The sequence below is a fragment of the Neorhizobium galegae bv. orientalis str. HAMBI 540 genome, from assembly GCF_000731315.1.
GTDB classification, from domain to species: Bacteria; Pseudomonadota; Alphaproteobacteria; order Rhizobiales; family Rhizobiaceae; genus Neorhizobium; species Neorhizobium galegae.
Genome location: NZ_HG938353.1, coordinates 2,192,276 through 2,249,946, shown reverse-complemented (window position 1 = coordinate 2,249,946; position 57,671 = coordinate 2,192,276). Strand labels below are relative to the sequence as shown.

General features: G+C 62.2%; 47 protein-coding genes (2 of these 47 running past the window's edge). 20 read left to right on the top strand and 27 right to left on the bottom strand.

Annotation, left to right across the window (positions count from 1 at the left end; translation table 11 throughout):
- Positions 1–3,017 carry the 5' portion of a benzoylformate decarboxylase gene (gene mdlC, locus RG540_RS33470; protein WP_197560179.1) on the bottom strand. 67 nt of this gene lie to the left of the window's left edge, so the window shows 3,017 of its 3,084 coding nt (coding positions 1–3,017); it begins with the start codon at positions 3,015–3,017; its stop codon lies off the left edge, out of view.
- Between the two features lie 138 nt (positions 3,018–3,155).
- Here mdlC and RG540_RS11175 point away from each other — a divergent pair, with 138 nt between their 5' ends.
- The gene (locus RG540_RS11175) at positions 3,156–4,055 is read left to right on the top strand and encodes a LysR family transcriptional regulator (protein ID WP_162182801.1); all 900 of its coding nucleotides are present in this window, start codon (positions 3,156–3,158) and stop codon (positions 4,053–4,055) included.
- Between the two features lie 16 nt (positions 4,056–4,071).
- Here the strand turns inward: RG540_RS11175 and RG540_RS11170 are convergent, their stop codons facing one another.
- The 10 genes from RG540_RS11170 to RG540_RS11125 all read right to left on the bottom strand — a co-directional run bounded on the left by RG540_RS11170 (position 4,072) and on the right by RG540_RS11125 (position 13,795).
- A complete protein-coding gene (locus RG540_RS11170; RefSeq protein ID WP_038587770.1) occupies positions 4,072–4,257 on the bottom strand; it encodes a hypothetical protein in 186 nt (61 codons plus the stop codon).
- Between the two features lie 115 nt (positions 4,258–4,372).
- Positions 4,373–6,211, bottom strand: a complete 1,839-nt coding sequence (gene atzF / locus RG540_RS11165) for an allophanate hydrolase (protein ID WP_038587768.1) — start codon at positions 6,209–6,211, stop codon at positions 4,373–4,375.
- Positions 6,208–6,561 (bottom strand): cupin domain-containing protein, encoded by a 354-nt coding sequence (locus tag RG540_RS11160; protein ID WP_038587764.1) that lies wholly within the window; start codon positions 6,559–6,561, stop codon positions 6,208–6,210. Before RG540_RS11160 ends, atzF begins: the two co-directional genes overlap by 4 nt.
- On the bottom strand, positions 6,554–7,237 hold the full coding sequence (locus RG540_RS11155) for a cysteine hydrolase family protein (protein ID WP_038587761.1): 684 nt from the start codon (positions 7,235–7,237) through the stop codon (positions 6,554–6,556). The genes RG540_RS11160 and RG540_RS11155 overlap by 8 nt, the downstream gene beginning before the upstream one ends.
- Positions 7,237–8,787, bottom strand: a complete 1,551-nt coding sequence (locus RG540_RS11150; RefSeq protein WP_038587758.1) for an ABC transporter ATP-binding protein — start codon at positions 8,785–8,787, stop codon at positions 7,237–7,239. Before RG540_RS11150 ends, RG540_RS11155 begins: the two co-directional genes overlap by 1 nt.
- A gap of 1 nt (position 8,788) precedes the next feature.
- Entirely contained in the window at positions 8,789–9,844 is a 1,056-nt protein-coding gene (gene atzD / locus RG540_RS11145; RefSeq protein ID WP_038587755.1) for a cyanuric acid amidohydrolase, read from the bottom strand.
- Complete coding sequence (gene biuH / locus RG540_RS11140; RefSeq protein ID WP_038587753.1) at positions 9,844–10,560, bottom strand: biuret amidohydrolase; 717 nt, start codon at positions 10,558–10,560, stop codon at positions 9,844–9,846. Before biuH ends, atzD begins: the two co-directional genes overlap by 1 nt.
- Before the next feature lie 26 nt (positions 10,561–10,586).
- Positions 10,587–11,513: an ABC transporter permease gene (locus RG540_RS11135; protein ID WP_038587751.1), complete on the bottom strand. Its 927-nt coding sequence runs from the start codon at positions 11,511–11,513 to the stop codon at positions 10,587–10,589.
- A gap of 3 nt (positions 11,514–11,516) precedes the next feature.
- The gene (locus RG540_RS11130; RefSeq protein WP_038587749.1) at positions 11,517–12,644 is read right to left on the bottom strand and encodes an ABC transporter permease; all 1,128 of its coding nucleotides are present in this window, start codon (positions 12,642–12,644) and stop codon (positions 11,517–11,519) included.
- Between the two features lie 23 nt (positions 12,645–12,667).
- Positions 12,668–13,795: a BMP family ABC transporter substrate-binding protein gene (locus tag RG540_RS11125; protein ID WP_038587747.1), complete on the bottom strand. Its 1,128-nt coding sequence runs from the start codon at positions 13,793–13,795 to the stop codon at positions 12,668–12,670.
- Between the two features lie 339 nt (positions 13,796–14,134).
- Between RG540_RS11125 and RG540_RS11120 the strand changes: the two genes are divergently transcribed.
- Positions 14,135–14,809: a GntR family transcriptional regulator gene (locus RG540_RS11120; RefSeq protein WP_038587745.1), complete on the top strand. Its 675-nt coding sequence runs from the start codon at positions 14,135–14,137 to the stop codon at positions 14,807–14,809.
- A 611-nt stretch (positions 14,810–15,420) separates the two neighbouring features.
- Here RG540_RS11120 and RG540_RS11115 read toward each other — a convergent pair.
- Together RG540_RS11115 and RG540_RS11110 are read right to left on the bottom strand one after the other, a co-directional pair.
- Positions 15,421–16,857, bottom strand: a complete 1,437-nt coding sequence (locus tag RG540_RS11115) for a M81 family metallopeptidase (RefSeq protein WP_038587743.1) — start codon at positions 16,855–16,857, stop codon at positions 15,421–15,423.
- 8 nt (positions 16,858–16,865) lie between these two features.
- Positions 16,866–18,008: an ROK family transcriptional regulator gene (locus tag RG540_RS11110; RefSeq protein ID WP_244446650.1), complete on the bottom strand. Its 1,143-nt coding sequence runs from the start codon at positions 18,006–18,008 to the stop codon at positions 16,866–16,868.
- A gap of 135 nt (positions 18,009–18,143) precedes the next feature.
- Here RG540_RS11110 and RG540_RS11105 point away from each other — a divergent pair, with 135 nt between their 5' ends.
- The 5 genes from RG540_RS11105 (at position 18,144) to RG540_RS11085 (ending at position 23,328) form a co-directional block, all read left to right on the top strand.
- The gene (locus RG540_RS11105) at positions 18,144–19,679 is read left to right on the top strand and encodes an ABC transporter substrate-binding protein (RefSeq protein WP_155414632.1); all 1,536 of its coding nucleotides are present in this window, start codon (positions 18,144–18,146) and stop codon (positions 19,677–19,679) included.
- An 87-nt stretch (positions 19,680–19,766) separates the two neighbouring features.
- Complete coding sequence (locus tag RG540_RS11100; protein WP_038587740.1) at positions 19,767–20,687, top strand: ABC transporter permease; 921 nt, start codon at positions 19,767–19,769, stop codon at positions 20,685–20,687.
- Positions 20,687–21,553: an ABC transporter permease gene (locus RG540_RS11095; RefSeq protein WP_038587738.1), complete on the top strand. Its 867-nt coding sequence runs from the start codon at positions 20,687–20,689 to the stop codon at positions 21,551–21,553. The genes RG540_RS11100 and RG540_RS11095 overlap by 1 nt, the downstream gene beginning before the upstream one ends.
- Positions 21,550–22,533, top strand: a complete 984-nt coding sequence (locus RG540_RS11090) for an ROK family protein (protein ID WP_080724914.1) — start codon at positions 21,550–21,552, stop codon at positions 22,531–22,533. Before RG540_RS11095 ends, RG540_RS11090 begins: the two co-directional genes overlap by 4 nt.
- Before the next feature lie 57 nt (positions 22,534–22,590).
- A complete protein-coding gene (locus tag RG540_RS11085; RefSeq protein WP_038587736.1) occupies positions 22,591–23,328 on the top strand; it encodes a copper homeostasis protein CutC in 738 nt (245 codons plus the stop codon).
- Between the two features lie 174 nt (positions 23,329–23,502).
- Here the strand turns inward: RG540_RS11085 and RG540_RS11080 are convergent, their stop codons facing one another.
- The 5 genes from RG540_RS11080 to RG540_RS11060 all read right to left on the bottom strand — a co-directional run bounded on the left by RG540_RS11080 (position 23,503) and on the right by RG540_RS11060 (position 28,095).
- A complete protein-coding gene (locus tag RG540_RS11080) occupies positions 23,503–24,153 on the bottom strand; it encodes a helix-turn-helix domain-containing protein (protein WP_038587734.1) in 651 nt (216 codons plus the stop codon).
- 117 nt (positions 24,154–24,270) lie between these two features.
- Positions 24,271–24,621, bottom strand: a complete 351-nt coding sequence (locus RG540_RS11075; protein WP_038587730.1) for a response regulator — start codon at positions 24,619–24,621, stop codon at positions 24,271–24,273.
- Between the two features lie 116 nt (positions 24,622–24,737).
- Entirely contained in the window at positions 24,738–25,358 is a 621-nt protein-coding gene (fixJ, locus tag RG540_RS11070; protein WP_038543629.1) for a response regulator FixJ, read from the bottom strand.
- The gene (locus RG540_RS11065) at positions 25,345–26,862 is read right to left on the bottom strand and encodes a sensor histidine kinase (RefSeq protein ID WP_038587727.1); all 1,518 of its coding nucleotides are present in this window, start codon (positions 26,860–26,862) and stop codon (positions 25,345–25,347) included. The genes fixJ and RG540_RS11065 overlap by 14 nt, the downstream gene beginning before the upstream one ends.
- A 252-nt stretch (positions 26,863–27,114) precedes the next feature.
- On the bottom strand, positions 27,115–28,095 hold the full coding sequence (locus RG540_RS11060) for a Bug family tripartite tricarboxylate transporter substrate binding protein (protein ID WP_038587723.1): 981 nt from the start codon (positions 28,093–28,095) through the stop codon (positions 27,115–27,117).
- A 159-nt stretch (positions 28,096–28,254) separates the two neighbouring features.
- Between RG540_RS11060 and RG540_RS11055 the strand changes: the two genes are divergently transcribed.
- From RG540_RS11055 to RG540_RS11045, 3 genes are all read left to right on the top strand, one after another.
- Positions 28,255–29,796, top strand: a complete 1,542-nt coding sequence (locus RG540_RS11055; RefSeq protein ID WP_038587720.1) for a UbiD family decarboxylase — start codon at positions 28,255–28,257, stop codon at positions 29,794–29,796.
- A 215-nt stretch (positions 29,797–30,011) separates the two neighbouring features.
- Positions 30,012–32,195 (top strand): putative bifunctional diguanylate cyclase/phosphodiesterase, encoded by a 2,184-nt coding sequence (locus RG540_RS11050; protein WP_038587717.1) that lies wholly within the window; start codon positions 30,012–30,014, stop codon positions 32,193–32,195.
- Positions 32,196–32,370: 175 nt separating this feature from the next.
- Positions 32,371–35,298: a hybrid sensor histidine kinase/response regulator gene (locus RG540_RS11045; protein WP_038587714.1), complete on the top strand. Its 2,928-nt coding sequence runs from the start codon at positions 32,371–32,373 to the stop codon at positions 35,296–35,298.
- A 41-nt stretch (positions 35,299–35,339) separates the two neighbouring features.
- Here RG540_RS11045 and RG540_RS11040 read toward each other — a convergent pair whose 3' ends face one another.
- Both RG540_RS11040 and RG540_RS11035 read right to left on the bottom strand, forming a co-directional pair.
- Entirely contained in the window at positions 35,340–35,813 is a 474-nt protein-coding gene (locus tag RG540_RS11040; protein WP_322789620.1) for an MgtC/SapB family protein, read from the bottom strand.
- 94 nt (positions 35,814–35,907) lie between these two features.
- The gene (locus tag RG540_RS11035) at positions 35,908–37,164 is read right to left on the bottom strand and encodes an AGE family epimerase/isomerase (RefSeq protein ID WP_038587711.1); all 1,257 of its coding nucleotides are present in this window, start codon (positions 37,162–37,164) and stop codon (positions 35,908–35,910) included.
- Between the two features lie 170 nt (positions 37,165–37,334).
- Here RG540_RS11035 and metH point away from each other — a divergent pair, with 170 nt between their 5' ends.
- Positions 37,335–41,108, top strand: coding sequence for a methionine synthase (gene metH, locus RG540_RS11030; protein WP_038593541.1), 3,774 nt, complete (start codon positions 37,335–37,337; stop codon positions 41,106–41,108).
- A gap of 84 nt (positions 41,109–41,192) precedes the next feature.
- Here metH and RG540_RS11025 read toward each other — a convergent pair whose 3' ends face one another.
- The 5 genes from RG540_RS11025 to RG540_RS11005 all read right to left on the bottom strand — a co-directional run bounded on the left by RG540_RS11025 (position 41,193) and on the right by RG540_RS11005 (position 46,142).
- Positions 41,193–42,254: an ABC transporter ATP-binding protein gene (locus RG540_RS11025; protein WP_038587709.1), complete on the bottom strand. Its 1,062-nt coding sequence runs from the start codon at positions 42,252–42,254 to the stop codon at positions 41,193–41,195.
- Positions 42,255–42,263: 9 nt separating this feature from the next.
- Positions 42,264–43,052 (bottom strand): ABC transporter permease, encoded by a 789-nt coding sequence (locus RG540_RS11020; protein WP_038587705.1) that lies wholly within the window; start codon positions 43,050–43,052, stop codon positions 42,264–42,266.
- Complete coding sequence (locus RG540_RS11015; protein WP_038587702.1) at positions 43,049–43,924, bottom strand: ABC transporter permease; 876 nt, start codon at positions 43,922–43,924, stop codon at positions 43,049–43,051. Before RG540_RS11015 ends, RG540_RS11020 begins: the two co-directional genes overlap by 4 nt.
- Positions 43,925–43,995: 71 nt before the next feature.
- Complete coding sequence (locus tag RG540_RS11010) at positions 43,996–45,102, bottom strand: ABC transporter substrate-binding protein (protein ID WP_038587699.1); 1,107 nt, start codon at positions 45,100–45,102, stop codon at positions 43,996–43,998.
- A gap of 149 nt (positions 45,103–45,251) precedes the next feature.
- Positions 45,252–46,142, bottom strand: a complete 891-nt coding sequence (locus RG540_RS11005) for a MurR/RpiR family transcriptional regulator (RefSeq protein WP_038587696.1) — start codon at positions 46,140–46,142, stop codon at positions 45,252–45,254.
- 171 nt (positions 46,143–46,313) lie between these two features.
- On the opposite strand from RG540_RS11005, the gene RG540_RS11000 reads away from it, so the two are divergent.
- The 8 genes from RG540_RS11000 to RG540_RS10965 all read left to right on the top strand — a co-directional run bounded on the left by RG540_RS11000 (position 46,314) and on the right by RG540_RS10965 (position 54,685).
- Entirely contained in the window at positions 46,314–47,090 is a 777-nt protein-coding gene (locus RG540_RS11000) for an N-formylglutamate amidohydrolase (protein ID WP_038587693.1), read from the top strand.
- 102 nt (positions 47,091–47,192) lie between these two features.
- Complete coding sequence (locus tag RG540_RS10995) at positions 47,193–48,785, top strand: amino acid permease (RefSeq protein ID WP_038593539.1); 1,593 nt, start codon at positions 47,193–47,195, stop codon at positions 48,783–48,785.
- Positions 48,786–48,859: 74 nt separating this feature from the next.
- Positions 48,860–50,230 (top strand): glutamine synthetase family protein, encoded by a 1,371-nt coding sequence (locus RG540_RS10990; protein WP_038587690.1) that lies wholly within the window; start codon positions 48,860–48,862, stop codon positions 50,228–50,230.
- An 80-nt stretch (positions 50,231–50,310) separates the two neighbouring features.
- Positions 50,311–50,793: a helix-turn-helix domain-containing protein gene (locus RG540_RS10985; RefSeq protein ID WP_157884611.1), complete on the top strand. Its 483-nt coding sequence runs from the start codon at positions 50,311–50,313 to the stop codon at positions 50,791–50,793.
- On the top strand, positions 50,786–51,202 hold the full coding sequence (locus RG540_RS10980) for a type II toxin-antitoxin system VapC family toxin (RefSeq protein ID WP_038587688.1): 417 nt from the start codon (positions 50,786–50,788) through the stop codon (positions 51,200–51,202). Before RG540_RS10985 ends, RG540_RS10980 begins: the two co-directional genes overlap by 8 nt.
- A gap of 19 nt (positions 51,203–51,221) precedes the next feature.
- Complete coding sequence (locus RG540_RS10975) at positions 51,222–52,607, top strand: aldehyde dehydrogenase family protein (RefSeq protein WP_038587684.1); 1,386 nt, start codon at positions 51,222–51,224, stop codon at positions 52,605–52,607.
- On the top strand, positions 52,604–53,749 hold the full coding sequence (locus RG540_RS10970; RefSeq protein ID WP_038587679.1) for an iron-containing alcohol dehydrogenase: 1,146 nt from the start codon (positions 52,604–52,606) through the stop codon (positions 53,747–53,749). Before RG540_RS10975 ends, RG540_RS10970 begins: the two co-directional genes overlap by 4 nt.
- Before the next feature lie 219 nt (positions 53,750–53,968).
- Positions 53,969–54,685 carry a ParA family protein gene (locus RG540_RS10965; protein WP_038587676.1) on the top strand — a complete coding sequence of 239 codons (717 nt, stop codon included), beginning with the start codon at positions 53,969–53,971 and terminating at the stop codon, positions 54,683–54,685.
- 29 nt (positions 54,686–54,714) lie between these two features.
- On the opposite strand, the gene RG540_RS10960 is transcribed toward RG540_RS10965, so the two are convergent.
- Together RG540_RS10960 and RG540_RS10955 are read right to left on the bottom strand one after the other, a co-directional pair.
- Entirely contained in the window at positions 54,715–55,317 is a 603-nt protein-coding gene (locus RG540_RS10960; protein WP_157884610.1) for a ClpX C4-type zinc finger protein, read from the bottom strand.
- A gap of 142 nt (positions 55,318–55,459) precedes the next feature.
- A complete protein-coding gene (locus RG540_RS10955; RefSeq protein WP_407668889.1) occupies positions 55,460–56,848 on the bottom strand; it encodes a L,D-transpeptidase in 1,389 nt (462 codons plus the stop codon).
- A gap of 192 nt (positions 56,849–57,040) precedes the next feature.
- Here RG540_RS10955 and RG540_RS10950 point away from each other — a divergent pair, with 192 nt between their 5' ends.
- Positions 57,041–57,671, top strand: partial view of a DUF4432 family protein gene (locus RG540_RS10950; RefSeq protein WP_038587667.1) — the 5' portion only. Its footprint extends 209 nt past the window's final position; the window shows 631 of its 840 coding nt (coding positions 1–631); its start codon is at positions 57,041–57,043; the stop codon falls past the right edge of the window.

Here is a 57,671-nt window from a genome sequence, read left to right as displayed (position 1 = left end):
ATGCCTGACTGTTTGAAACCGCCGAACGGATGGTGGATGTCGACGATCATGCCGTTGACGGTAACGCTGCCGGTCCGCATGCGGCGGGCAAACGCATAACCGCGTTCCGGATCGGAGGTGAAGACCGCGCCGGAAAGACCGTATGTCGTGTCGTTGGCGATTTTAACCGCTTCCTCATCGTCCTTGTAGCTGATGATAGAGACGACCGGGCCGAAGATTTCCTCCTGGGCGATCTTCATGTCCATCGTCACGTCGGTGAAGACGGTCGGCTCGATGAAGTAGCCGCGGTCGAGACCGGCCGGGCGACCACCGCCGCAGGCAACCGTCGCACCGCCTGCACGGCCGGCGGCGATGTAACCTTCGACGCGGGTAAGCTGGCGGGCCATGGTGAGCGGGCCCATCTGGGTGGTCGGATCAGATGGATCACCGACCTTGATGTTCTTCACCGCGCCGACATAAAGGTCGATGAATTCCTGCTTGCGGGATTCCGGCACCAGGATGCGGGTCAGCGAGAAGCAGACCTGGCCGGTGATCGGCATGGAATAGACCATCAGCGCCGGCAGGGCCTTGGCGAAATCGGCGTCGTCGAGAAGCACGGCTGCCGATTTGCCGCCGAGTTCAAGGCTAACGCGGGTCAGGCGATCGGCGCAGGCGGCGGCGATGGTCTTGCCGGCAATCGTCGAACCGGTGAAGGAGACCTTGTCGATGCCTTTGTGGCGAACGAGGTAATCGCCGCCTTCGCGGCCGGCCGGCACCAGGTTGAAGACGCCCTTCGGAATGCCGGCCTGCTCGATGCATTCGGCGAGCAGATAGGCGTCGAGCGGGGTTTCCGGCGAGGGTTTTGCGACAATCGTGCAGCCGGCGGCAAGCGCTGCCGAGACCTTGTAGTTCAGCAGCACCATCGGCGCATTCCACGGGGTGATCGCGGCGCAGACGCCGACCGGCTCGCGCACGACCCGGACTTCGCCGCCATCGGCACGCTTGCGCTGATCGACAAAATCGTCGTTCTCGATCAGGCCGGCATAGTAGTTGTAGAGACCCGGGTTCTGGCCGACCAGCTTCTTGGTCAGGAAGATCGGCGCGCCGACCTGGGTCGTCCAGGCATTGGCGATCTCGTCGAGGCGGGCGGTCAGGAGGTCTGCGACCTTGCGCAGGTAACCGGCGCGTTCCTTGAAGGTCATGCGCGGCCATGGGCCGTTGTCGAAGGCGTCGCGGGCGGCGGCAACGGCTTTGTCGATATCGGCGTTGCTGGCTTCCGGATAGCTCATCAGCACTTCTTCGGTCACCGGCGAGATGACGTCGAGCTTGTTGGTGCCGAGTGGCGCGACCCATTCACCGCCGATGAAGAACTTTTCGGGGGTTTTCAGGACCTGTTCGTTTCTGACAGCGACATTCATTTCAGTCTCCTCCTCTGATAGAATGATTTCCAAAAGCCGCGGCCCCTTCATTTTCAGAAGGTCCCGCAGGCATGACGACAATTCCTCGCCCTTTTCGCAGCGAACGGCCTTGCAGCCCTGCGCTTCGGCGATCTTCACGAAATCCATGTGGCCGATATCGACGCCGTCGATGCGGCCGGAGCCGCTTCTTTCGGCAATCGCCTTCAGGACCTTGTAGCCGCCGTTGTTGAGGATGACGATCATGAGATCGGCATCGTATTCGACCGCGGACCAGATCGACTGGATGGCATAGAGGCTCGATCCGTCGCCGATGACGGCGATGACCGGCTGTTCCGGCTTGGTCAATGCGGCGCCGATAGAGCCAGGCAGGGCATAACCCAAGCCGCCGCTGGCGGTCGCGAAAAAGCCGCCGGGCCGTTCGATCGGGAAGAAGTCGTGCAGCGCGTCGCGGCCGCCCGGCGCTTCCTCGAAGACGATGCTATCAGGCGAACGGACGTCGGCCAGCGTCTGGTAGAAGAATTCCTGGGTGATGCCCTTCGGTGTTTTCAGGCGCGGAATGGTGCGGGCCGGGCCGTCGGTACGCGGCGCACGGCAGCGCAGGCGGTAGACGAGGCTTTCCGTGGCAGCGCGCAGGTTCGAGACCATGGCGTTGCCGACGACGGCGCTCGCCGCCTGGGCGGGGTCGTCGGTGATCAGCCAGAGTTCGGCACCTTGCGGGATGTCCGGGCCGGAGCCCGCGAAATGATAGGTGAAGGCCGGCGCGCCGAGCACCAGCACGAGGTCGGCGTCACCGAGGCAATTGGCGAGCTTCGGCTGGAAGGCCGGCAGGAAACCGGCAAACAGCGGATGGCGCTCCGGAAAGCTGCAGCGGGACGACAGCGGGCTCACCCAGACTTTCGCCTGCAGGATTTCCGCAAGCCGCACGGTGGCATCCCAGGCATTGTCGATATCGACGCCCGGTCCGACGACCAGCACCGGCTCGCGGGCATCGTTCAGCCGGCGGGCCAGATCGTCGATCGCTGAGGCCGGGGCGCTGATCACCGTTTCCACATCGCGGATCGCGATCGGGGCCGCCTGTGCCTGCCAGTCGCTCAACGGGACCGACACCATGACCGGGCCGCGCGGTGCCTGCATCGCCATGTAATAGGCGCGGGCGATGGCGGCCGGCACGTCTTCGGCGCGGGCCGGTTCGCAGGCCCATTTCACATAAGGCTTCGGAAACTCCGTCGGGCTTTCGGCAAACAGGAACGGATCGTGCGGCAGCAGCTCACGGCTCTGCTGGCCGGTGGTGATGATCAGAGGCGCGCGGTTGCGATAGGCGGTGTAGATATTGCCGAGCGCATGGCCGAGGCCGGCGGCCGAATGCAGGTTGACAAAGGCCGGCTTGCGGGTCGTCTGCGCATAGGCGTCGGCCATGGCGACGACGATCGATTCCTGCAGGCCGAGCACATAGGAGAAATCCTCCGGCACGTTGACGAACATCGGCAGTTCGGTCGAGCCCGGATTGCCAAAAATCCGATCGATACCCTTCTGTCTCAGAAAGTCGAAAACCGCCTCGCTTACCGTCCGTCCACGCAGCTTCGTGCTGCCGGATAGGAAATCCAGCGACATCTTGTTCATAGCTTCCAGGCCTCCTCCCGGCCTTTCAGGGCTCCCACCCTGAGCGCATGTCTTGTCGTGGGAAGTGTCGCAGATAGCGCCCTATCTTGGAATTGAAGAATTTCCAATAATCCATTACATCAAGGCATGACTTTGGATGTGCGATCGGCTCAAATCGTTCTGGAATGCGCGCGGCGCGGCAGCCTCGGCGCGGCCGCCACTGCCTTGAACATGACCCAGCCGGCGATCACACGCATGCTGAAGCGGCTGGAGGACAGCTATGGCGTTCCCCTCTTCGAGCGCACCACCCGCGGCGTGGTGCCGACCGTGTTCGGCGATGCGCTGCTGCCCTATGCCAAACTGGTCGTTTCCGAGATCGGCAATGCGACGGACGTCATCCAGCAGATGCGGGGCGCCAGCCGCGGCGTGGTACGGATCGGCGGGGTGGCGAGCGTCGTCAGCGGCTTCATCATCGCCGTCATCCGCGAGATGCGCAAACAGCATCCGGAAGTCCGGTATCAGGTCATCGAGGATCTCGAGGACCGGGTGCTGGAAGGGCTGAAGGGCGGCACGATCGATATCGCGATTTCGCCGGAGCCCTATCTCGACGACGATATCATCATCGCAACGCCTGATATCATGCACGATACGGTCTCGGTCTTTGCCAGCTCCGATCACCCTGTCATCCAGCGGGAGCATGTGACGCTTGCCGAAGCGGCAGGCTTCGACTGGGCCATGCCGCCGCCGGGAACACCGACCGTCCGGGAATGGCAGCGGCGTTTCCACGACAATGCGCTGGAGCCGAGCGCGCCCTCGATCATCTCCCGCTCGGTGCCGGTTCTGAAGGCCGCGGTGCTTTCGGAAGCGCTATGCTGCTGGATGCCGCTGCCTCTTGTCCGGGAAGAGGTGGAACGGGGCAATATGGCACGCGTCAACGTGCCCGAACTCGACTGGCAGCGGACGTTTCGCGTCTACCGCCGCAAGAAGGGCCTGATGACGCCGCCGACGGTCAATCTGCTGCAATGCATCCGCCGCATCAGCGAGACATGGACGATGTAGCGCAGAACGGCTGGGGCTATTTCTGCTTGGTGCCCGCGCTCTTGCCGTCCGAGCTCTTCGACCTTTCCTCGAACCGGTCGGCGCCCTTGGCAAGATCCGAACCCTTTTGGGCTTCGACCTTCTTTTCTTCCTTGCGGGTGCTCTGCTTCAAACCGCGCGCCGCTTCACGTCCCTTTTCGGTTGGTGCCTGTTCGATACCCATGATTTCTCCTCCAGCGCCTGATTGGCGCAGCAGTCGAACGGACGGCACGTGAAGGCGTTCCCACACACCCGCATCTTTTCCGGATCTGTGTGCCCTCGCGGTCATCTGCCGCAGATCAAGCTGTCTTGCCGACCCGCGGCAGCGATGCGAACTCCTTGAGATAGGCCCGCCAGCCGCCGAAGGCGGTGATGTCGAGCGCGCCCTGAAGCGCGAACGGTTCGGCGAGAAATCCCTTGGCCGAGGTGCCGTCCGAGAGCGTGATGGTGCCGATGCCGAGCGGCGACGGGATCGCTGCGACAAACAGGCCGAAGGCTGCCGGGGTCAGTTTCCAAACCTCGACCTCGATTTCTCCACCTTCGCCTTCGGCGACGCGGACCATACCGGGTTTCGGCGGCACGGTGCCGGCAAGCGCGTAAAGCTTATAGGCGGCGGAGGTGTGCGCGACGCGGGAGAAGGTGCCGGCGAGATCGGTAAGCTGATGGTTGAGCGGCATGCCGGAAAGGTGAGCACCGACCACGATGACGTCGATCAGGTCATCGCTGGCGACGATTGCGGGCATTTCCGATGGCGCGGGAAGCAGCCAGCCAGTGGCGCCGAGGGTGAGCCCGCTCGCCTGGTGAAGGTCACGGGCCAGTGACGCGGTGAGTCCGTCGTGGCCGAAGGGAGCGAGCAGCGTGACGCTTGCCGGCAGGCCGTCGGCCCGGGTGCCGGTCGGCACGGCGATGCCGCACATGTCGAGCAGATTGACGAAGTTGGTATAGGTGCCGAGCCGCGAGTTTTCCCGGATCGGCTCCGCCTCCAGATCGGCAACCGTGTAGTGGGTCGGCGCCGTCGGCACGCAGAAGAGATCGACGGAGGCGATCACCGGCGCCAGTGTCTTCTTCAGGGGCTGCAGTGCATAAAAGCCCTTGAAGGCGTCGGCTGCGGAGAGCGATTTGGCGCCGCCATAGATTTTTCGCGTTACCGGGTGGAAGCTTTCTTCCCTGGTGTCGAAGAACGGCTTTACCGCCGCATAACGCTCGGCCACCCAAGCGCCTTCATAGAGAAGATTGGCGACCTTGTAGAATTCGCCGAAGGGCACTTCGACGATGCGGTGTCCGAGCCTTGTCAGCATCACCACGGCGTCGCCATACGCGGCCTCCATCACGGTATCGCCGAAGAACTGCAGGTCTGCCTTGGCAGGCACGCCGACCGTCAGTACCGGTGGCGCGGAGCCGAATCCGGTCGCCGGAACCGCCTTCGAATAGGCGTCCGTCTCGTCGTATTTCGCGGCGACGGAGAAGACCGTCCAGGCGTCGTCTGCGGTCAGTGCGAAGATCGAGACGCAGTCGAGCGTGCGGCAGGCGGGAATGACGCCTGTGGTCGATAGCGCGCCAACGCTCGGCTTCAGCCCGACGATATTGTTGAGGCCGGCCGGGATGCGCCCCGAACCGGCGGTATCGGTGCCAAGCGCGAAGCTGACGATGCCCTGCGCCGTCGCCACCGCTGAGCCGGAAGAGGAGCCGCCCGGCACGAGTTTCGCATCGACGGCATTTCTCGGGATCGGATAGGGCGAGCGTACCCCGGCAAGACCGGTCGCGAACTGGTCGAGATTGGTCTTGCCGATGACGATCGCACCGGCTGCCTTGAGCAGGCCGACCACGGTCGCGTCTCTTTCGGGCATGTAGGCATAGTCCGGGCAGGCGGCGGTGGTCGGCATGCCGGCGACGTCGATATTGTCCTTCACCGCGAAGGGAATGCCGAACAGCGGTTTTTCGGGATCGAAGGCGCCGAGTTTGTCGGCTTCCGCAAGGACGGCGTTTTTGTCGGCCAGATGGATGAAGATGCCCGGATCGTCGACCTCGGCGATCCGTGCGAAAACCGCTTCGACGACTTCCGCGACGCTGCCGCCATCCTGGTAGAATGCGTGAAGCGAGGCGATATCGAAGGCTTGTGTCTTTTCCGGCAGGCTCATGCCATTTCCTCTTCCAGTATTGTCACCGGCCGGTCCCACTGGATCAGCACGACGCAGCCGGTATCGCTCCAGACGGAGTGTTCGGTGCCGGGCGCATTGACGATATAGCTGCCGCGGCCGTAGTCGCCAGCCTCGTCGGATTGCACGCCTTCGAGCACCAAGATGGTTTCGAGGCCCTCATGGCGATGGCGGGGAACGCCGGCGCCGGCCTCGTATTTCAGCAGCGCCACGCCCGGCTGGTCGCCCTCGAAGGGGCGGATCCAGTGGATGGTGACCTCGTCGCGGAAGGGCTCGAATTCCAAGTCTTTCCAGCCGCCTAACGTCAAGAGTTCGCGGGTTGATTCAGGCATTGGTCGTCCCCTTTGGCGCGATCCCTTCCAGAATGTCGTCCACATGGGCGGTCCAGCCGACGATCGCGCCCTGGGCGCGGATCATCGCGATGGCCGCCGCCTTGAACTCAGGAAAATAGCTCTCGGTCGCCTCTTCGGCGAGCAGGCATTCGTAACCGCGATCGTTCGCCTCGCGCATCGTCGTCTGGACGCAGACTTCCGTTGTCACGCCGGCGAAGACGAGCTGATTTATGCCCTTCGCCTTCAGAACCTCGCCGAGTTCGGTGGCGTAGAAGGCGCCCTTGCCGGGCTTTTCGATCACCACTTCGCCGTCGATCGGCGCGAGTTCAGAAATGATTGCCGTACCGGGCTCGCCGGAAATCAGCACGCGGCCCATGGGGCCGACATCGCCGATCCTGAGCGTCGGATTGCCCCGATCACGCTTGGCGGGCGGCAGGTCGGATAGATCAGGCTTGTGGCATTCCATCGTGTGAATGACCGGCAGGCCGGCATCGCGAAAACCCTGGATGAGGCGTTTGACGTCCGGCACGATTTTGGTGATGCGCCCGACATCGTTGCCGAGGCTGGCGCCGAAACCGCCGGGCTCGGCAAAATCGCGCTGCATGTCGATGACGATGAGTGCCAGTGCCTCGGGTTTCGCAGGAAAGGCGAAGGGTTCTGCCTTGATCTGACCCATCAGTGATGCCCCGCCATATGGGCGCCGATGACGCCGATATCGGCAGCGCGGATCGGAGTTTCGTAGACCAGCTTGCCCTCCGAGATCACCATGATGCGGTCCGACATTTCCAGCAGCTCGTCGAGGTCTTCGGAGAGCAGCAGCACGGCGGTGCCCGAGTTGCGGGCTCTCATGATGCGGGCGCGGATTTCCGCCACGGCGGAGAAATCGAGGCCGAAACAGGGGTTGGAGACGATCAGCAGATCGACATCGCCGGTCAGTTCGCGGGCGAGCACGGCGCGCTGCACGTTGCCGCCGGAGAGGGCGGCAATCGGCGAGGAGGACGAGGCGGTCTTTACCTTGAAATCCGAGATCAGCGACGAGGCGCGCTTCTTCATCTCGCCCTTGTTCAGCCAGATGGCATCCTTGCCGTCACCCTTCAGGTCGAAGGTGCGGAAGGCGAGATTTTCGCTGACCGTCATTTTTGGCGCACAGGCGTTCTGCAGCGGCTCTTCGGGAATGAAGCGGACATTGTTCTTGCGGGTCTCGGGCCGGGTGGCGCCATAGGTTTCGCCGTTGACAGTCACGGTGCCCCTGTCGGTCGGGCGCTGGCCGGCGAGGATTTCGGTCAACTCCTTCTGGCCATTGCCGGAAATGCCGGCAATGCCGACGATCTCGCCGGAGCGGACCGTCAGGTTGTCGATCTCGATCGTCTTCAGGCCGGAGCGGTCCGGCGCCTTGACCTGTTCGACCTTCAGCACCGATTTCGCCGCCTCCGGCACGGGCAGGCGGCTGTCGAGTTCGGCGAGCTTGACGTCGCCGATCATCATTGCCGCCATGTCGGAGGTCGAGAGTTCGCTGACCTTGCCGGTGCCGACCAGCTTGCCACGGCGCAGGATCGATACGGCGTCGGCAAACTTGGTCACCTCGTGGAACTTGTGGCTGATCATCAGCACGGTCAGTTCGCCGCGTTCGGTCATGCCGCGCACGATGCCGAGCATCTCGTCAGCTTCGGCCGGGGTCAGCACCGAGGTCGGTTCGTCGAGGACCAGGAAGGAGCGGCCGAGATAGAGTTGCTTGACGATCTCCAGCTTCTGCTTTTCGCCGGCCGCGAGCTCACTTACCGGCCGTTCGAGCGGGATCTGGAACGGCATCCGCTCCATGAACGCGGCAAGATCCTTGCGCTCCTTCGCCCAATTGATCACCGAGGGCACGGACGTGCGGCTGATCACCAGGTTCTCCGCACCCGTCAACGAGGGAACCAGCGTGAATTGCTGGTAGACCATGCCAAGCCCGTAGGTCGCGGCATCCTTCGGCGAGGCGACCGAGACCTCGCGGCCGTCGACCGAAAGGGAGCCGGATGTCGCGTGGTAGAAGCCCATGATGCATTTGACGAGCGTCGACTTGCCGGCGCCGTTTTCGCCGAGCAGCGCGTGGAACGAGCCGGCGGGCACGCTGATCGAGACGTTGTCGAGCGCGGTGAACGAGCCGAAGCGCATGGTCATGCCGAGCGTCTCGATGCCGACGGCCTTGCCTGTCTGCGGGAGTGGGGTATCGCGAACGATGCTCACTTCAAGTCTCCTTTTCGACGATAATAGCGACGGGGCCGCCGCCGGGTGGTCCCTGGTGCTCGGCGCCGCCCGAGACGTAGAGGTCGGTGATGCCGAAAACGCCAGCGAGAACGCCGCCGACGAAAGCGCGGGCGTGGCGCGTGCCGGAAATGTCGGAATCGTCCAGCATTGTATGGCGTTTGCCGCCGATCTTGCCGGAAGGGTCCGGCTCGGCCTTGGCGAGAACCGCTGCAAGGCGGCTGTTTTCCGGCAGGCGTTCACGCGCCCGGCGGACTGAATGTGCGTCGATCGCGTTTTCCATGACCGCATGATCGATCGCGAACGGGCCGGACCATTGGGAGCTCATGCCAAGCACGATGATCTCGTGGTCGATCAGTTCGACGCCGGCCGATGTCGAGGCGCAATTCGAGAAGAGGTCAAAACGGATACCGATATCGGCATCGGCGATTTCCGCTTCGTCGACCTCGCCGAGCGCCACCGCGACGCCGAGCGCGGAGGCGCCGCGCGACAGGCCCATCGACTTCAGCGTGTCGCGGGTCGCGACGGTGGCGCCCGCGGCCTCCGCCTCGGAGATCCGGCGCGACGTCAGCAGCGGGCATTTGATCTGGACGAAATGCACATCCGCCGGGTCGTCGATACCGGCATCCCGCATCGCCATCCTGACCCCATCGGCGACGAGCAGAACCTGTTGCCGGCGTCCGAGATGATGGGTGGGCAGAACGGGTGTGCGGGAGGCACCGATTGCGAGCGCTCGTTCGCCGGGCGCTTCCACAGTTTCGCGGGTGAAGATCGTCCAGTGCGGCGAAAGCGCGCCTTCGGTTCCACCCGACATGACGGTTGAAACCCCATCGACACCATGCCTGTGGAACAGGTCCTCGAAGCTGCGGGTCGCGTATCCACGGCTGAAATCGTTGACGCAGCCGTTGCCTTCGGTCTTGCCGAGCACCGCCACGACATTCTTGACCGCAAGGCCGCCCGCAAACAGCGCCTCGACGCCGGCGACATCGTCCGGGCCGTCGGCGGGTATGCGATAAACGTGGGCACGCAGGGAGGACATCAGGGCAGGGCCTTCACGAGCGCATCGGAGTTGGAGACGGCACCGAAGACGCCGCCCTGCATCTTGACCATCTTGATGGCGGCGAGGTGGTTGCCGTAGTCGGTGGCGCCGCAGCAGTCTTCCAGCATCAGGCATTCGAAGCCGCGGTCGTTCGCCTCGCGCATCGTGGTCGAGACGCAGACATCGGTGGTGATGCCGGTCAGCACGATGTTTTCGATGCGCTTCTGGTTGAGGATAAGTTCCAGGTCGGTGGCGCAGAAGGAACCCTTGCCCGGCTTGTCGATGATGACTTCGCCTTCGATCGGATAGAGTTCCTCGATGATGTCCCAGCCGGGTTCGCCGCGGGTGAGGATGCGGCCGCAAGGGCCAGGATCGCCGATTCCCGCGCCGATACGCTGCGAACGCCAGCGCTTGTTGGCCGGCAGGTCGGCAAGGTCCGGACGGTGGCCTTCGCGGGTATGGATGATGTGGTAGCCTTTTGCGCGCATGGCGGCGAGGACGCGTTTGATCGGCTCGATCGGCGCCTGCACCAGCGACAGGTCGTAGCCCATGTGGTCGACATAACCGCCCTTGCCGCAGAAGTCGGTCTGCATGTCGATGATGATCAGCGCGGTGTTGTCGGGCCGGAGTGCGCCGTTATAGGGCCAGGCATAGGGATCGGCGTCGATATAGCTGAGTGTCTGGCCAGCCACCACGGCGGGGGAAAGGCTGTTCATCGGGTCTCTCCAATTCGGTTTGCGGCCTATTTCGTCAGCGACAACGCGCCCGGCGCACCGGCAAGCGAGCGGGTGGGCGACGAGGTCGCGATCAGGATGATGAGGGTGAGCACGTAAGGCGCCGCGTAGAACAGGTAATAACCCTGCGTCACGCCGACGGATTGCAGGGCAGGGCCGAGTGCGCCGGCACCGCCGAACAGCAGCGCGGCGAGGAAGCAGCCGATCGGGTTCCAGCGGGCGAAGATCACCAGCGCCACCGCCATCAGGCCTTGTCCGGAGGAAATGCCCTCGTTCCAGGAGCCGGGGTAGAAGAGCGACAGGTAGGCGCCGCCGATCGCCGCGAGCGATCCGCCGGCGGCGGTCGCCAGGAGCCGGACGCGGTCGGGGTTGATGCCCATGGCGCGGGCGGCATCGGTGCTGTCGCCGACGACACGCAGGATGAGCCCGATACGGGTGTTCTTGAAGGCCCAGAACAGGAAAAGGGCCAGCGCCGCCCCGATGAAGAACAGCACGTTGATGTTGAGCGCCGCCTGAACCTGCGGCACGGCCGACCAGGTTCCGAGCGGGATGGAGGGCAGTTTCGGCGCCACCGGCTGGATGAAGGATTTTCCGAGGAAAAAGGCGAGGCCCAGGCCGAACTGCATCATGGCGATCCCGATGGCGATGTCGTTGACCTTGGGCCATTTGCAGATCCAGCCGTGGATCGTGCCGAACAGGGCACCGGTCGCCATCGCGGCCAGCACGCCCAAGGTTGGCGAACCGGTCATCACAGCCACGGCATAGGCGGTCATGGCGCCGAAAACGAGCGTGCCTTCAAGCCCGAGATTGATCCGGCCGGAGCGCTCGGTGATCGTCTCGCCGAGCGAGACGAAGATGAATGGGGTGGAAACGCGGATTGCGCCTGCGAAGATCGCCAGTGGCACGCCCCAGAGGCCGATACCTGTGTCTTCCATCGGTCAGCTCCTTTTCCAGAGGTCAGGATTGAAGATCTTGAAGCGGCCGTAAAAGGTCTCGCAGAAGAGGATGACGATGAAGAGCGTGCCCTGCAGCACCAGGACCGTCGCATCGGGCAGGCCCATGCGCCGCTGGATCAGGCCGCCCGAGGCGGAGATGCCGCCGAGCAGGATGGCGACCGGAATGATCGCCAGCGGATTGTGGCGAGCCAGGAAGGCAACGAGGATGCCGGTGTAACCGTAACCGGCGGCAAGCGAGGCATTGGCGCTGCCCTGCACCGCTGCGACCTCGATCATGCCGGCGAGGCCGGCGAAACCGCCGGCAATGGCGGTGAAACCGACGATCAGCTTGCCGACCGGAAGGCCCTGGATCTGCGCGGCGCGGACATTGCCGCCGGCGATGCGGGCCGCGAAACCGTAGCTGGTGATCTCGATCAGCACCCAGGAGAGGATGCAGGCGACGACGCCGATGACGAGGCCCCAGTGGACGTCCATGCCGGGGATCTGGCCGAGCATGTATTCCTTCGGCAGGGGTTTGGTGGATGGCTTGTTGAGGCTCGCCGGATCGCGCAGCAGCCCTTCGACGAACTGGTTCATCAGGGCAATCGCGATATAGGCCAGAAGCAGCGATGAGATCGTCTCGTTGACGCCGCGATAGTGGCGCAGGAAACCGGCAAAGCCGATCCATATGCCACCGACGACCATGGCGGCGAAACCCATGAAGATGAAGAGCACGATCGGCGGCACCACGCCGACGAAGGGAATGGCGCTGGCCGCCGCCGCGACGCCGCCGAGCACGACCGCGCCCTCCGCGCCGATGATGACGAGGCCAAGCCTTGCCGGCAGCGCGACGCAGAGTGCGGTCAGCAGCAGCGGTGCGGCGCGGGACAGGCTGTTCTGGATCGAGAACCAGCTTCCGAAACCGCCCGTATACATGAGCTGGAAAAGGGTGAGCGGCGATTTGCCGACCGCCAGGATGAAGAGGGAGAAAAGCGCCAGGCCGATCAGGATCGCCACCAGCCCGATCGCCACGGGCTCAGCCCGTCGCGCCAGCCATTCGAGGAGGGGGCGCAGCGAAGCTCCGCTCCCCGTTGCTATCGATAGTCCCGGATCGTTCGCTTCGACCGTCATGGCGCTTCTCCTTCACCTCGAGATCAGGACGTGGACCCGACGACGCCCTCGACCAGGTAACCCATGCTTTCGAGTTCGATCGCATCCTCGGCGAAGGCGGTGCCGGCGGTGACGACGACATTGCCCTTGTTGTCCTTGATCGGGCCCTTGAAGACCGAGAACTTGCCAGCCATGATCTCGGCAAGCGTCGCCTCGAACTTCTTGCGGCCTTCCGCGGAAACGGCCGGTCCGAGCGGGCTCATCTTGACGAAGCCGTCCTTCAGGCCGCCGCGGACGAAATTGCCGAGCTTGCCGCCGCTCTGGGCTGCCTTGATGAAGTTCGTGTAGACATTGCCCCAGGCCCATTCGGCGCCGGTCAGGTATTTATCCTTGGCAAGCGCGCTCTGGTCGGCATGGTAGCCGCAGACGAAGGCGCCGCGGCGGGCAGCCGTCTCGACGACGACTTTCGGGCTGTCCACGTGGCAGGTGATGACGTCGGCGCCCTGGTCGACCAGCGCGTTGGTGGCTTCGGCTTCCTTGACGGCGAGCGACCATTCCCCGGTGAAGATCACCTGGCAGGTGATGGTCGGATCGACCGAACGGGCGCCGAGCAGGAAGGAATTGATGTTCTGGACCACCTGCGGGATGGGCTTGGCCGCAACAAAGCCGATCTTTTTGCTCTTGGTCGCGTAACCGGCGGCGATGCCGTTCAGATACTGGCCCTGGCCGATATAGCCGAAATAGGAGCCGGTATTCATCGGGTTCTTGCCCTCCTGCCAGAGGCCGCCGCAATGGCGGAACTGCATCTTCGGATATTTCGCAGCCATGGCCAGCATGTGGGGGTCGAAATAACCGAAGGAGGTCGGGAAGAGCAGGGTGGCGCCGTCGAGGTTGATCATCGACTCCATGGTCTTCTGGACGTCGACGGTTTCCGGAACGTTTTCCTCTTCGACCAGCGTGATGCCCGGCATCTTCTTGATGACGGCCGCACCCTCGGCATGCGCCTGGTTGTAGCCATAGTCGTCCTTCGGGCCGACATAGATGAAGCCGACGGTGAGCGCGGTCTGCGCCATGGCCTGCGAACCGAGCAGGCCGGGCACGGTGCCGGCAGCCAGGCCGGCAGCGGAAGCCTGGAGAAAATTGCGGCGGTTCATGGGAAGGAGTTTGGTCATCGGCATGCTCCTTGCGGCTCTGGGCCGGTTTCGAACGGGTACAGTAAAGTGCATGCAATGTGCGTGCCAGAATTCAAGCCACTGTTATTGAACAGAAATTCTACAACCCAGAAACTTTGAAAAGAAAAGTGCATACAGATTCATCGCGTTTCCGCTTAAGAAATAATCAATAGTTATTATTTGTTCAGCAATCCGCCGGAGGGGCAATACGGCAATCGCCGGTGGTGCCTTTCCGACATTGGAAAGCTGAAAATTAACGTGATGTTGGCGGCGTTATTTGACTTATCGAGTCCGGAACGGCATCTGTATGCAAATTGTAAGGTCAAGTAGAATCGTCCCGTGAAGCAGGTCAGGCGCAGAGAAGTCATCCGTACCGGAACCACCGTCGAGCAGATGGTGCGGGCGATTGCCGACATGATCGTCACCGGCGCCCTCCTGCCGGGCGAGAAGCTCGACGAGATCTCGCTCGCCTCCCGTTTCGAGGTTTCTCGCACGCCGGTGCGCGAGGCCCTGCGCGAACTCGGCGCCATGGGGCTTGTCGGCCGCGAGCCGAACCGCAGCGCCGTCGTCACCAATGTCACCGGGACCTATCTGCACTCGATGTTCGAGGCGATGGCCGAGCTCGAAGGTATTTGCGCCCGGTTATCGGCGGAGCGGATGACGGTCGACGAGCGGCGGGCGCTGGAACTCGAACATCGCGGTTCGATGCGGCTCGTGCATGCCGGTGCCGAAGAAGAGTATGCTGCGCACAATACCGAATTCCACACAAGGCTTTATCGCGGCGCCCATAACGACCACGTCTTCGAGATGGTGACGCAGACGCGGGCGCGGCTGGCACCTTTCCGCCGCGCGCAGTTCCGCCTGCCGGGGCGCCTTGCGAAATCCTATGAGGAACACGACCAGATCGTCACCGCCATCATCCGCGCCGATACGGTCGCGGCAGGGCAGGCGGCCTATTCGCATGTGGCGATCGTCAGCGACGCCAGCTCGGTGTTTGCGGCTGCCGGGGAATAGTCGGCCGGTCAACGTCACGACCTCTTTTCCAGACAGCACTTTTGGCCGCACGGATGAAAATCCGGCGGTTCCGTTTTGCGGGAATGGGGCAGGCGGGGTATTTCGGGGTATTGGGTATTCAGGCTTTCCGCCTGCCCCGGTCGCTTCTGCGTTTGCGGGGATTGTCAGGCCCCTTGAACCGCCTCCTCGACCATCACCGGAAACCGGACCTTGCGAGCCGGATGATGCGGCCGGTTCGCGAACCCGGTTTCCCATCCGATGACGGGGGGATTATGCGAGCGATTGCGGGATGCGGGGACGCGCGGGGAAAAGGATAGCGGCTAAGTGTTTGAAAGCCGCCGGAAGAGTTTTTCAGGAGCGCTGAAAGCGTCCCCGTTTTGGGTGGGATGCTCATCGGAGCAATTAGCGAGGTGGTGCGCTTTCTGTGTCACCTTGGCGCCAGCCTCTCATTCCCTCATTCCTGTGCTTGTCACAGGAATCCAGTGCGCCCAAGTCCTTGGGCGCGGAAGACTCCTTTCACCGCGCAGACGCGCCGTGGCTGGATTCCTGTGACAAGCACAGGAATGAGGGAGGGTGGGAAACCCTCGTCTTCAAAGCCGCTTCGTGCATCGTCACTTCGACCTTGCCGAGACAAACACCTGCGGCTCGTAGGCGAAATCCTTGTCGAAGGGATAGGTCGGCTTCAGCTTGCGGTGGCGTTCCAGGCGCTCGACGAACTGGTCGACGACGCCCGGCGACAGGGCCATCAGGTTCGGGTTGGCGATCGGCGCCAGCTCGGGCGAGAGGTAACCCGACTTGACGACGATGATCTTGGCGCCGTTCGGGTCGAGGCCGAGGCGGGTGAAATCGGCGATGTAGTGGTAGGGGCGGCGCTTGGCGGAGAGGACGAGTTCGATGCCGTCGATGGCGACGACGGTCTGCCGATCGGCAAGGTCGGGCGTCTCGTGGAGGAACTGGACCTTGACCTTCGCCTTGACCGGCTGACTGCCAATCGTATCGAGCGTTGCGCCGATCGTGAGGTCGAGTTCGGCGCCGACGCCGGCCGCGTAGCAGGCCTCGGTTGCTGCCTTGTCGGCGATGCCGGCGAAAACGACGCCGGTTGCCTTTTTCGCGATCAGGTCGGCCAGCACCTCGGCGCGGTCGCCGACACCGCCGCCGGTCGGATTGTCGCCGGATTCGGCGAGCACGACCGGCGCGGTTTTCGAGGCGATCGCCTTGTCGACGCATTCCTCAATCGAACCGGTCTCGCAGCCGAACACGAATTTTTCACGCGCATCCCAATAGGCCCGGGCGACGCGCCTGGCTTCCCGTTCGAGCACAGCGCGGTCGGTGCCGGTCATGATCGCGGCGGCGGTGCCGCGCGGTTCGTCGGCCCAGACGTAACCGACCATCAGCGAGGCATCCCAGACGCCGTCGATCGCATCGATTTCCGGCATCATTTCGTAAAGGCTCTTGGCCGGCTCATCGACGGTCGAGGTGCGTTCGCCGGGCAATACGACCGGGATCGGCGCCCAGAGTAGCACCGGCTTGACGCCGGTCTTCAGGCTCTCGACCAGCATCTTCACCGAGCGGCGCATGGTCTCTTCCACGTCGATATGCGGCGCGGTGCGGTAGGTGGAATACATGTCGAGCGCATCGATAATCCGGTGGCTGACATTGCCGTGCAGGTCGTAGCTGGCCGAGACCGTGCAGTCCGGTCCGACCAGGTCGCGGGCGGCGGTGATCCAGTCGCCCTCGGCATCTTCCATGCCCTGCACATACATGGCGCCGTGCATGGCGAGGTAGAGGCCGTCGAGCGGCAGCAGGGGCTTCAGCCGGTCGAGGAATTCGGCCTTGAAGCGCTCGTAGGTCGAGCGGGAGACCGGGCCGCCGGCAATGGCGCGGCAATGGATGGTGGGCAGGAACTCGGCGTCGTAATCCTTGAGGAAGGCGAAATAGGGCGCTGCCGTCAGGTCGTCGCCGCGCACGACGCGAAAATCCTTTTCCTCGTTGAGAACCGGATTATAGGTGCTGCATTCGATATGGATGCCGCCGACAGCGATACGCATGGGAAACCTCAGTTGGAGTTTGGGCCGATCAGGAAATTATGGGCTGCGATGCTGGCCGCACCCCGCGCCCAGACATCGCCATCGACGCGCTTGATGCGGATCGGCGTCTGGCCGGCGTAACGCGGCAGCACGTTGGTTTCGATCGCCTGGTTGACCACCGTGCCGAACAGGCCGTCGAACGAGCCTTCGACATGGGTGATCAGGATCAGGCCAGGGTCGTTGATCTGGATGAGGTTGGCGATCGAAAGCCCGAGCGCCGAGCCGGCGCGGTGCAGGATGCGGATCGCGGCGGCGTTGCCTGTCGATGCCTCGTATTCGATATCCGACAGCGAGGTGCATTCGAGCCCTTCGGCGCGCGACATTTCCTTGATCGCCTTCATCGAGGAGACCGTGTCGAGGCAGCCGCGCTTGCCGCAGCGGCAGGGGGAGCCGCCGGGCTCGATGGTGCAATGGGCAATTTCGCCGGCGCCGCCGTGATTGCCGCGATAGAGCTTGCCGTCGATGAAATGGGCGCAGCCTATGCCGTCGCCGAGCGAGACGACGCTGAAACTCTGGATTTCGCGGGCGCTGCCGAACAGTTTTTCGCTGACGGCGACCGCCTTCGCGTCGTTCTCGATGAAGGTCTCGATGCCGCAACGCTCGCGGATGATCTTTGCCAGCGGCACGTCCTGCCAGCCGAGCAGGGTGGATTGCACGCAATTGGCCTGGGATTCGTCGACGAAGCCTGAGAGCGCCACGCCGATGCCCGAGAGCTTTTCCTTTGCGTCCGGGTGCGCTTCGAGCAGGCTCGGCAGGCCCTCGGTGATCGCCTGCGCAATCACATGCGGATCGCGTGACAGCGGTATCGACTGGCGGGCGATGATCTTGCCGTTCAGGTCGCTGAGGATCATCGGCGCCGGATCTTCGAGCAGCGAGATGCCGACGAAGAAGGCGCATTCCGGATGCAGGTCGAGCCGAACCGAAGGTCGGCCCTGGCCGTAGACCGTCTCGGTCTCGTGCAGCACGCCGAGGTCGATCAGGTCGCGGGCAATGCCGCTCATCGCCGCTTTGCTCAGGCCCAGCAGGTTCGCCATCTCGGTGCGGCTGAGCGGGCCGGACTCGCTGATGACGCGCACGAGCTGGCGCTGGGAGGAGGTGAGCAGAGCGTTCAAGGCAGTTGTTTTCTGTTTGTGAAGGTGGGTTGACACTAAGTTCAGAAAATGAACAAATCAACGCCAATAAATTATAAAAATGATCTAAGGCGGCAACGACCGCCCTCGTGTCAACAAAACCAAGGGTGAACGACCATGACCATGTTCCTGAAAAGTCGCCATTTCGCGCTCGCCTGCGCGGTTGCTGGTAGCCTCGTGTTTCCGGTTGCGGCAAGCGCCGCGACGCTCAACGTGATGCAGACCGAAGCCCCGCGCTCCATGGATCCGGGCGACCAGACCGCCACCTATACCGCCGCTCTCCTCGACCCGATGTACGAAGGCCTCGTCAAGCGCGATCCCGATCTGTCGCTGAAGCCCGCGCTCGCCACCGAATGGTCGGCAGATGCTTCCGGTCTCGTCTGGACCTTCAAGCTGCGTCCGGGCGTTAAGTTCCATGACGGCACGGCCTTCGATGCCGATGCCGTGGTCAAGAATTTCACCCGTCACCTCGACACCAAGCGCGGCCTTGCCGCCAGCGGCCGGTTGCGGACCTTCCTCGAAGGTGTCACCGCCGTCGATCCGATGACCGTGCAGTTCAAGCTGAAGACGCAGTATCCGGCTTTCCTCGCGCTACTCTCGACCGGGCCCTGCCTGATGGTCAGCCCGACCGCCGATGCGGCCGGCACGGTCGGCTCCAAGGCCGTCGGCACCGGTCCCTACAAGCTGCAGGAATACAAGTCCGGCGAATACGTGCTGCAGGCCAAGAATTCCGATTGGTGGGGCGGCGCGCCGAAGGGCGAGGATCAGATCAAGTGGACCTGGACGGCCGAGCCTTCGGTCATGAACATGGCGCTGCAGACGGGTGATGCCGACGTGATCAATCCGTTCCCGGCCGCGTTTGCCGCGCAGGTCAAGGCAAACCCTGAGATGAAGCTATCGACGACCGACGGTTCGGCCGTGTTCTGGGTCTCGCTCAATACCAAGCTGAAGCCGCTCGACGACGTGCGCGTCCGCCAGGCGCTGAATTATGCGACCGACCGCGAAGGCCTCGTCAAGGCGTTCATGAACGGTTATGCGACACCGGCCAACTCGCCGCTCGCGCCGGTCACCCCCGGCTATGACAAGACGCTCAATCCCTATCCGTACAATATCGAGAAGGCCAAGCAGCTCCTGAAGGAGGCCGGTTATCCGGACGGTTTCGCGATGTCGACCATCGTGCAGGAGCAGGAAGCCCGTATCGGCGAACTGCTGCAGGCGATGTGGGCCAAGGCCGGCGTCAAGCTGGACGTGCGCAAGATGGAAGGCGGCGTCTGGTCGAAGGCGGCCTTCCAGGATCCGGCCGGCAAGGAGAAGGACAATATCGGCTCCTCGATCGCCTCCTGGTCGTCGGGCGTCAACGGCGCCGACCTGCAGTTCCGCCCGCTCTACTACACGAAGAGCGCGTCGCCGGCCGGTGCCAACCTCGGCTTCTTCTCCGATACCAAGCTCGATGAATTGATCGACAAGGCGGCTTCGACGCTCGACGAGAAGGCGCGCAACGCGATCTATGTCGACGCCCAGAAGCAGGTGAACGATCAGGCCCCGCATGTTCTGCTCTACACGAAGCAGGACCTGTTTGCGACGCGCGCCGGCGTCAAGGGTGCCTGGGTGATCCCCGGCGGCCTGATCGTCGTCAAGGACGCCAAGAAGTAATATCAACAGTACGGCGGCCGGAGAAATCCGTCCGCCGTTTTCTTTTATGAAACAAGGGGCCGGGAAAACGGGCTCCAGGACAGGCGCATGAAAGCCTATATCCTCAAGAAATTGCTGGCTCTGCCGTTGATCTTGGTCGGCGTTTCGCTGCTGGTCTTCGTGGCCATCCGCGCGCTGCCGGGCGATCCGGCGCGGCTGATGGCCGGACCGGAAGCCACGCAGGAGGCGGTCGACAACATGACCGTCCGGCTCGGCCTCGACCGCAGCCTGCCGGCGCAATATGCCTCGTTTGCCTATGGGGCGGTGAGGGGCGATCTCGGCACCTCGATCAAGTCCAAACTGCCGGTCGTCGCCGAAATCGGCGAGCGCCTGCCGTTTACGATCGGGCTGGCGATCACCGCCTATCTGATCGGCATCGGCATCGGCGTGCCGGCCGGGATGATCGCGGCGATCTACCGGCACGGCTGGCCCGACCAGTTCGTGATGATTCTCGCGATCGCCGGGGCCTCGATCGCAAATTTCTGGCTGGCCTTGATGGCGATGAATACGTTTTCCGTCCATCTCGGCTGGTTGCCGCTGCTCGGCGCCAGTTCGTGGAAAAGCTTCATCCTGCCGTCGATCACGCTTGCGGTGCTGCCGACTGCGGTGATTGCCCGCATGACCCGGTCCAGCATGATCGAGGTGATGAGCCAGGATTATATCCGCACCGCCTATGCCAAGGGCGTCGCGCCCTCGACCATCTACTGGAGCCATGCGCTGCGCAATGCGCTGCTGCCGATCATCACCATTGTCGGCTTGAATTTCGGCAGCCTGATGGGCGGCGCAGTCGTGACCGAATCCGTCTTCAACTGGCCGGGGATCGGGCGTTTTCTCGTAGATGCGGTGCGCTACCGCGATTACCCGGTCATCCAGGGCGTCACGCTCGTCGCCGTCACCGGCGTGGTGATGATGAACTTCTTCGCCGAACTGCTGATCGCCTTCCTCAACCCGAAGATAAGGTTCGACTGATGGCGTCCATTGACTCCGATATCGTGCCGCGCCGGCCGGCTTTTCTGCGGGGACTTCGCTGGATGGCGACGCATCGCAGCATCACGCTCGGCGGTCTGCTGATCGGCATCATCGTGGCTGCGGCGATCTTCGCGCCGCTGATCGCACCCGCCGATCCTTATGTGCAGGACCTGCTGGCAACCATGGAACCGCCGTCCTGGCAGCATCCGTTCGGTACCGACGACAACGGCCGCGATATTTTTGCCCGCGTCATTTTCGGGGCACGCATTTCGCTTGCCGAAGTGGTTCTGGCCGTTGGCCTTGCCGTGCTGGTCGGCGTGCCGCTCGGCATTCTGTCCGGCATGAGCGGTCGCTATGTCGACCAGGCGATCATGTGGACGATGGACATCCTGTTTGCCTTTCCGGGCATCGTGCTCGCCATCCTGATCGTCAGCGTGCTCGGCTCCAGCCTGATCAACCTTTTGATCGCCATTGCCATTTTCTCCGTGCCGGTCTACGCCCGGCTCAGCCGAAACCTGACGCTCGGCCTGAAGGGCATGGATTATGTCGAAGCCGCCATCTCGCTCGGCATCTCGCGCCGCCGGATCATGAGCCATTACATCCTGCGCAACGCGATCGGGCCGATCATCGTGCAGTCGACGCTGACCGCCGGCACCGTCATCCTGTCCGCTGCGAGCCTGTCGTTCCTAGGCCTCGGCGCCCAGCCGCCGCTTCCCGAGTGGGGCGCGATGATGAGCGACGGCCGCAACTATCTCGGCCTCAACATCTGGATGTCGCTGTTTCCGGGGCTGGCGATCATGATCACCGTGCTTGGCTTCAACATCCTCGGCGACGGCCTTCGCGACCTTCTGGATCCGCGCAAATGAGCATCGCCGCAACACCCCGCACGACAGGCCGGATCGGGCCGGCAAAGCCGGTCTTCTGCGTCGATATCGGCGGGTCGTTCATGAAATTCGCGGTCTCGCCGGCGCCGGGTGCGCTGGTGCCGCTCGAAAAGGTGGCGACGCCGGCCGCGGACTGGCACGAGCTTGGCGCCTCGCTTTCAGCGCTGATCCAGCGCAATGCGCAATCGGGCGATCCCGGTTCGCCGCTGGCGCTGTCGATTGCCGGTCTCATCGATCCGCGTAGCGGCATCGCGACCTCGGCCAACATTCCCTGCATCACCGGACGGCGGATCGGCGACGAACTCTCGGCGATCCTCGGACGACCGGTGCTGGCCGCCAATGACGCCGACTGCCTGACGCTTGCCGAAGCCAACGAGGGCGTTGGCCGCGGTCATTCTGTGGTCTTCTGCGCCATCATGGGCACCGGCATCGGCGGAGGCCTGGCGATTGACGGTCGGCTGGTGCGAGGGGCGGGAGGCGTCACCGGCGAATGGGGTCATGGCCCGATCCTCAACACGAGCGTCGAGCTTGACGGCGAGACGCTGCATATCCCGCGCTTTTCCTGCGGCTGCGGCCAGTCCGGCTGCGTCGATACGATCGGCGGGGCGCGCGGCATCGAGCGGCTGCATCATTTCCTGCATGGCTGCGAGGAGACCAGCTACCGAATTCTCGAGGACTGGCAGGCGGACGAGGCGAGGGCGGCAAGGACCGTCGCAGTCTACCTTGAACTGATCGCCGATCCGCTGGCGCTATCGGTCAATGTCACCGGCGCGTCGATCGTGCCGGTCGGCGGCGGCCTTGCCTCGGTCACGCCGCTCATCGATGCGCTGGACAGGGCGGTGCGCAGGCGTATCCTCAACCGCTTCGATCACCCGCTGGTGACACCGGCGCTCCGTCAGGAGGATGGTGGGTTGGTCGGCGCGGCCGTGCTTGGCCATCAGAGTGCCGTTCAAGGTCACTAGAGTACCTTTCAGGGGCGCCTGCTGTTACGAGAGTGCCGGTCATCAAGGAGACTGATCCTGTCCATCCTGCTCGAAGTCTGCGTCGATAGTCCCGAAGGTCTGGCGGCTGCCATCGCCGGCGGCGCCGACCGCATCGAACTCTGCGCCGCGCTCGATGTCGGCGGGCTGACGCCGCCGCCCGGCATGATCGCGCTTGCCGCCAAGGCGCCGATCCCGGTCTATGCGATCATCCGGCCCCGCGCCGGCAGCTTCGTCTACGACGCCGACAACGAGGCAGCGATGATGGCCGATATCGATGCGGTGCGGGCGGCGGGCCTTGCGGGTGTGGTGATCGGCGCGAGCCGCCCGGACATGACGCTCGACATGGCCTTGCTCAAGCGGCTGATGACGCATGCGCAAGGGTTGGGCGTAACGCTTCACCGCGCCTTCGATCTGGTGCCGGATCCGTTCGAAGCACTGGAGCAGGCGATCGCTCTCGGCGCCGAGCGCGTCCTGACCTCCGGCCTCAAAGTCAGCGGACCCGATGGGATCGAGATGTTGAAGGTGCTTGTCGAGCGGGCGGGAGACAGGGTGTCGATCATGCCCGGCGGCGGCATCAATCTGTCGACCGTCGAACGGGTGGTTCGCGAAACCGGCGTGCACGAGGTCCACAGCTCCTGCCGCCGGCAAGTCGGAAGCAAGGACGAACGTGCGATTGCCTTCGGTTTCCAGGCGCCTGTTTCCCATGAGACGAGCAGCGAGATCGTCCGGCAGATGCGCGGTTTGCTCGATGAATTGGAAGTGGCGCGGGACTGATGCTGAGGTGTCTGCCGGTCGGCAGGCACGACTTTGCGGCAGGTCGCCGGGGGACGACGACCTGCCGCTTAGCAGTGAGGGAGGATGTTACGAAATTGAGGAGATATGCACTTCCATGGTCAGCGGACGGCCGCCACCGTCCGCTCATGCACTGCTATGCACTTTCATTCACTGTCATGCGCAGAGGCTGCGGAGTGCTTCGTGCTTCTTGATTTCGATGCAACGAATGCTCCGCAGTTTGATAAGGCCGGCCGCACGGAGTTTTGCGAAAACGCGCGACACCGTTTCGATCGTCAGGCCTAAATAGTCGGCTATATCCAGCCGGGTCATGGGTATGTCGAAATGTTCGAGCCCGCCCTGGCGTTCCGCCATGTCGACGAGGAAGCCGGCAATCCGTTCCACCGCCGTCTGGCGGCCGATCATCATGATATGTTCCTGGGCGCGCAGCATGCCGCGCAGCGCCAGCGAGAGCAGTTCCGGCAAGGCCTGGTCATTGGCTGCGCGGTTGATGGCGCGCAAACCTGTCGGAGCGATGGCTTCGGCGAAGAAACTATGGGTCCGGTCAGCCTCGAACCCGAAAGTTTCTCCGGCCAGATGGAAGGCAATGACCTGCCTCCTTCCGTCCGACAACAGGCGGTGGATCCGCACGGCACCGAATTCGACGTGATAGAATGTTCCTGCCTTGTCGCCGGGAGCGTAGATTTCAGCGCCGGCATTGAAGGTCGTCACAGAATTGGCCCGGAAGAGACCCGCGGTCTGGGGTGCGATCACGATCTGGCTCTTGGTGAGCTCCAATTTCGTGGCATGAGCGGCTGCGGTGTGCATCTTCACGTCTCCCCTTGCTGTAGTCTCAAGATGCCAGAAGACGTGCAGGGGGAAAATTGGGTTGTATCACTAGGGGGATTTACGTAGGGCAGGCGGGACGACGGCAGCCGACGCGGCTCAGGCTGTCAGCGCAAGGTCCTTGACGAGACCCAGGAGATCGGCCCCGTTGAACGGTTTGGTGAGGCTCTGGATCGGGCCGAGCTCGCCTTCGACGGACGGAGACATGCCGTCGGTAAGCAGGATCACGGCCTGGCCCGACTGCAGCAGACGCTGCAGGGCGTCGCTCGAAGCACGCAGTACCTGATCGTCGATGATCATGCAAAGCGTCTGGCCGGCGGTGATGGTGCCCTTGCGCCAGGATTCGTGAGCCTCGACGTGATAGCCCTCCACCTCCAGTGCGAATGTCAACGACTGCCTGAGACCGAGATCGGGCGCGATGACAATTATGGTTCTCGCTTGTGATAACACCGAATTTCCCGCGCGGGTGGGGCAGCCGGAGAGCTGCTGAAGGGAGACATCTAGTGCCTGCGGGGGGACTTGCGCTTTGCGATAGATCAAGAAAGTTTCAATAAATTTGGGGGCCCTCAATTGGGACCGAAACCGGCAGCCATTGCCATGCGAACGAGCTGTGGCAAGCTTTTCGCCTTCATCTTGCTCATGACGTTGGCGCGATGCACCTCGACGGTGCGAGGGCTTATGTCGAGATCGTAGGCAATCGACTTGTTCGGCAGACCGGCAACCACGGCGGCCAACACCTGCCTCTCCCGATCGCTCAGGCTTTCAAGCCGTGTCTGAACCTCGGCTAGGTCGTCGGTATCGAGCGTTTTGTCCGACAGCAGCTCGGCAGCCCGCTGGATCGCTTCGATGATGACCGTGTCCCCGAAAGGTTTTTCGATGAAGTCGATGGCGCCTGCCTTCATCGCCTCCACTGCCATCGGCACGTCGCCATGGCCGGTGATGACGATCGACGGAATGCCGGCGCGGCTGGAGGTCAGCTTGCGAATCAGCTCGACGCCGGTCATGTCCGGCATCCTGAGGTCGGTAACCAAAACACCGTTCCTGACGCTCGGCGCGAACTGCAGGAAGGACGAGGCGGTTTCATGCATGCGTACGGCAAAGCCATTCATGGTCAGCATGAAGGCGAGGGACTTCCTGACCGGCTCCTCGTCGTCGACGATATGGATCGTGTAGTCACCCGTCTGCATTCTCGCGTTCCTCCTTGTCGATCGGGAGTGTGAAACGGAACGTCGCGCCTCCGGCCGCGTTGCGCGTCACCGTCATCTCGCCGCCATGCGCTTCGACGATGCGCTTGGAAATCGAAAGCCCTATCCCCATACCGCCCGCCTTGGTGGTGATGAAGGGCTTGAAAAGCTGCCCGGCGATCTCTTCGGGAATGCCGGGGCCGGTATCCTGGACGATCACCTGGATCATGTCCTCGTTTTCCTGGAGGGTGCGGATGACCAGTTCCCGCCGCTGGCTGTCGCGCATCGCCTCGATGGCGTTGCGCATCAGGTTGGTGAGCACCTGCTGAACCTGAATGCGGTCGACGGTGACCATTTCCGGCCCTTGCGCGAATTCGAAGATCGCACGGACGCCTTTTTCGCGCGAGCCGACCAACGCCAGAGCGCCGGCTTCCTCGACCAGGCGGCGGATGTTCTCCGGCGCCTTTTCCGTTTCGCCCTTGGTCACGAATTCCCTGAGATGCTTGATGATCTGGCCCGCCCGGAGCGACTGGTTCGCCGTCTCTTCCAACGCTTCGCGCATGCGCACTGCGACGGCTTCGTCCATGTCGCGCAGAAGGCGCGCGCAGCCGTGCACATAATTGGCAATCGCCGAGAGCGGCTGGTTCAGTTCGTGGGCAAGGGTGGATGCCATTTCGCCCATTTCATTGAGGCGGGCGAGGCGGGCGAGCTCTCCCTGGATCTCCTGCAGGCGTGCAGCCGACTCCTCGCGTTCGGTCAGGTCCCGCACGAAGCCGGTGAAGAAGGTTTCCCCGCCGGTATGGGTCTCTCCGACTGCAAGCTTCATCGGGAAGGTCGAGCCGTCCTTGCGTCGTCCGACGACCACGCGGTCCATGCCGATGATCCGCTTTTCACCGGTCCTCAGATACCTTTCCATGTAGCCGTCATGTTCGCGGTGGTAGGGTTCCGGCATCAGCATGCGCAGGTTCTGGCCGACCACCTCGTCTTCGCCATAACCGAACTGGCGGATTGCTGCGGCATTGAAGGAGACGATCGTGCCGTCCCTTGTGCTGACGATGCTGGCATCGAGAACAGTGTCGAGGACGGAGCGAAGATGCGCTTCGCGGGAGTCGGCTTTTGCCTGGGCTTTTCCGATCGCCTTGCGGGCAGAGTGAAGTATTTCGCCGAGCAGCGCGATCACCACGCCGACGATGCCGATCATCGCCATTTCCGTGAAATTGGCCCCCCGCGGCGTCAGTTCCTTGATCACGTAGGCTGCCAGAACCGAAAGCACCACGGCGAAAAGCGAGGCCCGCATGCCGCCGATAAGGGCGGCAACGAGGATCGGCGGAATGAAGAATGTGAAGGGCGCCTTATCGTCGAGAACGCCGTGCAGCGAGAAGCGCAGCGCAAACGCAACCAGCACGCAGATGGTCGCAATAAAATAGACTTCCGCGGCTGAAAACCGACGGCTCAAGAAAGACTGAATATAGTCATCCTTCTTTTCGGCGAACGTCCTGGAAGCCATGATGCTTATCCGAAGCCGATCGTCTGCAGGAGGAACCCCATTCCCTTGTGCATATGAAACCTGACAGCCTGTCCTTAAACTGGTTCTAGCATGAGCGCGGATGCGGCGTCCAACGGCGGAAACCGTCGTGATCTAAAAAACATATAGTTTTGCGTGGTTTCTTATGTCCGGTGTGAAAACGCGGGCAGGTGCCCGCGCAGGTCGGAAGCGGTGCCGTGGGGGCCGACAGAGTGGAGCCGGAGGTCCGATTCCTCACTGTTGCGGGATATTGGCGATTTTGACGTAGCCTGCCCAGGCCGCGACTTCCTTCTTCAGATATTCCTGGCCTTCTTTCGGCGTCGAGACGAACACGTCGCCGCCCTGGTCGGTCACGAATTTCTTGACGTCTTCCTGGGCGAGAACCTGCCTGGTCCAGCCATTGATCTTGTCGACGATATCTTTCGGCGTCGCCGAGGGGACCATCATCGCGAACCAGCCGACCTGGTCCATCGGGTAGCCGGATTCCGTCATCGTCGGAACGTCGGGAGCGCCCGGAATGCGCTTGGCGGAGCTGACCGCCAGCAGGCGGTAGCGGCCTTCGCGAAGCTGCGACAGGGAGAAGACCGGATCCTGGGCCGCAAAGGCCATCGCACCGCTCAAAATGTCGTTCATCGAATCGGCGCTGCTCTTGTAGGCGACTTCAACCGTGTCGAGGCCGGCTTCCTGCTTGTAGATGGCGGCGAGAACCTTGCCCGACGTGTTGTTGATGGCGTAGCTCGCGTTGGAGCCTTCCTTCTTCAGGTATTCGGTCAGTTCCTTCATGGTCTTGATCGGGCTCGATATCGGAACGGCGATCATGTGTGGCTGCTTGTTGACGGTGGCTGCGACCTGCAGGTCCTTCACCACGTCGAAGGGCGGCGTCTTGAACATGTGCATGTTGCCGGCGACGGCGCTGCCGGTATGGAAGAAGATCGTATAACCGTCCGGCTTGGAGCGCGTGACGTATTGGCCGGCAATATTGCCGCCGGCGCCCGGCTTGTTTTCGACGATGATGGTGGCGCCCGAAACCTTGGCGATCTTTTCGGCGAAAAAGCGGACGATGACATCGGCGCCGCTGCCCGCCGGGAACGCACAGATCATGCTGATGGTCTGATTTGGGTAATTCGTCTGTGCCGTGGCCGGCGAAAGCCCGAAGGCGCTGCCCGCGACGGCGACCGATGCGGCAAGCACGAAACGACGCGTGATAGTCTGCATAAATTCCCTCCCATGGATGGCCCGGTCTTGCAGTCGACACTGGCCGATCGCACCTCCCCGATGCGACCTGATACAACATTGTATAATTATATTTGATTTAATCAACTGTTCTGACTAGAAAACATCCCACGCAGAAACGCGTTTTCGGGAGAGGACAAAATGACCGCCAATACGACAACTCAATCCGCCGCCGCACTTGATCTCGACCGTTTCCGGTTGAAGAATTTCGTCGAGAGCCTGAGCGCGGACGAGCTCGATATCCGTGAGAAGAAGGTCGATCTGGCCGATGTCGCGGCGATCCTGCAGAACAACCCGAAGGCCGTCTGGTTCAAAAATGCCGGTCCGGAAGGCCAGCAATTGGTCGGCAACGTGGTCGGAAGCCGTTCCCGTCTCGCCAAGGCTTTCGGCGTGCCGGCCGGCGAGGTGGCGCTCGAGATGCGCCGCCGCCTGTCGCTGAAGCCGGAACTGGTGAAGCTTTCCGGGGGCGAAGCGCCCGTGCAGCAGGTCGTGTTGACAGGCGCTGACGCCGATCTCCTCAAGCTGCCGGTCCACGTGCAGCACGCGCTTGACGGCGCGCCCTACATTTCCGCGACGATCGACTACACGATCGACCCGAAGGACGGCCGTTACAATTGCGGCATGCGCCGGCTGATGCTGCGCGGCCCGCAGGAAGCGGGCGTCGACCTGATCGCGCCGAGCGACCTGCGTGTCATGTACATGGCCGCGTCCGCGCGCGGCGAGCGGCTGAATGTCGCTTACGTGGTCGGCTGCCACCCGATCGACATGGTGTCCGCCACCATGAAGGAACCGGTCGACGAGCTGGAGCTGATCTCGTCGCTCCGCGGCGCGCCGCTGCCGATCGTCAAATGCGTGACCAGCGACATCATGGTCCCGGCCGACGCGGAAATGGTCATCGAAGGTTATTTCGACGAGCGCGGTTACGTGGAGAAGGAGGGCCCTTACGGCGAATATCTCGGCTACTACGGCGTCGTGAAGACCAACCCGGTCTTCCATGTGACCGCGATCACCCATCGCAAGGATGCGCTGTTCCAGACGGCGACCATCTCCGGCAATCGCATGGACTTCACCGATACGTCCAACCTCGAGGCGCTGCGCATGGAGATGAACGTCTGGAAGACGCTCGGCGATGTGGTGCGCCAGCCGGTTGCCGTCTACGCGCCGGTCGCCGCCGGTGGATCGATGAGCATGCGCTTCTCGATCCGCCAGACCTATCCGGGCGAGGCCCGTTCGGCACTCTACGCGGTTCTCGGTGCCGTCGGCGTCAAGAACGTCTTCGTCGTCGATCCGGACATCGATATTTTCGACGACAGCCAGATGGAATGGGCGTTCGGCACCCGTTTCCAGGCCGACCGCGATCTGGTGATCGCAACTGGTGTTCGGCTGTCGCCGCTCGATCCGTCGCTTCACGGCTCCCGTTCCGGTGCCAAGGCCGGCTACGATCTCACTTGGCCGATGCAGCATGCCCAGAACTGGGAACTCGTCACGCCGCAGGCTCCGTCCTATCCCGGCAAGCGTTTCCCCTCGCTCGAAGCGGCTCTGAAGGACGGCGCAAAGCATTTCGAGGAGCTGATGGCGGCAGTCGGCAGTCGCGACGGTCGCGAAGTTGTCCGCGAACTCGACACTTTCCGCTCCAGGGGACTGGAGCGCGACGAGCGGGGCCGTTACTACCTTCCCCTATAAGTTGATCCATTTCCGGGCAGTGTGCCTAATCGAAACGACCTTCCGGGTGCAAATCCGGAAGGTTTTTCATTTTAAGTCGAAAAAGCTTTCTTCCATCCCGCTAAACGGGTGAGGCCTCGGCCAAACACCATTCATTTCTTGGGGGCGCCTCGTTATGCTTTCTCTAATGGATGGATTTCTATGGTGTGGTACTACCGCCCGCCTCCGGAGCAGAGATGTCCCACGTCGACAGCATCGATATTGCAGAGCGCAGACGGCTCGACGCTCTGGCAAATTACCGTATTGCGGGTTCCGGGCCTGAAAACCGTTTTGATCGCATCTGCCGTTTTGCCTCGGAGCTTTTTTCCACGCGCATGGCTTTCGTGACGCTGATCGAGGAGGATCGGCAATGGTTCAAGGCCTGTTCCGGTCTCGATATCGAGGAGACCCACCGATCCGAATCCTTTTGCGATCACACGATCCGCACGGATGATGTTCTCGTGGTGTCCGACGCCCGGTTCGACGCCCGGTTCTCCAGCCTGCCGATCGTCACCGGCGAACCATTCATCCGGTTTTACGCCGGAGCGCCGCTGGTCTCGCCGGACGGTTTTCGGATCGGAGCGCTGTGCATCGCCGACACGCAGGTGCGCGAAAGCTTTTCCGAGCGGGAAAGGCGGACGCTCGCGGGCCTTGCAGCCATGGTCATGGAGCACATGGAATTGCGTCGCGAGGGCATACCGCAGGCGACGGCTGCCAACTTTGCGAATGCTACCGATCTTTCGCTGATTACCGTCGATCCCACCGGCCGGATCGAATTCGTCAACCAGGCGGCGCTCGACATGTTCGGTTTCGGACGGGAGGAGATGATCGGCAGCTCGCTCGACATGATCGTGCCGGAGCGATTCCGCGCGGCCCACAATGCCGGTCTCGCGCGCGTGGCCGCGGGCGGCAATTCCAAGCTCAAGGGCAAGACCGTCGAGGTTTCGGCTCGCCGCAAGGATGGTACGGAGTTTCCGATCGAGATGGCCCTTTCGATCTGGCACGATCAGCGCGGCGTCGGCGTGGGCGCCATCATCAAGGACATATCCGAACGCCGTGACCGCGACGTCCGGCTCCTGAGGCTGGCAAGCCAGGATACGCTCACCGGCCTATGCAACCGGCCTCGTTTCGAGGACCTTCTGCGCGAGGAACTGGCGAGCAAGCGGCCGCTTGCCGTGCTGCTCTTCGATCTCGACGGCTTCAAGGACGTCAACGATCGGCTGGGGCACGGCGTCGGCGACTCCCTGCTGCAGGCGATCGGTGTCAGATTGCCGGCGGTTCTCGATCGTAACGTCACGGTCTCCCGGTTCGGCGGCGACGAGTTTGCCATTCTCATTCCCGGAACTGGCGATCCCCTTATCGCCCAGAAGACCGCAAATGTGGTCATCGAGGCTTTCAAGATACCGTTCGAGGTTGCCGGGCACACGTTCCGTGTCGGGGCGAGCGTCGGCTTTTCGCTCGCTCCCAATCATGGTTCGGATGCGGAGGAACTGATCGCCAGCGCCGATTTCGCGCTCTATCGGGCCAAACAGGCCGGCGGTCGCGTCGTGCGCATGTTCGAACAGTCGATGCGCAACGAGACCCTGGCAAGGCGAACGCTCCGGGACGAATTGCTGCGGGCTTTGAACAGGCACGAGCTCGTGCTGCACTATCAACCGCAGGTGACCATCGAGACCGGCGAGGTGTTCGGCGTCGAAGCATTGATACGCTGGCAGCATCCCGAACGCGGTCTCCTGTCGCCCGCCGCTTTCCTTCCGGCTCTGGAGCAGAGTTCTATCGCGCTCGACGTCGGCCTGTGGGTGCTGGACGAGGCGGGTCGCCAGATGGCCGCCTGGAATGCAGCCGGTTATCCGCCGATCAAGATGGGCGTCAATCTGTTTCCCGCGCAGGTTCGGGCCGGCGATCTGGCGCGCAGCGTCGTCGACCTGATCGCGCGCTACGCTCTCGATCCGCGGCTCCTGGAGATCGAGATCACCGAGACGGTCACGCTCAACGACGACGATCAGTCACTCGAGTCGATTCAGGCGCTGAGCGAACTCGGCGTCGGCATTGCTTTCGACGATTTCGGCACCGGCTATGCTTCGCTCGGCTCGCTGCAGCGCTATCCGCTGACGACGCTCAAGATCGACATGGGCTTCGTTCGGGACCTCCTGACCAAACCGCGCGACGCGGCCATCACCCGGGCGTTGATCATGCTCAGCAAGGAACTGGGGCTGAAGACGATCGCCGAGGGTATCGAGACCGAGGAGCAGGAGGCGGCGCTTCGCCTGATGGGCTGCGAGGCGGGGCAGGGCTATCGTTACGGCAAGCCGATGCCGGCCGACGAGGTTGCCCGGCTCTTCGTCCAACCGATCGAAAAGCAGCGTATCCGGATCAAGTAATCCGGATGATCTGCGCACGAGTCGGTGCCAGAACCCGGACCTCAAACCGGGACATGAGTATTCTTTGGCGATCGCGACAATCCCGTGGGAGATTTCCGGGACGCGCTTGATTTCAATTGTCAATAATCGCGGAAACTCTATAACCTGACGACACATTTGGCATCAGGGACGGCCCATGTTCAGACTGACGGAGCTTTCCGAAATCGATCTGAATCAGTTGTTCAATCTCTCACCCAATCCCTATGTCATCCTCGACCGGGAGTTGCGGCTTGTCGGGATGAATGACGCTTATCTGGCGGTGACGGGGCGTAGCCGTCAAGAGCTTCTCGGCCGCAACATGTTCGATGTGTTTCCGAGCGAGCCGGCGTCAGTCCCGGGCCGGCTGCTGCGCCAATCCTTCGCCAAGGTCCTTTCCACCGGTGGGGTGGATCACCTGCCGCTCCTCCCATATCCGATCCAAGGTCCCGATGGAGAGCTTGAGGATCGTTATTGGAGTGCCACCCATACGCCGATCAAGGACGAGGCCGGCAAGCTGGTCTTCATCCTGCAGCACACCGTGGATGTGACCGAACTTCACCTGCTGCGCAGCCGGTCTGCGGGCGACGCCGGCCTGCAGTTTCATACGGATCTGATGCGCCGGGCCGATGCCGTCCAGGGGCAGAATGTCGCGCTTGGCGAGGAGCGGGAATATCTGCGCATGCTGTTCGAGCAGGCGCCCGGCTTCATGGCCGTGCTGCGCGGCCCAGAGCATGTTTTCTCGATTGTCAACAGATCCTACCGGACGATCGTCGGCCGCGAGGACCTGATCGGCAAGACGGTGCGCGAGGCTCTGCCGGATATCGCCGGCCAGGGCTTTTACGAACTGCTCGACGAGGTTTACCGGACGGGTACGCCCTATAGCGCCGTTGGCGCGCGCGTCGTTCTGCAGCCCTCCGAAAGCGTTCCGCCGGAAGAGCGTTTTCTGGATTTCGTCTATCAGCCGATCCGCGATCGCGACGGTCTGGTCAGCGGCATTTTCGTGCAGGGTCAGGACGTCACGGAGCTTCGCCGTGCGCAGGAGGCGGCCCGCGAGAACGAGGACCGTTTCCGCACGCTTGCCCAGTCGTTGCCGACGCATGTGTGGACGGCGACACCGGATGGCCGGATGCAGTGGTGCAACGACCAGATCTTTACCTATAGCGGCCTGGAATCCTTCTATTTCGACAGGGAGCGCCGCTCCGAGATGCTGCATCCGGACGATTCTCCCCGGATCGCCGCGGCCTGGGGAGAAGCGATCCGCGTCGGGGGCCGTCTTGAGACGGAGATCCGCCTGCGCCGCCACGACGGCGTCTATCGCTGGTTCATCAGTCGCGCGGTACCGATCAAGAATGCCGAAGGCGAGATCACCCTCTGGGTCGCTACCAATACCGATATCGATGAACAGAAACAGACCGAATCGGAGCTTTCCAGCCTCGCCGAAACCCTCGGCCATCGCGTCGAGGAAAGAACGATCGAGCTCGAGCGGACGCAGGAAGTGCTTCGCCAAAGCCAGAAGATGGAGGCGATCGGCAACCTCGCCGGTGGCATCGCCCACGATTTCAACAATCTCCTGCAGGTGATCACCGGCAATCTCCAGCTTCTCGGGCGGGAGTTCGCGGGCAATGAAGTTGCCGAAAGACGGTTGAACAGCGCGCTTGCAGGGGCGTCGCGCGGCGCCCGGCTTGCCTCGCAGCTTCTCGCCTTCGGCCGCCGCCAGCCGCTTTCGCCGAAGGTGATCAATCTGAGCCGCCTGATCCGCGAGATGGATCATCTCTTGAGGCGCAGTCTCGGCGAAGCGATCGAGATCGACACGATCGTCGGCGGCGGGTTGTGGAACACGCTGGTCGATCCGAGCAATGTCGAGAACGCGCTCCTCAATCTCGCCATCAATGCACGCGATGCGATGAATGGGCAGGGCAAGCTGACGATCGAGCTCGGCAATGTCTTCCTCGACGACGAATATGCGCGGCACGCGTTCGACATTGACGTCGGGAAATATGTGATGCTGGCGGTCACCGATACCGGTACGGGCATGACGGCCGACATTCTGGACAAGGTCTTCGATCCCTTCTTCACCACCAAGCCGGAAGGCAAGGGGACAGGGCTCGGCCTTTCCATGGTCTATGGCTTCGTCAAACAGTCGGGCGGCCATATCAGGATCTACAGCGAGCCGGGCAACGGCACCACCGTGCGGATATATCTTCCGCGATCGATGGAGGACGAGGATTTGGTTGGCGAAAATGCCAGTGGTGCTGCCTTGGGCGGCGACGAGACAATACTGGTCGTCGAGGACGACGAAGCCGTGCGGGAAATCACCGTCAGTCTGCTCGCCGAACTCGGTTATCGGGTCCTGCGGGCCAAGGATGCCGACAGCGGGCTTGCGATCGTCGAAAGCGGCGTGCCGATCGACTGCCTGTTCACGGATGTGGTGATGCCGGGGCGGTTGAAAAGCAGCGATCTCGCCAAGCGGGCCAAGGAGAGGCTGCCGCATCTCGGTGTGCTGTTCACCTCGGGTTATACCGAAAATTCGATTGTCCACGGCGGGCGGCTCGATCCGGGGGTCAACCTGCTGAGCAAGCCCTATACGCGGGAGACGCTCGCCCGAAAAATCCGCCAGGTGATCGATCAGAGCCGGCAGGCTCCGTCGCCGGGCTTGCCCGAAAGTCCTCCCGAGATAACGCCTGTTCAGCCGGCCGTCGAGCAGCCTTCGGCGCCAGATCTGCCGATCGCGGTTCTGCTGGTCGAGGACGAAGCGCTGATCCGCATCTCGACGGCGGATTTCCTGCAGGATGCCGGCATGACCGTGGTCGAGGCGGGATCGGCGGCCGAAGCGCTTGCCGCAGGTGGCAGCCAGACGATCGACATCCTCGTCACCGACGTGCATCTGCCGGAAATGAGTGGCTTGCAACTCGCATTGAAATTGCGCGAAACGCTTACCGATCTGCCGGTGATCTTTGCCACCGGCGACCGCAACGTGCCGGGATCGGAGGAGCTCGGCCGGACGGCGCTGATCACCAAGCCTTACGACTACGAGCTGCTGACGACCCGCATACGGTCGATGGTGACGCCACGGTCGGGGGGCTGAGCCGCATTCGTTTTTGCGGCTGAGCCGTTATTCTTCGTCCTTCATACCCGCTGCAACTTCGGTTTGCGCAGCAGCCAGAGGATGACGATGCCGGCGCTGGTCGCGGCTACTGCGACGATCCACATGCCGAGGCCCACGCAGAGCCCGATCGCACCGGACAGCCACATGCTGGCGCCGGTCGTCAGGCCCTTCACATCGCCGCGCATTTGGAAAACGACGCCGGCGGCAAGGAACGCAATTCCGGCGGTGACGGCCTCGATGAGGCGGATCGGGTCGATCTGGACGGTATTGGGCTGGTTGCCGAACTCATGCATGATCTGCAGGCCGACCAGCGTGAAGACGGCAGATGCGAGGCCGATCAGCATGTTGGTACGCAGGCCTGCGGAATTATTGCGAAATTCGCGTTCGAGGCCGATCAGACCGCAGAGAAATGCGGCGCCGACCAGCCTCACCAGAAACACCTCGATTGCAACGGGCGCCTCGTGCGAAAACTCCTCCGCGAGAACGTTGAGCATGGTCGCGATATCCCGATGTTACCCGTGATGTAACACCGGAAACCGACGCAGGCGTATATGGTTCCGTCAGCATTGGGACTCTGGCGCGAAAGCCTCAGAGATGCCCTTCGGCCTCGACGATGACCTTCGTCAGGCTGCCGTTTGCCGGAAAGAGCGGGATGAGGCAGGCCTGCAGGGCGTGGTAGATATCGCCCTTGCCGGGAAAGAGGGTGTGGGCCGGGACGAGATCCTCGGTCAGCTCCTCGTGCCAGCCGCCGTTTGTATGGTCGATGAAACGGTTGGCGATCGTACCCCAGATCCGCCGGTAGCTGTCCTCGTAGAAATCGTCGGCCGGCAGGTGCTCGTTGAGGAAGTGGGCGGCACCGGCTGCCTCGCACATCGGCCACCAGAGCTTGTTGGTCTTGGCGGGCTTGTCGTTCCAGTCGAGCGTGTAGAAGAAGCCGCCCTTCTCTTTGTCCCAGCCCAGTGACATGGACTGGACGAACAGCGATTTTGCCGCGTCCGGCATCCAGCCGTGCTTTTTATCCCCGAGCGTCCAGAGCTGCAGCAGGAGGCGCGACCATTCCAGCCAGTGGCCGGGTGTGGTGCCGGCCGGGCGGAACATCTCGTCGGGGTGGTAATAGTCCTTGTCGATCGCCCATTCGGGATCGAAATGCTCGGCAACGCGGAAACCGACGCCGCCGGCAGAGCGGCGGATGACGAGGTCGGCGATGCTTGTCGCCTTGTCGAGATAGGCCGTCTCGCCGGTCGCCTCATAGGCTGCCATCAACGCTTCGGTGAGGTGCATGTTGGAGTTCTGGCCGCGATAGCTGCCGCCATCGATCGGTGACCAGTCACGATTGAACTCCTCCGCGATCGCGCCATGACGCGGTTCCCAGAACCTGGTTTCGAGGACCTCGGTAATGTCGGCCAGCATCCGGTCGGCGAGCGGATGGCCAATGACCTTGGCGGAGGAAGCGGCGAGCAGCACGAAGGCGTGGCCGTAACCCTGCTTGGCGGGATCAGCCGCGCCGTCATCATTGACCTGCCAGAAATAGCCGCCATATTCCGTGTCGCGATGACGCTCCCAGAGAGTGCGCATGCCGTGGTCGACGATATCGCCGGAGCCCGGCCGGCCAAGCAGGTGGCCGATCGAAAAACAGTGGACCATGCGCGCCGAGGCATGAATGCCCCGCGTCGGATTGGCGCCGCCGAGGGCCAAGCCCTGGTCGTCGAGATCGAAGAAACCGCCCTTTGGGTTCATCGCCCGGTACTGGAAAAAATCGAAGAGCCCGTCGGCCTCGTTCAGGAGCCAACGACGATGATAGGGAAGGCTCGCCCACTTGGCTTCTGTCTGACCGGTGTCGCTCATGAAAACCTCGGAATCGCTATGGCGGGGGCATTGGGATCAGAACGCCTATAACGCTCGGTCGGTTTCATGTCATCGACTATTCTATATTGTCGGACATACCGGTTATATATTGACATAAACATATCTTTATGCGGTTATTGAGATATCCGGAAATGATGAAGGGCAGTGCCATGTTCGACGAACTCTTTGGTCCCGAAGCCGCCGCGCGCGATGGCGTGGAGATTCTCTCGGCACTCAAGGCGGCTGCGCGCGAGCGCATCCTGATCATCGATGGCGCGATGGGCACCGAAATCCAGGGGCTCGGTTTCGACGAGGGGCATTTTCGCGGCGAGCGGTTTGCCGGCTGCGCCTGCCATCAGCAGGGCAATAACGACCTGCTGATCCTGTCGCAGCCGCAGGCGGTCGAGGATATCCATTACCGTTATGCCAAGGCGGGCGCCGACATCATCGAGACCAACACGTTCTCGTCGACCCGCATCGCCCAGGCCGACTACCAGATGGAAAACGCGGTCTACGACCTCAACCGCGACGGCGCGCGGCTGGCCAAGCGCGCGGCATTTCGGGCGCAGAAGGAAGACGGTCGTCGCCGTTTCGTCGCCGGCGCCATCGGCCCGACCAACCGCACCGCCTCCATTTCGCCCGACGTCAACAATCCCGGTTACCGGGCGGTGACATTCGACGACCTGCGCATCGCCTATGGCGAACAGCTCGACGGCCTGATCGACGGCGGTGCCGATATCATCCTGATCGAGACGATCTTCGATACGCTGAACGCCAAGGCGGCGATCTTCGCCTGTGCCGAGCGTTTCGAGGCGAAGGGCATCCGCCTGCCGGTGATGATTTCGGGCACGATCACCGACCTTTCCGGCCGCACGCTGTCCGGCCAGACGCCGTCGGCCTTCTGGTCCTCCATCCGTCATTCGAAGCCCTTCACCGTTGGCCTCAACTGCGCGCTCGGCGCCGATGCGATGCGGCCGCACCTACAGGAACTCTCGGGCGTCGCCGACACGTTCATCTCCGCCTATCCGAATGCCGGCCTGCCGAATTCGTTCGGCGGTTACGACGAATCGCCTGAAGACATGGCCCGCCAGATCGAGGGCTTTGCCGAGGAAGGCCTCGTCAACGTCGTCGGCGGCTGCTGCGGATCGACGCCTGAGCATATCCGCGCGATTGCCGAAGCGGTCGCGCCGCACAGGCCCCGCGAAGTGCCGGAACACCGGCCGTTCATGTCGCTTGCGGGCCTGGAACCCTTCGAATTCACCAAGGACATCCCCTTCGTCAATGTCGGCGAGCGCACCAATGTCACCGGCTCGGCGAAATTCCGCAAACTGATTACCGCAGGCGATTTCACCGCTGCGTTGGTGGTCGCCCGCGAGCAGGTGGAAAACGGTGCTTCGGTCATCGACATCAACATGGACGAGGGCCTGATCGACTCGCAGCGGGCGATGGTCGAATTCGTCAACCTGATCGCCGCCGAGCCGGATATCGCCCGGGTGCCGATCATGCTCGACTCGTCGAAGTTCGAGATCATGGAAGCGGGCCTGAAATGCGTGCAGGGCAAGCCGGTCGTCAACTCGATCTCGATGAAGGAGGGCGAGGAGAAGTTCATCGCCCAGGCCAAGCTGCTGCGCAATTATGGCGCCGCCGTCGTGGTCATGGCCTTCGATGAACAGGGACAGGCCGATACCTACGAGCGCAAGGTGGCGATCTGCGAACGCGCCTACAAGCTGCTGACCGAAGAGGCGGATTTCCCGCCGGAAGATATTATCTTCGACCCCAACGTCTTTGCGGTCGCGACGGGTATCGAGGAGCATAACAGCTACGGTCTCGCCTTCATTCAGGCGACCAAGACCATCCGCGAGCGCATGCCGCTGGTGCATATCTCCGGCGGTGTCTCCAACCTGTCCTTCTCGTTCCGCGGCAACGAGCCGGTGCGCGAGGCGATGCATGCCGTGTTCCTCTACCACGCCATCCAGGCGGGCATGGACATGGGCATCGTCAATGCCGGCCAGCTGGCGATCTACGAGAACATCGATCCGGACCTGCGCGAGGCCTGCGAGGACGTCGTGCTCAACCGTCGCGACGATGCGACGGAACGGATGCTCGAACTCGCCGAGCGTTATCGCGGGACCGGGGCCAAGGAAGCCAAGGAGAGAGACCTCGCCTGGCGTGAATGGCCGGTGGAGAAGCGCCTTTCGCATGCGCTCGTCAACGGCATCAACGAGTTCATCGAGGGCGATACCGAGGAGGCGCGCCAGAATGCGGAGCGGCCGCTGCATGTGATCGAAGGTCCGCTGATGGCCGGCATGAACGTGGTCGGCGACCTGTTCGGTTCCGGAAAAATGTTCCTGCCGCAGGTGGTGAAGTCCGCCCGCGTCATGAAACAGGCCGTCGCCGTGCTTCTGCCCTACATGGAAGAGGAAAAGCGCCTCAACGGCGGGGACCAGAAGAAGTCCGCCGGCAAGGTGCTGATGGCGACCGTCAAGGGCGACGTCCACGATATCGGCAAGAACATCGTCGGCGTCGTGCTCGCCTGCAACAATTACGAGATCATCGATCTCGGCGTGATGGTGCCGGCGACCAAGATCCTGGAAACGGCGATTGCCGAGAAGGTCGACATCATCGGGCTTTCCGGCCTGATCACCCCATCGCTCGACGAGATGGTGCATGTGGCATCCGAGATGGAGCGCCAGGGGTTCGACATTCCGCTGCTGATCGGCGGGGCGACGACCAGCCGTGTCCACACGGCGGTCAAGATCCATCCGCGCTATGATCGCGGCCAGGCGATCTACGTGACCGATGCCAGCCGCGCAGTCGGCGTCGTGTCCGCGCTTCTGTCCGAAGACGGAAAGCCGAGCTATATCAGCACGGTGCAGGCGGAATATGCCAAGGTGGCGGCGGCCCATGCCCGCTCGGAAGCGGAAAAGACCCGCCTGCCGATCGCTCGCGCGCGCGCCAATGCCGAGAAGGTCGACTGGTCGTCCTACCAGCCCAAGAAGCCGCAGTTCACCGGAACGAAAGTGTTCGAGACCTATGACTTGGCGGAACTGGCGAAATATATCGACTGGACGCCGTTCTTCCAGACCTGGGAGATGAAGGGGCGGTTCCCGGCGATCCTCCAGGACGAGAAGCAGGGCGAGGCGGCGCGCCAGCTTTATGCCGATGCGCAGGCGATGCTCGACAAGATCATTGCCGAAAAATGGTTCCGGCCGCGGGCGGTGATCGGCTTCTGGCCGGCCAATGCCGTCGGTGATGACATCCGCGTCTACACGGATGAAAGCCGCAACGAGGAACTGGCGACCTTCTTCACACTGCGTCAGCAGCTTTCGAAGCGGGACGGTCGCCCGAACGTCGCGCTGTCGGATTTCGTCGCCCCGGTTGCGACCGGTCTCGACGACTATGTCGGCGGTTTCGTCGTCACGGCCGGTATCGAGGAAGTGGCGATCGCCGAACGTTTCGAACGGGCGAACGACGATTACTCGTCGATCCTCGTGAAGGCGCTGGCCGACCGTTTCGCCGAAGCCTTCGCCGAATGCATGCACGAGCGGGTCCGCAAGGAATTCTGGGGTTATGCGCCGGACGAGAATTTCTCCACGGAAGAGCTGATCACCGAGGGTTACGGCGGTATCCGCCCGGCGCCCGGTTATCCGGCCCAGCCCGACCATACGGAAAAGGCGACGCTGTTCCGGCTGCTCGATGCGGAAGAGGCGTCCGGCGTCATCCTGACGGAAAGCTACGCGATGTGGCCCGGCTCATCGGTCTCGGGCCTCTATATCGGCCATCCGGCCTCGTACTATTTCGGGGTGGCGAAGGTCGAGCGTGACCAGGTCGAGGATTATGCCAAGCGCAAGGGCATGTCGATCGAGGAGATCGAGCGCTGGCTCGGTCCGGTCCTCAACTACGTGCCGACGTCCGGCCAGGATGCGGTAGACGACGCGGCGTGAGATTCTCAACGCAAAAACGGCATCCGCGAGGATGCCGTTTTTGCTTATGGGCCATCAGCCCGCTGATTTGCAGAAGACTTCCGATCAGTCGCGGACGATCAGGAAATCGTGGGCGTTGAAGCGCAGCGTCAAGGTCTCGCCGGACTGAGGCAGGACGGCATCCGGCGAATTGAACATGTCGAAGGAAATCTGGTTTCCGCCGACTTCGAGCTTTGTGCGGATGACGGAGCCCAGAAAGTGCGAAGAGATCACCTGGCCGGTCAGCGACGTGTCGCCCTTGGCATTTTCCAGCAGCGAGCCCGCTTCCGGACGCAGTGCGATCGACAGCTTGTCGCCGCCCTTCAGGGCGCCGATCGATTCCCGCAGCCTGATCGTGTTCTCGCCGACCTTGACCGTGTTGGCGGACGGATCGATGACGGTCGCCTCGATGATGTTGAGCGTGCCGACGAAGGATGCGACGAAGCGGGTGGTCGGACGGTTGTAGATCTCCGATGGCGTGCCGATCTGGTCGGCGCGGCCGGCATTCATCACCACGATGCGGTCGGAGATCGACAGCGCCTCTTCCTGGTCGTGGGTGACGAAGACGGTGGTGATGCCGAGCTGGCGCTGGATCTGGCGGATTTCCTCGCGCAGCGAGACGCGGATCTTGGCGTCTAGCGCCGACAGCGGCTCGTCGAGCAGCAGGACCTGCGGTTTCGGGGCGAGCGCACGGGCGAGCGCTACGCGCTGCTGCTGGCCGCCGGACATCTGGTAGGGATAGCGGTCGGAGAGATGGTCGAGACCGATTAGATTCAGCATTTCCTTGACGCGCGTTTCGATCTCCGTCTTGGACTTGCCCGCCACCTTCAAACCGAAGGCGACGTTGTCGAAGACGTTCATGTTCGGAAACAGCGCATAGGCCTGGAAGACCATGCCGATATTGCGCTGGTTGGTCTTCAGCGCGTTCTGGTTCCGGCCGTTGATCGAGATCGCCCCGTCGCTTGGGCTTTCAAACCCGGCGATCATGCGCAGCACGGTTGTCTTGCCGCAACCCGACGGTCCGAGAAAGGAGACGAACTCGCCCTTCTCGATGGACATGTTGAAGTCCTTGACGACCTGCGTCTGGCCGAAACTCTTCTTGATACTTTCGAGAACGAGGAACGACATCAAAATTCCTTAAGGCCTGGACGGCGACAATTTGCCGAAGCGGGAAACGAGCTGGATCAGACCCATCGAGAGCCAGGTGATCGCAAACGCGATGACGGCGAGCGCCGAAGGCTCATAGGCCTTGTTGGCGCCGACGAGCTGGAGATAGGGACCGAAGGCCGGACGGTTGAGAAGGGCTGCCATGGTGAATTCGCCCATGACGATCGCTAACGTGATGAAGGCGCCGGAGAGCACCCCCGACATGACGTTCGGGAAAATACAGCGGAACATGATCGTCGGCCACTTGGCGCCGAGGATTTCCGCGGCCTCCGTCAGCGTCCGCACGTCGATGGTCCGCATGGCCGTGTCGACGGAACGATACATGTAGGGGAGCGCCAGCGTCACGTAGGAGAAGGTCAGCAGGATATTCGTGCCCTGCGTCGAGCCCGTGAACGGGATCCAGGACGAGGAATTGTAGAGGCGAAGGTAGCCGAACACGATGACGATCGCCGGAATGACGAGCGGCAGCAGCGTGATGAACTCGACGACCGGCCGCATCTGCGGCAGGCGCAGCCGCACCCAATAGGCTGTCGGCACGATGAGCAGCATGCCGACGACGATCGTCACCAATGCCATCAGCATGGAGAAGCCGAAGGTGGCGCGGAACTGGGCGTCGGTGAAGACCGACTGGTAGGCGTCGAAGGAATAGACGCCGCGCCGCATGCGCAGCGAGAACTCGAACGTGCCGATCAGGGGCACGAGGAAATAGATCGCGCCGATGGCGATCGCGAGCCAGGCAAGGATCTTGGACGCCTTCATTTCTGCCACCGTTCGGCCCGGGTGCGCAGCCAGATGTAGAGGATGTTGGAAATGCCGGTGATGACGATCATGCCGAGAGCCAGCGCGTAGCCGAGGTTCGGATTGTGGAGCACGTCGCCGCGGATCTGGGCGTAGAGCAGGATGGGCACGATGTTGAGCGAGGAACCGGTCAGCGCAAAGGCGGTCGCGATCGCGCCGAAGGCGTTGGCGAAAAGGAGAAGCGTGGCTCCCATCAGGCTCGGCCAGAGGATCGGAAGCACCACCATGCGCCAATATTGCCAGCTGGATGCGCCGAGAATTTCGGATGCCTCGCGCCATTCCTTTTTCAAGCCGTCGAGCGCGGGGGTGAGGATCAGCACCATCAGCGGGATCTGGAAGAACATATAGGTGATCGTCAGGCCGAAGAACGACAGGAGGTTGAAGCCTGTCGAATAGAGATTGAAGCCCAACCAGTCACGCATCAAGACGGTGACGAGCCCGGTCCGGCCGAGCGTCGCCAGAAAGGCGAAGGCGAGCGGCACGCCGGCGAAATTCGAGGCGACGCCCGAAAAGGTCAACAGGCTGGAGCGTATCCAGGACGGCAAGCCGCCGAGCACGACGGCCCAGGCGAGGAAGAAGCCGATCAATGCTCCGCCGAGCGCAGACGCGACGGATACCCGGATACTGATCCAGTAGGCGCCAAGGATGGAAGGCGAAAAGAGATCGAAAATATTCTGAAACGTGAATTCGCCCGCCGGATTGAAGAAGGCGCCGACGATCAGATAGAGCGTCGGAACAATCAGGAAGGCGAGCGCGAATACCATGAACGGCACGATGCCGAGCCAGTCGATGACTGTCCGGCGGTCGATGAATGACGTGGAAGCGGTGGTCATGAATGCTGGCCATCCAGGGTGAAACGGGAAAACTCCCGCGCCGGGCGGCACGGGAGTCCGGTCTTGTTCGATTACTTGGCGACGTTGGCGCCGACCACGCTATCCCACTTCTTGGTGATGGTTTCCTTGGCGGCGGACTGCTGGTCGAGCGTCGGGAATACGGCCTTCTCATAGGCTGCTGCCGGAGGCAGGGCGTCGAGCAGGTTCTTCGGGATCTTGCTGTTCTTGGCAAGATCGTTGAAGCGGATCGGGTGGCAATATCCCTTCAGCCAGCCGAGCTGACCTTCGTCGGAATAGAGGTATTCCATCCACAGCTTCGCGGCGTTCGGATGCGGAGCGAAGGCGGAGATCGCCTGCACGTAGACACCTGCAACAACGCCGCTTGCCGGAACCACGACCTCGAAGGGCGGGTTGCCCTTCAGGCTTTCGCCCCAGGACAGGGCATTATAGTCCCAGGCGATGATGATCGGCGTGGTGCCCTGCGCGAACGGGGCAGCCTTGCCGGTGACCGGCACGAAATTGCCCTTCTTGTTGAGTTCGGCGAAGAACTTCAGGCCTTCGTCGCCGGCTTTGGCGGAGTCGCCCTTGGCGCCGGAGAGACCGGCAGCATAGACGCCCTGAACGGCCTGGTTGGCGCCGCGCGGATCACCGGCGAGAGCGACTGCGTTTGCATAGTCGGACTTCAGGAGGTCGGGCCAGTCCTTCGGCGACGTCTTGACGAGGTCCTTGTTCACCAGGAAGGCCAGGACGCCGTAATAGTCGCCGTACCAGTAACCGTCTGCGTCCTTGGCGTCGGCAGGGATCGAATCCCAGGTGGAGACCTTGTAGGGCTGGATCAGGCCGTCGGCCTTGGCGCTGGGGCCAAACGACAGGCCGACGTCGATAACGTCGGGAGCCTGCGGGCCCTTGTTGCCCTTGTTGGCCTTGATCGCTTCGATTTCGTCGCCCGAACCGGCGTCCGGGTTCAATTCGTTGACTTCGAGGCCGTACTTCGCCTTGAATCCGGCGATGACGTCGCCGTAGCCGCACCAGCTATGGGGCAGCGCGATCGTGGTCAGCGTGCCTTCCTTCTTCGCGGCTGCGATCAGCTCGGCGCTGGGCGCCGCGGCTGCGATGGCCGTGGAGGCGATGACGATGGCGGTCGTCAGAGAAAGAAGACGTTGGGTCTTGTTGATCAAGGTATCCTCCTAGGGGTGCAGGTCGTGTAGTCTGGATCGTTTCGGCGCGACTCGTAGAGCCAGTTCATGTATCGTATATGACAGCCCGGAGGATGAGCATTTGCTCATGAAAATCCCGGATTGCCGGCATATTTCTTAACCCCGACCGGTCAGTCGGGACGGCTCTGGCGGCCCGGGCGGCGGAACAGCATCGTCCGCTCGAACAGACCTTCCAGAGAGTTCATGCGTTCGCGAGTTTCCTCCCACGTGGCGCTCTGCACCGCCTCGATCAGCGCCTCGACGACGAAGAGAGTAATAACGGAGCTGTCCCAGGCCGACGGCGCCTCGATCCTCACCTTGAACGTATGCTGCGCATGTTTGGCAACGGGCGAGGCCCAGACGTCGGTCAGCAAGATGATGACGACGCCGTTGGCCCGTGCGGCCTCTGCCAGCGTCGCCATCTCCTGCTCGTAGCGTCGGATATCGAAGATCACCAGGACGTCGCCGGCGCTCATGTTGAGAACATGCTGAGGCCAGGAACTCGAATTGGTGGAGATCAGGGTCGTCTTTGGACGGATGACCTGCATGTGGGTGAAGAAATACTCGGCCAGCGCCCCGGTGATGCGGCCGCCAACGAAGTAGATGCCCCGGTTGCGATCACGCAGAAGTGCGGCCGCGCCCTCGAAAGTCGTGGTGTCAAGATCCGAAAGCGTATCGCGCAGATTGGCGGTGATCGCGTCGGCAAAGCGATTGAGGATATGTGTGCCCGGTGCGTTTGACGCCCACCGGTCGTGCTTGGCGATCGGGTTGGAGATGGTCGCCTCGAGCTCGTGATGCAGATGCGACTGGAATTCCGGGTAGCCCTTGTAGCCGAGCTTCTGCACCATCCGCGCAACCGTCGGCGTCGAAACACGGGCGTTCTCCGCGATCACAGTGATGCTGCCGAGCCCTGACACCGGATAGTTCTCCAATAGACTGTCCGCCAACTGTTTTTCCGCGCGCGTCAGGCTATCGTAACGAACACGAATGACATCCGATACGGTGCGTGCAGTTGGTGGCACTAAAGCTGTTCCCTCCGGTCTTCGCCGGTTATCGAAAAGATTAACAATCGTTTCTGCGGAGAAGTCAACGGTTCCTTTGAAGAGAAATTTTCAGAATCCCGTTGACGGCGGCCGGAAAGTGAAGAATTCTCTTCTTAATCCAATTTAAACGATTTTTTCCGGAACGCGTCGATGCTGGTCCAGTCGGAATTCTTCTCGGAGGCGGATGGCGGACCCGTTGCCGTGGACAATGCCGGCGGCCGGGGAGATGTGCTTCTCGTCTGTGAACACGCCTCGCGGCGCCTGCCGGAACGCTATGGCGATCTCGGGCTTTCCGCGGATGCGCTCGCCTCCCATATCGCCTGGGATCCGGGAGCGCTTGCCGTCTCCCGGCTGATGTCGAAGAGCCTCGACGCGACGCTGATCCACCAGCGGTTTTCGCGGCTCATCTACGACTGCAACCGCCCGCCGGGTTCGCCTGCCGCGATCCGCGACGTGTCCGAAGTCTTCCGGATCCCCGGCAACGAGAACCTGTCCGAGGCGGAGAAATCCCGCCGCACCACGGCGCTCTACCTCCCGTTCCACGGCCGCATCCGCGAGGAGATCGCGGCGCGGCGGGCGAGGGGGCAGAAGACGGTGCTGGTCACCATTCACAGTTTCACGCCGGTCTATTTTGGTAAGGAACGGCCCGTGGAGATCGGCGTGCTTCACGATACCGACGCCCGGCTTGCAGACCGAATGCTGGAGGCAGCATCCGACACCCATCTTTACCGCGTCGAGCGCAACGAGCCTTATGGGCCGGCGGACGGCGTAACGCATACGCTGGAAGTCCACGCCCTGCCGGCGGGACTTCTCAACGTCATGATCGAAATCAGGAACGATCTGATAACGGACGAAATCGGCCAGGGGGTCGTGGCCGATTTCTTGACAGGATTGCTGCGGGAAAGCCTCGCAGACATCCAAGGATAAGACCCGGGGAGCAGCAGCTCGCATGCCCGCGGTTAAATCTCCGCGGGAAGGACAAACCGGATGGCCGCGATGGCGCGGTCTTTCTGCCAACAGGGGGAAGTCATGTCCGATTATACCGAAGGCGACAAAAAGCAGGACATTCATATCCTGCATTCCATGGGTTATGCGCAGGAACTCGAGCGCCGCATGAGCTCGTTTTCCAACTTCGCAATTTCCTTTTCCATCATTTGCATTCTCTCCGGCGGCATCAATTCGCTGGCGCAGGCGACGTCGGGTGTCGGCGGAGCCGCAATCGGCATCGGCTGGCCGATCGGCTGCATCATCTCTCTCTTCTTCGCACTCGGCATGGCGCAGATTTCATCCGCCTATCCGACGGCCGGCGGGCTTTATCACTGGAGTTCGATCCTCGGGACGCGCTTTACCGGCTGGCTCACCGCCTGGCTCAATCTGCTCGGACTGATCACCGTTCTCGGGGCGATCAACATCGGTACCGCCCTTTTCCTCGGCGGCACTTTCGGCGCACAGCTCGGCATTGCCGATACGACCGGCGTCGTTTCTCCGGGGATGCAGGTGGTTCTGGTGATCCTGTTCACCATCGTCCAGGCGGCGATCAACCATTTCGGCATCGGCCTCACCGCCAAGCTTACCGACTTCTCGGGCACGCTAATCCTGGTGACGGCGGCGGTCCTGACCATCGCCTGCCTCATCTACGCGCCGACGCACGATATTTCGCGGCTCTGGACTTTCACCAATTATTCCGGCGATGCGGGCGGGGCCGTTTGGCCGCAGTCCGACAGCATGTGGTATATCTTCGCGCTCGGGCTGCTGCTGCCGATCTACACGATCACCGGTTATGACGCCTCGGCGCATACGTCGGAGGAAACCAAGAAGGCGGCACTGTCGGTGCCCCGTTCGATGGTCTCCGCCGTGCTCTGGTCGTCGCTTGCCGGCTGGGTCATGCTGTCGGCCTTCGTCATCGCCATCCCGGACATGGCCGCAGGCGCCAAGCAGGGCTGGGCCGTGTTCTTCACCACCATCAACACCATCATGCCGGCCTGGCTGGTGACGGTGCTCTATGTCGCCATCTTCATCTCGCAGTTCCTCTGCGGGCTTGCGACCGTCACGTCATGCTCGCGAATGATCTTTGCGTTTTCGCGTGATGGCGGGATCCCGGTCGGCTCAAAGACGCTCGCAAGCGTCAGCCCGAAATTCCGTACCCCCGTCGCCGCGATCTGGACGGGGGCGGCTCTCGAAAGCCTGTTCGTCTGGGGCGCGCTGTTCATCTCGGTCGGCGAGGCGAGCCTCTACGTCACGGTCGTCAACGCGACCCTGATCTTCCTTTTCCTTTCCTTCCTCTTCCCGATCGTGCTCGGCATCTTCGCCTACGGCACCAAGAAATGGCCAGCGCCTGGCCCCTGGGATCTCGGCCAGGGCGTGTACAAGACAGTCGGCGTGCTGGCGACGCTCGGCATGGTGCTGATCATCTACATCGCCATCCAGCCGCCGAACGACAAGGTGCTTGCGGTCACCGTCGGCCTCATCGTCCTTGCGATAATCATCTGGTTCGCGGTCGAGAACAAGCGCTTCAAGGGCCCTCCGATCGGCGACATGATCGCCAAACGCAAGGCCGAAATCGCTGCTGCGGAAGCGGCAGTCGGCGAAACCGGAACGGTCTCGCCGGTACCGGGCGAATAACCTTCACCGACATCATTGGCGGAGGCCGCGATGTGCGGCCTCCGCCAAATGTTCAAAGGCCAGATGGATCGATCATGACCAGTCATTATTCTTTCGACGAACTCAAAAAAGATGTTGCCGAGGGCCGCATCGATACGATCATCGCTGCCCAGGTGGACATGCAGGGTCGCCTGATGGGCAAACGGTTCCAGGCGGAATATTTCGTCGAGAGCGCCTATCAGGAAACCCATAGCTGCAACTACCTTCTGGCGACCGATATCGAGATGGAGACCATCTCCGGCTACAAGGCGACCAGCTGGGAACAGGGTTACGGCGACTATACGATGAAGCCGGATCTTGCGACGCTACGCAAACTCCCCTGGCTCGAAGGCACGGCGCTGGTTCTCTGCGACGTGCTCGACCATCACACCCATGCGGACGTGCCGCATTCGCCGCGGGCCATCCTGAAGACCCAGGTGAAGCGGTTGGAAGCGATGGGCATGTCCGCCTTCATGGCGACCGAACTCGAATTCTTCCTGTTCGACCAGACCTACGATCAGGCCCGCGAAAGCAGCTATCGTAACCTCAAGCTGGCGAGCGGCTACAACGAGGACTACCACATCTTCCAGACCACCAAGGAAGAGGAGGTCATGCGGGCGATCCGCACCGGACTGCAGGGGGCCGGCATTCCGGTCGAGAATTCCAAGGGCGAGGCTTCGGCCGGCCAGGAGGAGATTAACGTCCGCTATGCCGATGCGCTGACCATGGCCGACCGGCACGTGATCATCAAGAATGCGTGCAAGGAGATCGCCTGGGGCAAGGGCAAGGCGATCACCTTCCTCGCCAAGTGGAACTATTCGGCGGCCGGCAGTTCGTCGCATATTCACCAGTCGCTGTGGAGCGCCGACGGCAAGACGCCGCTGTTCTTCGACAAGGACGACGAGCACGGCATGTCGGAACTGATGAAACATTATATCGCCGGGCTGCTCGCCCACGCGGGCGAGATCACCTATTTCCTGGCGCCCTACATCAATTCCTACAAGCGCTTCATGGCCGGCACGTTCGCGCCGACCAAGGCCGTCTGGTCGAAGGACAACCGCACCGCGGGCTACCGTCTCTGTGGCGAGGCGACCAAGGGGATCCGCATCGAATGCCGTGTCGGCGGTTCCGATCTCAACCCCTATCTCGCCATGGCGGCGCTGATCGCTGCCGGAATCGACGGCGTCGAGAAGAAGATGACGCTGGAGCCGGCCTTCGTCGGCGATGCCTATGGCGGCAAGGGCATTCGCGAAATCCCGAAAACGTTGCGCGATGCGATCGATCTGATGAACGGATCGGAACTGCTGCGGTCTGCATTCGGCGACGATGTCATCGACCACTATGTCCGCGCCGGCCAATGGGAGCAGGAGGAATACGATCGCCGCGTGACGGATTGGGAAGTGGCACGCGGTTTCGAGAGGGCTTGAGATAATCGCAACCGATTTTCGATTGTTGAGATTTGGTCAATAATCGGCTAGGTTGAATTGGTTCATTGAGGGCTGATATCGTGGCTGAGATCGACAGCGAATGGTTTTACGAAAAGCTGAAGGAGATGGGGTCGTCCAATGTTGAGCTCGCCAGGTTCCTGAAGCTCGATCCAAGCTCGGTTTCACGCATGCTCAAAGGCGAGCGAAAGATGAGCGCGGACGAGCAGGACGGGGTTTCGGCCTTTCTCGGCATTCCTCTGGAAGTGGTTGCCATTCATCGCAGAGGTGAAGGTGGGATCTCCGGCTTTGCCGAAAAGAAGCAGGATGCCTATTCGGCGGAAGGCGGTTCTCCTATGCCCGATCCATCCGAGAAGATGTTCACGGAAGACGACATCATCTACAAGGAAGGCAAGCGCTGGATGGAGCGGGAGGACGGGACGCTGATAGAACTGCATCCCATATTCGGCAGCATGAAGGGAACGATCACGGTTATGCCCGGCGTCGACCTGACGGCGCCGATGGACTGGGATTACGAATGGGGCGAGAAGCTCTATAATGAGTGAGTCCTATCTGCTCGACACATGTGCGGTCATATGGATGACCCATAACGAACTCCTTGCCGCTAGGGCTGCCGATGCCGTTAGCGGCTCCAAGGCCATGGGTATTCCTGTTTATGTGTCCACCGCCACGGCATGGGAAATGGCCATGCTGGTGGCCCGGGGGCGTATCCATGAGACAAAGGATGCCAAACGCTGGTACGACAGTTTCAGGCAGGAAACAGAGGTAGCCGAGAAGTCGGTGACTGCCGATCTTTTCATGGCATCCTGTATCCTGCCCCAGCCCATCCACAAGGACCCGATCGACCGAATCCTGATCGCAACCGCTCGCGAACACGACCTGACCATCATCACGCGTGATCGTGCGATCCTTTCCTATGGTGCAGCGGGCCATGTCCGCACACTTGCCTGCTGAATTTCTGGAGTTTGTATCAATGACGATGATCCAATGTATCTCGCCGGTCGACGGTTCGGTTTATGCCGAGCGTCCGGCCATGTCGGCGGAAGCGGCCGGCGAAGCTATCGGGCGCGCACGGCATGCGCAGAAGGCCTGGGCGAAGCGGCCGCTCGAGGAGCGTGTCCAGCTCGTGCTTAAGGGCGTTGCACGGCTCAACGAGATGGTCGACGAGGTGGTGCCGGAACTCGCATGGATGATGGGCCGGCCGGTGCGTTACGGCGGCGAGTTCAAGGGGTTCAACGAGCGCTCCAATTATGTGGCCTCGATCGCCGCCGATGCGCTGGCGCCGCTGCGCGTCGAGGACAGCGCCACGTTCGAACGGCGCATCGAACGTGAGCCGCATGGCGTGGTCTTTGTCATCGCGCCCTGGAACTATCCCTATATGACGGCTATCAACACCATCGCGCCGGCGCTGATGGCCGGCAATGCGGTCGTCATCAAGCACGCTTCCCAGACGCTGCTCGTCGGCGAGCGGATGGTGCGTGCCTTCGTCGAGGCCGGTGTTCCGGAAGACGTCTTCCAGAATATCTTCCTCGACCACGCGACGTCGGCCAAGCTGATTTCCGAAGGGTTGTTCAACTTCATCAACTTCACGGGCTCGGTTGAGGGCGGGCGGTCGATCGAGCGGGCCGCTGCCGGCACCTTTACCGGCATCGGCCTCGAACTTGGCGGCAAGGACCCCGGTTATGTGATGGAGGACGCCGATCTCGATGCTGCCGTCGACACGCTGATGGACGGCGCGACCTACAATTCCGGCCAGTGCTGCTGCGGCATCGAGCGCATCTACGTTCACGAATCGCTCTACGATTCTTTCGTCGAGAAGTCGGTCGCCTGGGTGTCGAACTACAAGCTTGGCAACCCGCTCGACAAGGAAACCACGCTCGGGCCGATGGCCAACAAGCGCTTCGCCAAGGTGGTGCGCCAGCAGATCTCTGACGCGGTGGCGAGTGGCGCCAAGGCACTCGTCGATCCGAAGCTTTTCCCCGCCGACGACGGCGGCGCCTATCTTGCGCCGCAGATCCTGGTCGATGTCGACCACTCGATGGAGATCATGCGGGAAGAGACGTTTGGCCCGGCCGTCGGCATCATGAGGGTGAGGTCTGACGATGAGGCGATCAGTTATATGAACGACAGCCGCTATGGGCTGACAGCGTCGCTGTGGACGCCGGATGTCGACCGCGCCAACCGGATCGGCAGCCAGCTCGAAACCGGCACGGTGTTCATGAACCGCGCCGATTATCTCGACCCGGCGCTGGTCTGGACCGGCGTCAAGGAAACCGGGCGCGGCGGTTCGCTCTCCGTCCTCGGCTTCCACAACCTGACCCGCCCGAAATCCTACCACCTGAAGAAGGTCACGAAATGAATATCGTCGCGAACTGGAGCTATCCGACCGCCGTCAAGCTGGGCCGCGGACGGATCAAGGAACTGGCGGACGCCTGCAAGACGCTCGGCCTCAAGACACCGCTTCTGGTCACCGATCGGGGACTGGCCTCGATGGCGATCACCGGCCATGCGCTCGACGTGCTCGAAGAGGCTGGCCTCGGCCGGGCGATCTTTGCCGATGTCGATCCGAACCCGAACGAGAACAACCTCGAAGCCGGCGTCAGAGCCTACAAAGACGGCGGCCATGACGGCGTCGTCGCCTTCGGCGGCGGTTCGGGCCTCGATCTCGGCAAGCTGATCGCCTTCATGGCCGGCCAGACGCGGCCGGTCTGGGATTTCGAGGATATCGGCGACTGGTGGACCCGCGCCGACGCTTCGAAGATCGCACCGATCGTCGCGGTGCCGACCACGGCCGGAACCGGGTCTGAAGTCGGCCGGGCAGGGGTGCTCACCAATTCCGTCACCCATGTAAAGAAGATCATCTTCCACCCGAAACTGCTGCCCGGCGTCGTCATCTGCGATCCGGAACTGACGATGGGCATGCCGAAGGCGATTACCGTCGGCACCGGCATGGATGCGTTCGCGCATTGCCTGGAGGCCTATTCGTCGCCCTTCTACCATCCGATGTCCGGCGGGATCGCGCTCGAAGGCATGCGGCTCGTCAAGGAATTCCTGCCACGCGCCTACAAGGACGGACAGGACCTCGAAGCCCGCACCAACATGATGTCGGCTGCAGCGATGGGAGCGGTCGCCTTCCAGAAGGGGCTTGGCGCCATCCATTCGCTGTCGCATCCGATCGGGGCCGTCTACAATACCCATCACGGCATGACCAATGCGGTCGTGATGCCGCCGGTGCTGCGCTTCAACCGTCCGGCAATCGAAGAGAAGATCGCCCGCGCCGCGGCCTATCTCGGCATCGCCGGCGGGTTCGACGGGTTCTACGATTACGTCTTGTCGCTGCGTACCGAACTCAACGTTCCCGAAAATCTCACGGCGATGGGAATCAAGCCGGACCGAATCGATGAACTGACGGCGATGGCGATGGAGGACCCGAGTTGCGGCGGCAACCCCGTCACCATGACGATGGAGAATACCAAAGCGCTTTTCCTCGACTGCTTTTAAGTCTTTGGGGTTCTCGAAAGATCGGCATTGAAGAAGCCCGGAGGCCCAAACCTCCGGGCTTTTCCGCGTTTTAGCGCCAAAAGCTAAATCTCCTGAGTGATATTAATGGTGGTTAAATTTGCAATTCGTTAACCATGTTTGGAAAGGATGTGCCCATGACACCATGCTTCCCGGTGTCCTCGTGAGCGATGTGGCTCAAGACTTGTTCGAGGACCGAAAATGCCTGTAATTTCCTTTGCCAACGCCAAGGGCGGAGCCGGAAAAACGACCGCTGCGCTCCTGCTCGCTACCGAACTTGCCTATCAGGGTTTTCGCGTCACCGTCATCGATGCCGACCCGCAGCGCTGGATCAGCCAGTGGTTCGAGACCTCCGGCACCGTGCGCAATATCGAAGTGGTATCGGAAGTCACGCTCGCATCGCTGCAATGTCATCTTCGGGAAATGGCATCGCGCACCGACTATTTCATCATCGACCTCGCCGGCGCCCGTGATGCGCTGGTCACCACGGCGATCGGGCTTTCCGACCACGTGATGATCCCGGTCCAGGGTTCCGCCATGGACGCCAAGGGTGCGGCGCAGATCCTCGACCTTCTGAGCTACATGAAGGAGAAGGCCGGCCTGGTGATCCCGCATTCGGTCGTGCTGACGCGCGTTACCTCGATGGTCACCACCAAGGCGCTGCTGACCATCAAAGGGCTTCTGGCAGCCCGCGGTGTGCATGTCCTCGATACGCCGATCGGTGAACGCATCGCCTTCAAGGAACTCTTCGAGACCGGCGGGACGCTCCATACGCTCGATCAGGCCAAGGTCAGCAATCTCGACAAGGCGAAGGAAAACGCCCGGTCTTACGCACAGGAAGTCATGCGTCTCATGCCCGTCAAGATCACCCGGTCCGTCGCGTCGCGCCTCTTCGGATTGGGCCGCTACGCGGCCTGATCACCATTGGACTTCTGTTCATTCCAGGACTAGGAGGCGGTTGGTTCGAAAGAGCCGACCGCCTTTGCATATGCACTGGCCGCCTGGGTAGCTGCGGCTGCGGTTCCGATCAGTGCGGGCTCTTCCAGATTGGCCGGAACGCTGCGCGCGGCGACGAAACGGTCGCGCATCTGACGCCAGTTCTGCTGGGCGAGGTTGCTGATTTCATTCGGCTGCATTCCGGATGTCGTCAGGATCTCGACCGTCAGCAGGTCGAATCGATCCTGCGAATGCATATAGCTCCAGCCGATCAGTCTGCATTGGGGAAGCGACGCGACGAGGGCGTGCAGCATTTGCTCGAGCGCGATACGTTCGGGAGCGCCCAGCAGGACTTCGTCGTGGGCGAGTGGTATTGCAATCGATTTTTCATGATCTTTTTCGGCATGGCGACGGAAACCAGGCGGGCCGGAATTTTCAAGCATGACCTGGTTGCAGACAAAGATGCAGCGATTGCAGATCGCCGTGGCTGCCGGACCGGCAATGATCATCTCGACAGTGCGGCGGTTCTCACCACAGAAGGAGCAGACATTTCCGTCGTCGCCGCGTCCGAAGAGGAGGGACAGGGCGCCTTTCAGTCTCGTTGGGAAGTTCATTCCATCCACCCCGATGTACATTCCACCCCGATGTACATTTTTCTCGCGAAAAACTAGGGCTTCTTTTGGCCGAAGCCAGATTGCCAGGCAAACAAAAAGCCGTCGGCAGCGGGTGCCGACGGCTGATGGGTTGTTCTGGATCCTACTCGGTAAATTCCACCGTGGTGCCGGGCTTGACCATCTTGGCGAGTTCCCTTGCGTCCCAGTTGGTCAGGCGCACGCAACCGTGGCTGTTGGTCTTGCCGATCTTGGAAGGTTCCGGCGTGCCGTGGATGCCGTAGGTGGGCTTCGAGAGCGCAATCCAGACCGTGCCGACCGGACCGTTCGGACCCGGCGGGATCTGCAGGATCTGGTCGTTGTTGCCTTGTTTGAAATTGATCTTCGGATTGTAGGTATAGCCGGGATCGAGGGCGATGCGTTCGACCGAGTGTGTGCCGGTCGGCGAAGGCGTGTCGGTCGAGCCGATGGTTGCAGGATAAGCCGCCACCAGCTTGCCGTCGGCGCCGTAGGCAAAAACCTGCTTCCTGCCCTTGTCGGCGATGATGCGGGTGACCTGCCCGACCTTCGGCTGGCCGGGATTGATGACCTTGATGGTCGAGCCGGGGATGGTGAAATCCACGCCGGGATTGAGCGCCTTGAGATAACCTTCGTCCATGTGGAACTGCTCGGCGAGCTTTTCGGTCACCGACGTATAGGACATGGCCGGCAGCTGCGATTTGTGCGCATAGTCTTCCGGGATCGACGCGACGTAGGGACCGGCGGCATCGGCGGGGGTGATTGTGTAGTCGACGATCGGCAGGCCGCCCGAATAGGTCAGCCGCTGCAGGATGTCCTCGGAATTGTTCGGATCGAGCGTCTCGCCGGTCATTTCCTGCCAGGCGGCGATCGCCTTGTTGACGTTGTCGCCGAGATGGCCGTCGATGACGCCGGGCGAGATGCCTTCACGGTCCAGAAAGACCTGAAGTGCTGCGATCTGGGCCTGCGGCTTCTTGGTGACGGTGATGATCGGCTTCTGCGGCAGAAGCGTTTCCGCCGGCGGCTGGTCCGGTTCGATCGAGGCTTCCTGCGGATAGCCGGTGTCGGGGAGGGCCTGATCATCGAGCGGCATACGGCTGACCGAGCCTCGTCCCGGGATCCCGCCGGTAATGGCACCTGGTTCGCCCGGTCGATATTCGCGGTAGTCGCGATAACCGCCGGCACCCTGCTGATAGCCGCCAGTGTCGCGCGGAGACCGGTAGCCGCCCGGTACCGGCGGATATTCCTGCGTCCGGTTGGGGCGATAGGTTTCCTGGCGGACCTCGGTTGCGACGACATTGCCGAAATGATCGATCAGAACGCGGCGACCCATGCCGTCGCGGCTGATGACGACATCGCCGCGATCGGGCACGTAGTCTAGTATCGAGCCGTCAGGAGCGACGAGCATCGTTTCCGAGGGATAGCGGCCATAACGGTTTTGCGCCTCGGCGGCGGGAATTCCCTGTGCCGCGGTCAAGATCACCAGGCTTGCGCATGCAAAAAATAGCCGCTTCACGATGTCACCGACTTCCTTGTTACTACTTAAGCGTAATCGGGAAATCGGACATTGGTTCCCGCCCGTTCGCCTGTCGCCACAGACAAGTTAATTTTGACCGTAGTGTGGAAAAAGTGAATTCGTCATGAACACACCGTTAAATTCGCTTCACGATCGGTTAGAAGTTTTGACGAAACCGTGAAGGGAATGATTATGAAGGCTTTTTCCGCTGCTAACGGGCCGAGGATTTTTCTCGACGAGAGCTCGGTTCTTGATATCGGGGGCTGTTTCATCGGCGATGTGGACCTTGCTCCGGGCCGGGCCATTCCCGACGACGGTGATCCGCGAATCGATCATTCGCTCGAAGGGTTCCTCTTCACCTGCGGGCCTGACCATATTCGTCATCCCGAGGCCATCGAAGGCGCCGCTGACGGCCGGAAATATCCGCTGCATGGGTCCTTCTCCTCCCACCCGGCCGAAATCCTGTTCTGGGATGCGCAGGGGCCGGATGCGGAATGCCGTGCCCGCGTGCCGCTGACCATTGCGACCGGCGAGACGGCTGTCCTCGAACGCCACTGGCGGATCGATGGTGCGACGGGCGAGGTGAGCCTGTCGGACAAGGTCACCAATACCGGCACAAAGCCCTTTGCACGGGTGCATATGTATCACATGAATATCGGCGCCTGGCTGTTCGACGACCAGGTCCGGCTGACCGGCAGGATGCTCGACAAAGGCGGCTTCCCCTGGACCTTCGGCGGCGAGACCGGCGGCATATTCTGCGTGCCGGCGATCGTGGAGGGCGAGCAATGGGCCGAAATCGCGCTCGGGCCGATCGCGGCGATCG

Bases quoted from the DNA above. Each gene is read 5' to 3' on its own strand.
- RG540_RS11160 (WP_038587764.1), bottom strand. From the start codon at position 6,561: ATGCCTGAATCAACCCGCGAACTCTTGACGTTAGGCGGCTGGAAAGAC.
- RG540_RS11050 (WP_038587717.1), top strand. From the start codon at position 30,012: ATGTCCCACGTCGACAGCATCGATATTGCAGAGCGCAGACGGCTCGAC.
- RG540_RS10960 (WP_157884610.1), bottom strand. From the start codon at position 55,317: ATGAACTTCCCAACGAGACTGAAAGGCGCCCTGTCCCTCCTCTTCGGA.
- RG540_RS11035 (WP_038587711.1), bottom strand. From the start codon at position 37,164: ATGAGCGACACCGGTCAGACAGAAGCCAAGTGGGCGAGCCTTCCCTAT.
- atzF (WP_038587768.1), bottom strand. From the start codon at position 6,211: ATGAGCCTGCCGGAAAAGACACAAGCCTTCGATATCGCCTCGCTTCAC.
- atzD (WP_038587755.1), bottom strand. From the start codon at position 9,844: ATGTCCTCCCTGCGTGCCCACGTTTATCGCATACCCGCCGACGGCCCG.
- RG540_RS11115 (WP_038587743.1), bottom strand. From the start codon at position 16,857: ATGCGTATCGCTGTCGGCGGCATCCATATCGAATGCAGCACCTATAAT.
- RG540_RS10970 (WP_038587679.1), top strand. From the start codon at position 52,604: ATGAATATCGTCGCGAACTGGAGCTATCCGACCGCCGTCAAGCTGGGC.
- biuH (WP_038587753.1), bottom strand. From the start codon at position 10,560: ATGAACAGCCTTTCCCCCGCCGTGGTGGCTGGCCAGACACTCAGCTAT.
- RG540_RS11095 (WP_038587738.1), top strand. From the start codon at position 20,687: ATGGCGTCCATTGACTCCGATATCGTGCCGCGCCGGCCGGCTTTTCTG.
- RG540_RS11060 (WP_038587723.1), bottom strand. From the start codon at position 28,095: ATGCAGACTATCACGCGTCGTTTCGTGCTTGCCGCATCGGTCGCCGTC.
- RG540_RS11130 (WP_038587749.1), bottom strand. From the start codon at position 12,644: ATGACGGTCGAAGCGAACGATCCGGGACTATCGATAGCAACGGGGAGC.
- RG540_RS11055 (WP_038587720.1), top strand. From the start codon at position 28,255: ATGACCGCCAATACGACAACTCAATCCGCCGCCGCACTTGATCTCGAC.
- RG540_RS10990 (WP_038587690.1), top strand. From the start codon at position 48,860: ATGACCAGTCATTATTCTTTCGACGAACTCAAAAAAGATGTTGCCGAG.
- RG540_RS11080 (WP_038587734.1), bottom strand. From the start codon at position 24,153: ATGCACACCGCAGCCGCTCATGCCACGAAATTGGAGCTCACCAAGAGC.
- RG540_RS11000 (WP_038587693.1), top strand. From the start codon at position 46,314: ATGCTGGTCCAGTCGGAATTCTTCTCGGAGGCGGATGGCGGACCCGTT.
- RG540_RS10965 (WP_038587676.1), top strand. From the start codon at position 53,969: ATGCCTGTAATTTCCTTTGCCAACGCCAAGGGCGGAGCCGGAAAAACG.
- RG540_RS11090 (WP_080724914.1), top strand. From the start codon at position 21,550: ATGAGCATCGCCGCAACACCCCGCACGACAGGCCGGATCGGGCCGGCA.
- fixJ (WP_038543629.1), bottom strand. From the start codon at position 25,358: ATGCAGACGGGTGACTACACGATCCATATCGTCGACGACGAGGAGCCG.
- RG540_RS11045 (WP_038587714.1), top strand. From the start codon at position 32,371: ATGTTCAGACTGACGGAGCTTTCCGAAATCGATCTGAATCAGTTGTTC.
- RG540_RS10995 (WP_038593539.1), top strand. From the start codon at position 47,193: ATGTCCGATTATACCGAAGGCGACAAAAAGCAGGACATTCATATCCTG.
- RG540_RS11155 (WP_038587761.1), bottom strand. From the start codon at position 7,237: ATGGGTCAGATCAAGGCAGAACCCTTCGCCTTTCCTGCGAAACCCGAG.
- RG540_RS11020 (WP_038587705.1), bottom strand. From the start codon at position 43,052: ATGAAGGCGTCCAAGATCCTTGCCTGGCTCGCGATCGCCATCGGCGCG.
- RG540_RS11025 (WP_038587709.1), bottom strand. From the start codon at position 42,254: ATGTCGTTCCTCGTTCTCGAAAGTATCAAGAAGAGTTTCGGCCAGACG.
- RG540_RS11135 (WP_038587751.1), bottom strand. From the start codon at position 11,513: ATGGAAGACACAGGTATCGGCCTCTGGGGCGTGCCACTGGCGATCTTC.
- metH (WP_038593541.1), top strand. From the start codon at position 37,335: ATGTTCGACGAACTCTTTGGTCCCGAAGCCGCCGCGCGCGATGGCGTG.
- RG540_RS11170 (WP_038587770.1), bottom strand. From the start codon at position 4,257: ATGGGTATCGAACAGGCACCAACCGAAAAGGGACGTGAAGCGGCGCGC.
- RG540_RS10975 (WP_038587684.1), top strand. From the start codon at position 51,222: ATGACGATGATCCAATGTATCTCGCCGGTCGACGGTTCGGTTTATGCC.
- RG540_RS10980 (WP_038587688.1), top strand. From the start codon at position 50,786: ATGAGTGAGTCCTATCTGCTCGACACATGTGCGGTCATATGGATGACC.
- RG540_RS11125 (WP_038587747.1), bottom strand. From the start codon at position 13,795: ATGACCAAACTCCTTCCCATGAACCGCCGCAATTTTCTCCAGGCTTCC.
- RG540_RS11065 (WP_038587727.1), bottom strand. From the start codon at position 26,862: ATGGCTTCCAGGACGTTCGCCGAAAAGAAGGATGACTATATTCAGTCT.
- RG540_RS11015 (WP_038587702.1), bottom strand. From the start codon at position 43,924: ATGACCACCGCTTCCACGTCATTCATCGACCGCCGGACAGTCATCGAC.
- RG540_RS11105 (WP_155414632.1), top strand. From the start codon at position 18,144: ATGACCATGTTCCTGAAAAGTCGCCATTTCGCGCTCGCCTGCGCGGTT.
- RG540_RS11040 (WP_322789620.1), bottom strand. From the start codon at position 35,813: ATGCTCAACGTTCTCGCGGAGGAGTTTTCGCACGAGGCGCCCGTTGCA.
- RG540_RS11100 (WP_038587740.1), top strand. From the start codon at position 19,767: ATGAAAGCCTATATCCTCAAGAAATTGCTGGCTCTGCCGTTGATCTTG.